60 protein-coding genes and 1 riboswitch (2 of these 61 running past the window's edge) are annotated in these 52,952 nt (G+C 71.1%); of the genes, 17 read left to right on the forward strand and 43 right to left on the reverse strand.

Annotated features, from left to right (window positions below; translation table 11 throughout):
- Positions 1–390, forward strand: the end of a protein-coding gene (locus SGCZBJ_RS12820) for a TonB-dependent receptor (protein WP_101718383.1). The gene continues 2,397 nt to the left of window position 1, outside the view; the window shows 390 of its 2,787 coding nt (coding positions 2,398–2,787); its start codon lies off the left edge, out of view; its stop codon occupies positions 388–390.
- Between the two features lie 185 nt (positions 391–575).
- Here the strand turns inward: SGCZBJ_RS12820 and SGCZBJ_RS12825 are convergent, their stop codons facing one another.
- From SGCZBJ_RS12825 to SGCZBJ_RS12835, 3 genes are all read right to left on the reverse strand, one after another.
- Positions 576–1,133, reverse strand: coding sequence for a hypothetical protein (locus SGCZBJ_RS12825; protein WP_101718384.1), 558 nt, complete (start codon positions 1,131–1,133; stop codon positions 576–578).
- Between the two features lie 232 nt (positions 1,134–1,365).
- On the reverse strand, positions 1,366–2,274 hold the full coding sequence (locus tag SGCZBJ_RS12830) for a M56 family metallopeptidase (RefSeq protein ID WP_101718385.1): 909 nt from the start codon (positions 2,272–2,274) through the stop codon (positions 1,366–1,368).
- The gene (locus SGCZBJ_RS12835) at positions 2,264–2,632 is read right to left on the reverse strand and encodes a BlaI/MecI/CopY family transcriptional regulator (protein ID WP_058349304.1); all 369 of its coding nucleotides are present in this window, start codon (positions 2,630–2,632) and stop codon (positions 2,264–2,266) included. Before SGCZBJ_RS12835 ends, SGCZBJ_RS12830 begins: the two co-directional genes overlap by 11 nt.
- Positions 2,633–2,730: 98 nt before the next feature.
- Between SGCZBJ_RS12835 and SGCZBJ_RS12840 the strand changes: the two genes are divergently transcribed.
- The 7 genes from SGCZBJ_RS12840 to msrQ all read left to right on the forward strand — a co-directional run bounded on the left by SGCZBJ_RS12840 (position 2,731) and on the right by msrQ (position 9,458).
- A complete protein-coding gene (locus SGCZBJ_RS12840) occupies positions 2,731–5,607 on the forward strand; it encodes a bifunctional [glutamine synthetase] adenylyltransferase/[glutamine synthetase]-adenylyl-L-tyrosine phosphorylase (protein WP_240621494.1) in 2,877 nt (958 codons plus the stop codon).
- A gap of 269 nt (positions 5,608–5,876) precedes the next feature.
- Positions 5,877–6,269, forward strand: coding sequence for an EF-hand domain-containing protein (locus SGCZBJ_RS12850; RefSeq protein ID WP_101718387.1), 393 nt, complete (start codon positions 5,877–5,879; stop codon positions 6,267–6,269).
- A gap of 34 nt (positions 6,270–6,303) precedes the next feature.
- Positions 6,304–6,864, forward strand: a complete 561-nt coding sequence (locus tag SGCZBJ_RS12855) for an RNA polymerase sigma factor (RefSeq protein ID WP_101718388.1) — start codon at positions 6,304–6,306, stop codon at positions 6,862–6,864.
- 22 nt (positions 6,865–6,886) lie between these two features.
- The gene (locus SGCZBJ_RS12860; RefSeq protein ID WP_101718389.1) at positions 6,887–7,318 is read left to right on the forward strand and encodes a hypothetical protein; all 432 of its coding nucleotides are present in this window, start codon (positions 6,887–6,889) and stop codon (positions 7,316–7,318) included.
- Positions 7,315–7,827 (forward strand): periplasmic heavy metal sensor, encoded by a 513-nt coding sequence (locus tag SGCZBJ_RS12865; RefSeq protein ID WP_101718390.1) that lies wholly within the window; start codon positions 7,315–7,317, stop codon positions 7,825–7,827. Before SGCZBJ_RS12860 ends, SGCZBJ_RS12865 begins: the two co-directional genes overlap by 4 nt.
- Positions 7,828–7,854: 27 nt before the next feature.
- Complete coding sequence (gene msrP, locus SGCZBJ_RS12870) at positions 7,855–8,805, forward strand: protein-methionine-sulfoxide reductase catalytic subunit MsrP (protein ID WP_101718391.1); 951 nt, start codon at positions 7,855–7,857, stop codon at positions 8,803–8,805.
- Positions 8,805–9,458, forward strand: coding sequence for a protein-methionine-sulfoxide reductase heme-binding subunit MsrQ (gene msrQ, locus SGCZBJ_RS12875; RefSeq protein ID WP_101718392.1), 654 nt, complete (start codon positions 8,805–8,807; stop codon positions 9,456–9,458). The genes msrP and msrQ overlap by 1 nt, the downstream gene beginning before the upstream one ends.
- Before the next feature lie 133 nt (positions 9,459–9,591).
- Here msrQ and SGCZBJ_RS12880 read toward each other — a convergent pair whose 3' ends face one another.
- The 11 genes from SGCZBJ_RS12880 to SGCZBJ_RS12930 all read right to left on the reverse strand — a co-directional run bounded on the left by SGCZBJ_RS12880 (position 9,592) and on the right by SGCZBJ_RS12930 (position 20,672).
- Positions 9,592–10,818 carry a dipeptidase gene (locus SGCZBJ_RS12880; RefSeq protein ID WP_101718393.1) on the reverse strand — a complete coding sequence of 409 codons (1,227 nt, stop codon included), beginning with the start codon at positions 10,816–10,818 and terminating at the stop codon, positions 9,592–9,594.
- 94 nt (positions 10,819–10,912) lie between these two features.
- Positions 10,913–11,176 carry a hypothetical protein gene (locus tag SGCZBJ_RS12885; RefSeq protein WP_101718394.1) on the reverse strand — a complete coding sequence of 88 codons (264 nt, stop codon included), beginning with the start codon at positions 11,174–11,176 and terminating at the stop codon, positions 10,913–10,915.
- Position 11,177: 1 nt separating this feature from the next.
- The gene (gene radC / locus SGCZBJ_RS12890) at positions 11,178–11,951 is read right to left on the reverse strand and encodes a RadC family protein (protein ID WP_101718395.1); all 774 of its coding nucleotides are present in this window, start codon (positions 11,949–11,951) and stop codon (positions 11,178–11,180) included.
- Between the two features lie 239 nt (positions 11,952–12,190).
- Complete coding sequence (locus SGCZBJ_RS12895; RefSeq protein WP_101718396.1) at positions 12,191–12,994, reverse strand: MetQ/NlpA family ABC transporter substrate-binding protein; 804 nt, start codon at positions 12,992–12,994, stop codon at positions 12,191–12,193.
- A gap of 91 nt (positions 12,995–13,085) precedes the next feature.
- A complete protein-coding gene (locus SGCZBJ_RS12900) occupies positions 13,086–13,445 on the reverse strand; it encodes a hypothetical protein (protein WP_101718397.1) in 360 nt (119 codons plus the stop codon).
- 197 nt (positions 13,446–13,642) lie between these two features.
- Positions 13,643–14,125, reverse strand: a complete 483-nt coding sequence (locus SGCZBJ_RS12905) for a GNAT family N-acetyltransferase (protein WP_101718398.1) — start codon at positions 14,123–14,125, stop codon at positions 13,643–13,645.
- Positions 14,122–14,784, reverse strand: a complete 663-nt coding sequence (locus tag SGCZBJ_RS12910) for a methionine ABC transporter permease (RefSeq protein ID WP_101718399.1) — start codon at positions 14,782–14,784, stop codon at positions 14,122–14,124. Before SGCZBJ_RS12910 ends, SGCZBJ_RS12905 begins: the two co-directional genes overlap by 4 nt.
- Complete coding sequence (locus SGCZBJ_RS12915; RefSeq protein WP_101718400.1) at positions 14,781–15,782, reverse strand: methionine ABC transporter ATP-binding protein; 1,002 nt, start codon at positions 15,780–15,782, stop codon at positions 14,781–14,783. The genes SGCZBJ_RS12910 and SGCZBJ_RS12915 overlap by 4 nt, the downstream gene beginning before the upstream one ends.
- Positions 15,783–15,795: 13 nt before the next feature.
- Positions 15,796–18,303, reverse strand: coding sequence for a S9 family peptidase (locus SGCZBJ_RS12920; protein WP_101718401.1), 2,508 nt, complete (start codon positions 18,301–18,303; stop codon positions 15,796–15,798).
- A 160-nt stretch (positions 18,304–18,463) separates the two neighbouring features.
- Complete coding sequence (locus tag SGCZBJ_RS12925) at positions 18,464–19,741, reverse strand: Xaa-Pro dipeptidase (protein WP_101718402.1); 1,278 nt, start codon at positions 19,739–19,741, stop codon at positions 18,464–18,466.
- 94 nt (positions 19,742–19,835) lie between these two features.
- The gene (locus tag SGCZBJ_RS12930) at positions 19,836–20,672 is read right to left on the reverse strand and encodes an alpha/beta fold hydrolase (protein WP_205685389.1); all 837 of its coding nucleotides are present in this window, start codon (positions 20,670–20,672) and stop codon (positions 19,836–19,838) included.
- A 328-nt stretch (positions 20,673–21,000) separates the two neighbouring features.
- Here SGCZBJ_RS12930 and SGCZBJ_RS12935 point away from each other — a divergent pair, with 328 nt between their 5' ends.
- A complete protein-coding gene (locus tag SGCZBJ_RS12935) occupies positions 21,001–21,480 on the forward strand; it encodes a HEAT repeat domain-containing protein (protein ID WP_101718404.1) in 480 nt (159 codons plus the stop codon).
- Positions 21,481–21,492: 12 nt separating this feature from the next.
- Here SGCZBJ_RS12935 and SGCZBJ_RS12940 read toward each other — a convergent pair whose 3' ends face one another.
- The 13 genes from SGCZBJ_RS12940 to SGCZBJ_RS13000 form a co-directional block, all read right to left on the reverse strand.
- On the reverse strand, positions 21,493–22,899 hold the full coding sequence (locus tag SGCZBJ_RS12940) for a sensor histidine kinase (RefSeq protein WP_101718405.1): 1,407 nt from the start codon (positions 22,897–22,899) through the stop codon (positions 21,493–21,495).
- A gap of 3 nt (positions 22,900–22,902) precedes the next feature.
- Positions 22,903–23,217, reverse strand: coding sequence for a type II toxin-antitoxin system RelE/ParE family toxin (locus SGCZBJ_RS12945; RefSeq protein ID WP_101718406.1), 315 nt, complete (start codon positions 23,215–23,217; stop codon positions 22,903–22,905).
- Positions 23,218–23,445 (reverse strand): hypothetical protein, encoded by a 228-nt coding sequence (locus tag SGCZBJ_RS12950; protein ID WP_101718407.1) that lies wholly within the window; start codon positions 23,443–23,445, stop codon positions 23,218–23,220.
- 33 nt (positions 23,446–23,478) lie between these two features.
- Complete coding sequence (locus tag SGCZBJ_RS12955; RefSeq protein WP_101718408.1) at positions 23,479–24,150, reverse strand: response regulator transcription factor; 672 nt, start codon at positions 24,148–24,150, stop codon at positions 23,479–23,481.
- A gap of 182 nt (positions 24,151–24,332) precedes the next feature.
- Entirely contained in the window at positions 24,333–25,910 is a 1,578-nt protein-coding gene (locus tag SGCZBJ_RS12960; RefSeq protein WP_101718409.1) for a Do family serine endopeptidase, read from the reverse strand.
- 143 nt (positions 25,911–26,053) lie between these two features.
- Positions 26,054–26,515, reverse strand: coding sequence for a cytochrome c-type biogenesis protein (locus tag SGCZBJ_RS12965; RefSeq protein ID WP_276308957.1), 462 nt, complete (start codon positions 26,513–26,515; stop codon positions 26,054–26,056).
- Positions 26,512–28,494: a heme lyase CcmF/NrfE family subunit gene (locus tag SGCZBJ_RS12970; RefSeq protein ID WP_101718410.1), complete on the reverse strand. Its 1,983-nt coding sequence runs from the start codon at positions 28,492–28,494 to the stop codon at positions 26,512–26,514. Before SGCZBJ_RS12970 ends, SGCZBJ_RS12965 begins: the two co-directional genes overlap by 4 nt.
- Entirely contained in the window at positions 28,491–28,985 is a 495-nt protein-coding gene (gene ccmE, locus SGCZBJ_RS12975; protein WP_101718411.1) for a cytochrome c maturation protein CcmE, read from the reverse strand. The genes SGCZBJ_RS12970 and ccmE overlap by 4 nt, the downstream gene beginning before the upstream one ends.
- Positions 28,982–30,094 (reverse strand): c-type cytochrome biogenesis protein CcmI, encoded by a 1,113-nt coding sequence (gene ccmI / locus SGCZBJ_RS12980; RefSeq protein ID WP_101718412.1) that lies wholly within the window; start codon positions 30,092–30,094, stop codon positions 28,982–28,984. Before ccmI ends, ccmE begins: the two co-directional genes overlap by 4 nt.
- A gap of 79 nt (positions 30,095–30,173) precedes the next feature.
- On the reverse strand, positions 30,174–31,505 hold the full coding sequence (locus tag SGCZBJ_RS12985; protein ID WP_101718413.1) for a hypothetical protein: 1,332 nt from the start codon (positions 31,503–31,505) through the stop codon (positions 30,174–30,176).
- 174 nt (positions 31,506–31,679) lie between these two features.
- Complete coding sequence (locus SGCZBJ_RS12990) at positions 31,680–33,074, reverse strand: sensor histidine kinase (RefSeq protein WP_101718414.1); 1,395 nt, start codon at positions 33,072–33,074, stop codon at positions 31,680–31,682.
- A gap of 16 nt (positions 33,075–33,090) precedes the next feature.
- The gene (locus tag SGCZBJ_RS12995) at positions 33,091–33,768 is read right to left on the reverse strand and encodes a response regulator transcription factor (protein ID WP_101718415.1); all 678 of its coding nucleotides are present in this window, start codon (positions 33,766–33,768) and stop codon (positions 33,091–33,093) included.
- Positions 33,769–33,784: 16 nt separating this feature from the next.
- Positions 33,785–34,102, reverse strand: coding sequence for a PepSY domain-containing protein (locus tag SGCZBJ_RS13000; RefSeq protein ID WP_101718416.1), 318 nt, complete (start codon positions 34,100–34,102; stop codon positions 33,785–33,787).
- 157 nt (positions 34,103–34,259) lie between these two features.
- Positions 34,260–34,474, forward strand: a riboswitch (cobalamin riboswitch).
- 116 nt (positions 34,475–34,590) lie between these two features.
- Here SGCZBJ_RS13000 and metE point away from each other — a divergent pair.
- The gene (gene metE, locus SGCZBJ_RS13005) at positions 34,591–36,939 is read left to right on the forward strand and encodes a 5-methyltetrahydropteroyltriglutamate--homocysteine S-methyltransferase (RefSeq protein ID WP_101718417.1); all 2,349 of its coding nucleotides are present in this window, start codon (positions 34,591–34,593) and stop codon (positions 36,937–36,939) included.
- Between the two features lie 459 nt (positions 36,940–37,398).
- Here metE and SGCZBJ_RS13010 read toward each other — a convergent pair whose 3' ends face one another.
- From SGCZBJ_RS13010 to SGCZBJ_RS13035, 6 genes are all read right to left on the reverse strand, one after another.
- Entirely contained in the window at positions 37,399–37,599 is a 201-nt protein-coding gene (locus SGCZBJ_RS13010; protein WP_101718418.1) for a hypothetical protein, read from the reverse strand.
- An 85-nt stretch (positions 37,600–37,684) separates the two neighbouring features.
- On the reverse strand, positions 37,685–38,623 hold the full coding sequence (locus SGCZBJ_RS13015; protein WP_101718419.1) for a DnaJ C-terminal domain-containing protein: 939 nt from the start codon (positions 38,621–38,623) through the stop codon (positions 37,685–37,687).
- 86 nt (positions 38,624–38,709) lie between these two features.
- Positions 38,710–42,450 (reverse strand): baseplate multidomain protein megatron, encoded by a 3,741-nt coding sequence (locus tag SGCZBJ_RS13020; protein ID WP_101718420.1) that lies wholly within the window; start codon positions 42,448–42,450, stop codon positions 38,710–38,712.
- Positions 42,450–42,887: an NlpC/P60 family protein gene (locus tag SGCZBJ_RS13025; protein WP_101718421.1), complete on the reverse strand. Its 438-nt coding sequence runs from the start codon at positions 42,885–42,887 to the stop codon at positions 42,450–42,452. The genes SGCZBJ_RS13020 and SGCZBJ_RS13025 overlap by 1 nt, the downstream gene beginning before the upstream one ends.
- A 10-nt stretch (positions 42,888–42,897) precedes the next feature.
- Positions 42,898–43,563 (reverse strand): baseplate hub domain-containing protein, encoded by a 666-nt coding sequence (locus tag SGCZBJ_RS13030; protein WP_101718422.1) that lies wholly within the window; start codon positions 43,561–43,563, stop codon positions 42,898–42,900.
- Positions 43,563–44,195, reverse strand: coding sequence for a DUF2460 domain-containing protein (locus SGCZBJ_RS13035; RefSeq protein WP_101718491.1), 633 nt, complete (start codon positions 44,193–44,195; stop codon positions 43,563–43,565). Before SGCZBJ_RS13035 ends, SGCZBJ_RS13030 begins: the two co-directional genes overlap by 1 nt.
- Before the next feature lie 90 nt (positions 44,196–44,285).
- Here SGCZBJ_RS13035 and SGCZBJ_RS13040 point away from each other — a divergent pair, with 90 nt between their 5' ends.
- The 6 genes from SGCZBJ_RS13040 to SGCZBJ_RS13065 all read left to right on the forward strand — a co-directional run bounded on the left by SGCZBJ_RS13040 (position 44,286) and on the right by SGCZBJ_RS13065 (position 47,237).
- The gene (locus tag SGCZBJ_RS13040; protein WP_101718423.1) at positions 44,286–44,810 is read left to right on the forward strand and encodes a hypothetical protein; all 525 of its coding nucleotides are present in this window, start codon (positions 44,286–44,288) and stop codon (positions 44,808–44,810) included.
- 79 nt (positions 44,811–44,889) lie between these two features.
- Positions 44,890–45,348 carry a DUF805 domain-containing protein gene (locus SGCZBJ_RS13045; RefSeq protein ID WP_101718424.1) on the forward strand — a complete coding sequence of 153 codons (459 nt, stop codon included), beginning with the start codon at positions 44,890–44,892 and terminating at the stop codon, positions 45,346–45,348.
- Positions 45,349–45,581: 233 nt separating this feature from the next.
- Positions 45,582–45,989, forward strand: coding sequence for a hypothetical protein (locus tag SGCZBJ_RS13050; protein WP_101718425.1), 408 nt, complete (start codon positions 45,582–45,584; stop codon positions 45,987–45,989).
- The gene (locus SGCZBJ_RS13055) at positions 45,986–46,390 is read left to right on the forward strand and encodes a DUF805 domain-containing protein (RefSeq protein ID WP_101718426.1); all 405 of its coding nucleotides are present in this window, start codon (positions 45,986–45,988) and stop codon (positions 46,388–46,390) included. Before SGCZBJ_RS13050 ends, SGCZBJ_RS13055 begins: the two co-directional genes overlap by 4 nt.
- A complete protein-coding gene (locus SGCZBJ_RS13060; protein ID WP_101718427.1) occupies positions 46,387–46,821 on the forward strand; it encodes a DUF805 domain-containing protein in 435 nt (144 codons plus the stop codon). The genes SGCZBJ_RS13055 and SGCZBJ_RS13060 overlap by 4 nt, the downstream gene beginning before the upstream one ends.
- Positions 46,818–47,237 carry a DUF805 domain-containing protein gene (locus tag SGCZBJ_RS13065; protein ID WP_101718428.1) on the forward strand — a complete coding sequence of 140 codons (420 nt, stop codon included), beginning with the start codon at positions 46,818–46,820 and terminating at the stop codon, positions 47,235–47,237. Before SGCZBJ_RS13060 ends, SGCZBJ_RS13065 begins: the two co-directional genes overlap by 4 nt.
- Here SGCZBJ_RS13065 and SGCZBJ_RS13070 read toward each other — a convergent pair.
- From SGCZBJ_RS13070 to SGCZBJ_RS13115, 10 genes are all read right to left on the reverse strand, one after another.
- The gene (locus SGCZBJ_RS13070; protein WP_101718429.1) at positions 47,234–47,746 is read right to left on the reverse strand and encodes a phage tail tape measure protein; all 513 of its coding nucleotides are present in this window, start codon (positions 47,744–47,746) and stop codon (positions 47,234–47,236) included. The genes SGCZBJ_RS13065 and SGCZBJ_RS13070 overlap by 4 nt on opposite strands.
- The gene (locus SGCZBJ_RS13075; protein ID WP_240621495.1) at positions 47,743–47,943 is read right to left on the reverse strand and encodes a phage tail assembly chaperone; all 201 of its coding nucleotides are present in this window, start codon (positions 47,941–47,943) and stop codon (positions 47,743–47,745) included. Before SGCZBJ_RS13075 ends, SGCZBJ_RS13070 begins: the two co-directional genes overlap by 4 nt.
- Positions 47,940–48,221, reverse strand: a complete 282-nt coding sequence (locus SGCZBJ_RS13080; RefSeq protein ID WP_101718431.1) for a GTA-gp10 family protein — start codon at positions 48,219–48,221, stop codon at positions 47,940–47,942. Before SGCZBJ_RS13080 ends, SGCZBJ_RS13075 begins: the two co-directional genes overlap by 4 nt.
- 14 nt (positions 48,222–48,235) lie before the next feature.
- Positions 48,236–48,652: a phage major tail protein, TP901-1 family gene (locus SGCZBJ_RS13085; RefSeq protein ID WP_101718432.1), complete on the reverse strand. Its 417-nt coding sequence runs from the start codon at positions 48,650–48,652 to the stop codon at positions 48,236–48,238.
- Between the two features lie 25 nt (positions 48,653–48,677).
- Positions 48,678–49,073, reverse strand: a complete 396-nt coding sequence (locus SGCZBJ_RS13090; RefSeq protein WP_205685381.1) for a DUF3168 domain-containing protein — start codon at positions 49,071–49,073, stop codon at positions 48,678–48,680.
- Complete coding sequence (locus SGCZBJ_RS13095) at positions 49,070–49,336, reverse strand: head-tail connector protein (RefSeq protein WP_101718434.1); 267 nt, start codon at positions 49,334–49,336, stop codon at positions 49,070–49,072. The genes SGCZBJ_RS13090 and SGCZBJ_RS13095 overlap by 4 nt, the downstream gene beginning before the upstream one ends.
- Positions 49,337–49,483: 147 nt before the next feature.
- The gene (locus SGCZBJ_RS13100; RefSeq protein ID WP_101718435.1) at positions 49,484–50,707 is read right to left on the reverse strand and encodes a phage major capsid protein; all 1,224 of its coding nucleotides are present in this window, start codon (positions 50,705–50,707) and stop codon (positions 49,484–49,486) included.
- 159 nt (positions 50,708–50,866) lie between these two features.
- On the reverse strand, positions 50,867–51,265 hold the full coding sequence (locus SGCZBJ_RS13105) for an HK97 family phage prohead protease (RefSeq protein WP_101718436.1): 399 nt from the start codon (positions 51,263–51,265) through the stop codon (positions 50,867–50,869).
- Positions 51,262–51,510: a hypothetical protein gene (locus SGCZBJ_RS13110; RefSeq protein ID WP_101718437.1), complete on the reverse strand. Its 249-nt coding sequence runs from the start codon at positions 51,508–51,510 to the stop codon at positions 51,262–51,264. Before SGCZBJ_RS13110 ends, SGCZBJ_RS13105 begins: the two co-directional genes overlap by 4 nt.
- Positions 51,511–51,640: 130 nt before the next feature.
- Positions 51,641–52,789, reverse strand: a complete 1,149-nt coding sequence (locus SGCZBJ_RS13115; protein ID WP_101718438.1) for a phage portal protein — start codon at positions 52,787–52,789, stop codon at positions 51,641–51,643.
- 90 nt (positions 52,790–52,879) lie between these two features.
- Between SGCZBJ_RS13115 and SGCZBJ_RS13120 the strand changes: the two genes are divergently transcribed.
- On the forward strand, positions 52,880–52,952 hold the beginning of the coding sequence (locus SGCZBJ_RS13120) for an endonuclease domain-containing protein (RefSeq protein ID WP_101718492.1). It continues 368 nt past the right edge of the window; 73 of the gene's 441 nt are visible here — the first part of the coding sequence; the start codon lies at positions 52,880–52,882; the stop codon falls past the right edge of the window.

Consider the following 52,952-nt stretch of genomic DNA (forward strand, 5'->3'; position numbering starts at 1 on the left):
TATGTCGACTCCAAGATCGAGTACCTGACCTCGACGACGCCTGGCGCCCCGACGGTGAACGCCACCCTGGTGGGCCTGTCGAAGAACGCCGCCAACCTGACGCTCTATTACGAGACCCCCAAGTGGAGCGTGCGCGGCTCGCTGGCCTATCGCGACGGCTACCTGACCCAGGTGCCCGGCAGCGACGGCAACACCGTCCAGGGCACCAACGAGACCCTGAACGTCGACATGCAGGCCAGCTGGAACATCCGCGACAACCTCAAGCTCTCGATCGAGGGCGTGAACCTGACCGACGAGTTCAACGACCAGTACGTCGGCGATAGCAACCGGCTGAACGTCTACACCCACAGCGGCCGCCAGTTCCTGGTCGGCCTCCGCTACAACTTCTAGGCGCGATCCTACCTCCCCCCGGCGCCTAGGCAGCCCGCGTCGCTCTCCTTCCAGGGCGGCGCGGGTTTTCTTTTGGGGAGACTACCAGTGCGTGGCCCTCGTCCTTCGACAGGCTCAGGATGAGGACCAGGGCAGGCCCCGACGCCAACACGACCTCACCCTGAGCCTGTCGAAGGGCCGCCCCCTCACCTCGGCATGGTCGTCGCCTGACGGCGCACCTCCCGGCAGCGGGTCTGGCCGAACTTGGTGGCGCAGAAGCCGGTCTCGTCCGAGCCCTCGCGGATCACCGCCCAGCGGTCGCGGTCGCACTGATGCCAGGTCTCGCGGAAGCGGCCCTTGTCGTCGTAAGGGAACACCGGCGCGTCGCCCTGCGTGTAGAACCGGGTCATGCCGGTGAAGCCGCCGAAGCTGGTCTTGCCGTTGACCACGCCGCAGACCCGGCCCGTCCGCATCATCCACACGCCCCCGAACTCCAGCTCGCGCGACTGCTTGAGGCGGGCGATCAGAGCGGGCTGCACCACGGCCCAGCGCTGGGCGGCCTGGCGGCGGGCCGGCTCCAGCGCCGCGCCCTTGGCCGGCGGCAGCGCCCCCATCGCCCGCTCGAACCGGATGAAATCGAAGATCCCGTAGGCCAGGGCCGCCAGCATCGAGGCGACCATGACCAGGCCCAGGATCCGCCAGGCGACAGCGACGCCGCGCTTGCGGCCGACATGGGCGTCGGGAACGGGCAGCACAAACGACACGGTGATCTCCCCCTCTGATTGAAGAAAAGATTACACGTGTAGTTTTCAAATTCAACCGCCCCCTTCTGGCGTCATCCCGGAAAGCCCGCAGGGCTTATCCGGGACCCAGGGGACCGGGCGCGGCGCTGGGGTTCAGCGCCCTAGCCGAGGCCGGCGCTATGCGGCGGCCCCTGGGTCCTGGCTCTACGCTACGCTGCGGCCGGGATGACGAAGAAAGGCGGGGATAACGCCCCTACCGCGCCTCCACGCCCCGCTTCAGCGGCGGCGGGGTGACGCCGTCGACGAACAGGCGGGCGCTGGCGCCGGGGATGCGGGTCGAGGGCGGGGCCGGGCCGCGCGGGGCCAGGGTCCAGACGCCCATGACGATCATCACGGTCAGCGCGCCCAGGGTGACGGCGGCGGTCAGGCCTTCGCTCGAGACCGGCGCCGGGCCGGCGATGACCCGCACCCGCGACAGCAGCGGGTGACGGCCGAAGGCGCAGGCCAGCGGCGAGGCGGCGGTGAAGGCGTGGGCCTTCATCAGGGTCTCGGCGTAGCGCTTGCGGGCCTTGGGATGCAGGGCCACGACGTTGCCGTCGCAGGCGATCTCCTGGTCCAGGCGGGCGACGGCCGCGCCCAGGTGGACGATCGGGTTCAGCCAGCCCAGGGCCTGGCAGGCGATGATGATCAGGTTGCCGCGCGGATCGCCGCGCCGCATGTGGGCGCGCTCGTGGGCCAGAACCAGTTCGCGCTCGGCGGCGTCGAAGCGCTGGGCGAAGTCGCGCGGGATGACCAGGCGCGGGCAGAACACGCCCATGACCGCCGGACCTTCCAGGCCGGCGCGGGCGCGCTTGCGGAAGGCGCGCTCGGCCAGGGCGATGAAGCCGGCCAGGCCGACGACGCCGGCCAGCCAGACGACCAGGAAGCCCACGGCCAGCAGGCGCTCGGGCGGCTGCTGCGCCGCGCCGGCGCCCAGGGCGTCCGACAGGCTGGGGAAGACGCTGGCCAGGGCCGCGGCCGGCGCCAGGCGCCACAGCTTGTAGGCCGCCTCGGAGCCGACCAGCCGGCGCACCGGAACGCGCAGGGCCAGCACGACCAGCACGCCGACGGCGGCGGCCAGTTGCGCCCGCAGCAGGGTTATGGCCAAGAGCTCAATCAGCATCGTCCAGCTCCGCGATCAGCTGCTTCAGCTGCTTGACCTCGTCGGGCGACAGCGAGCGGTGCTTGGCGAAATGGGCGACCAGCGGCGTCAGGCGACCTTCGAACAGGCGGTCCAGCAGGCCCTGGCTCTCGGTCTGCAGGTACTCGGCGCGGCTGACGATCGGCACATAGCGGACGCGGCCGTCGATGCGGCGCGACTCAATGGCCTTGCGCTTGAGCAGGCGGTTGATCAGCGTCTTGACCGTGGCCTCGCCCCACCCTTGCGGCCCCGCGACGGCCTCCAGGATCTCCTCGACGGTCAGGGGGCTCTGGCTCCAGAGCGCTTCCATGACGTGGCTTTCGGCGTGGGTGATGCTCATGGCTGTCCGCTGCTCTACTGACCTGGATGATTACGCCCGTAAATGAAGCCGTCAAGCGATGCTTGGCGGACGCGGGCAGTCGGTTAAGAGTGCGCGCCATGACTCTTCCGCTCGCCCCTCGCCTCGCCCCCTGCGGTCCGATCGTCGATCCCAAGGCCGCCGAGCGCGCCCACGAGATGATCGCCAAGCGGGCCGGCGAGCGGATGGGCATCGTCGATTCCGCCTGGCCGGCCCTGGCCCCGGTGTTCGCCGCCAGCCCCTACCTGGCGGGCCTGGCTCGCCGCGACGGCGTGCGCCTGCCGAGCATCCTGGACAGCGAACCGGAAGGTCGCCTGGCTCATATCCTGGCGGCCGCCCTGGCCGTCGCCGCCGAGCCCGACTTCGAGACCGCCCGCAAGACGCTCCGTGAGCTGAAGGCCGACCTGCACCTCCTGACCGCCCTGTGCGACCTGGGCGGCGTGTGGGATCTCGATGCGGTCACCGGCGCCCTGACCCGCTTCGCCGACGCCAGCCTGCACGCGGCCCTGGCCCAGGCCGCCCGGGTCGAGGTCGCGCGCGGCGCCCTCACCCATGTCGGAGACGGCGAGGACGGCCCGATCCCGGGCCTGTTCTGCATCGCCATGGGCAAGCACGGCGCCTACGAGCTGAACTATTCCAGCGACATCGATTTCTCGATCTTCTACGCGCCCGAGACCCTGCCGGTCAGCGAAGGAACCGAGCCGCAAGGGGTGGCCGTGCGCCTGACCCAGCACCTGGGCCGGATGCTAGCCGAGCGCACCGCCGACGGCTACGTCTTCCGCATCGACCTGCGCCTGCGCCCCGATCCCAGCTCGACCCCGCCGGCCATGCCGATCGACGCGGCCTTGGACTACTACGAAAGCGTCGGCCAGAACTGGGAGCGGGCCGCCCACATCAAGGCCCGCATCGCGGCCGGCGACATCGCCCGCGGCGAGGCGTTCCTGCACGAACTCCAGCCCTTCATCTGGCGGCGCAATCTCGACTTCGCCGCAATCGCCGACATCCACTCCATCAAGCGCCAGATCCACGCCTACAAGGTGGACGAGCGGCTGGAGGCCAAGGGCGCGGACCTGAAGCTGGGCCGCGGCGGCATCCGCGAGATCGAGTTCTTCGTCCAGACCCAGCAGCTGATCCTGGGCGGCCGCCATCCGGACCTGCGCAGCCCGCGCACCCTCGATGCGCTCGCCGCCCTGCGCGACGCCGGCCACGTGACGCCGGAGGACTGCGAATACCTGACCGCCGCCTATCACGACCTGCGGGCCCTCGAGCACCGGGCCCAGATGATCGCCGACGACCAGACCCACAAGCTGCCGGAGTCCGACACCGACCGGAAGAAGGTCGCCGCCCTCTGGAACCAGGCAAACCTGCGCAGCTTCGACGCCGCCGTCGGCAAGATGCTGAAGGGCGTCAACCAGCGCTACGGCGCCCTGTTCAAGGGCGAGGAGGAGCTGTCGTCGCGGTTCGGCAGCCTGGTCTTCACCGGCGTCGAGGACGATCCGGAAACCCTGGCCACCCTCAAGCGCATGGGCTTTTCGAACCCCGAGCGGGTGGCCGCCACCATTCGCGGCTGGCACCACGGCCACATCGCCGCCACCCGAACCGAGCGCGGCCGCGAGCTGTTCACCCGCTTGGCCCCACGCTTGCTGGACGCCGCCAATGCGACCGGCGCGCCGGACGCGGCCTTCAACCGCTTCGCCGACTTCTTCGCCTCGCTGAGCTCGGGCGTACAGATCCAGTCGCTGTTCCTGGCCCAGCCGCGCCTGTTCGAACTGGTGGTGCAGGTCATGGCTTTCGCCCCGCGCCTAGCCGCCACCCTGGCCCGCCGCCCGACGGCGCTGGACGCCCTGCTCGACCCGGCCTTCTTTGGCCCGATGGAAATGCCCTCGGAGGTTCCGTGGGATCCCAGCGAGTTCGAGCCGTCGATGGATGCGGCCCGGCGCCTCTTCCGCGACCAGGCCTTCCGCATCGGGGTGCGGGTGATGAGCGGCACGGCCGACGCCCGCGACGTGGGACGGGCTTTCGCCGACCTCGGCGACCTGATCGTCGGGGGCCTGGCGCCGGCCGCCCTGGCCGAGGTCGAACGGCTGGGCGGGTCCTTCCCCGGCCAGGTGGCGGTGGTCGCCCTGGGCAAGGCCGGCTCGCGCGAGATGACCGCCAAGTCCGACCTCGACCTGATGACGCTCTACGCCGCCGACGATGCGGCCGGCGCCTCGGAAATCAAGGGCTGGAGCGCCGACGTCTTCTACGCCCGCTTCACCCAGCGCCTGGCCTCGGCCCTGTCGGCGCCGACGGCCGAGGGCACGCTCTACGAGGTCGATCTCAAGCTGCGCCCCTCGGGCAGCAAGGGGCCGGTGGCCGTCAGCTTCACCGCCTTCGAGGACTATTACGAGCGAGAGTGCGAGACCTGGGAGCTCCTGGCCCTGACCCGCGCCCGGGTGATCTGGGCCAGCTCGCCGGCGTTCAAGGCGCGGGCCGAAGGCGCCATCGAGGCCGCCCTGCGCCGCCCGCGCGACGTGGCCAGGACCGCCGCCGACGTGCTGGACATGCGCGACCTGATGGAGCGCGAGCGGCCGGGCAAGGGGCCCTGGGACCTGAAGCTGGAGCCCGGCGGCCTCGTCGACATCGAGTTCATCGCCCAGTTCCTGCAACTGGCCCATGGCCCGAATGGCGGCCCGCTGGCCCAGAACACCGGCGAGGCCCTGTCGGCCCTGATCGACGCCGGCCTCGCCGACAAGGCGTCCCTGACCGCGGCGCTGTCGGCCTGGCGTCTGGAGCAGGACCTGTCGCAGCTGATCAAGGTAGCGCTGGAGAACGGCGACGATCCGGAAAGCGAGCCCAAGGCCTTCCGCGCCCTGCTGGCCCGCGCCGGCCACGTCACCCAGTTCCGCTCGCTGAAGGCCAAGCTGGTCAAGGCCAAGGCCGAGGCCCGCAAGGCGTTCGAGGATGTGGTGAGGTAGGGGGAGGCAAGACCCCCTCAGTCGCTACGCGACAGCTCCCCCAGAGGGGGAGCATCTTGGCGCTCAAGATCCTCCCCCTCTGGGGGAGGTGGCCCGAAGGGCCGGAGGGGGGCCGTTTTCAGCTTTCTCTGCTATGGCCGATTTCGCGCCACTCCCCTCTCCGTCGCCTTCGGCGACACCTCTCCCAAAGGGAGAGGATCTCGAACCGAGCGACGGAAACCTCGCCGGCCGCCGTTGAAGCTCCCGAGGGATCCTACCCGGAGCATTCGATGAAGACGTTCACCACCCTGGTCGCCGCGACCGCGATCGCCGCCTGCGCCGTCCCGGCCCTGGCCCAGACCAAGCCGGCCGGCGAGCCCCAAACCGCCTTCCAGAGCCAGCGCGCGGGCCAGATGCTGGCCAAGCTGGACGCCAACAAGGACGGCAAGCTGTCCAGGACCGAGTTCGAGGCCATGCGCCAGAAGAAGGCGGACGGCGTAAAAGCCGGTCGCGGTGAGCGCCTGTGGGGTCGCCTCGACGCCGACAAGGACGGCTTCCTGTCGCGCGCCGAGCTCGAGGCCATGGCCGCCAAGCGCTTCAAGCGGATGGACGCCGACGGCGACGGCGTGCTCACCTCGGCCGAACGACAGGCCGCGGCCGGCAAGGCCAAGGCTGCGATGTGACGGTCGGCATGGGCTTGGCGTGACGAGGTGAGGCTTGGCGAGCGAGGGGGAAGACCCCGACCTGGCGTTGCTGGAAGGCGTGGGACGGGGCGAACAGGCCGCCGTGCGACGGCTGCTGGACGCCCGCCTGCCGCGCATCCTGGCCTTGGCGCGACGTCTTCTCGCCGATCCGGACGAGGCCCAGGACGTGGCCCAGGAGACCTTCCTGCGGGCCTGGAAACAGGCGCCCTCGTGGCGTCCCGGTCAGGCCCGCTTCGACACCTGGCTGCACCGCGTGGCGCTGAACCTGTGCCGCGACCGGCTGCGGCGACGGCGGGAGACGATCATGGCTCAGCCGCCGGAGGTGATCGACGCAGGCCCCACCGGCGAGGGCGCGCTGCTGGGCGTCCAGATCGGCGGCCGTATCGAGGCGGCCCTGGCCGCCCTGCCCGAGCGCCAGCGCGAGGCGATCTTGCTGTGCCACCACCAGGGCCTGGGCAACAAGGAGGCCGCCGCCCTGCTGGGGGTGTCGGTCGAAACGCTGGAAAGCCTGCTGGGCCGTGGACGGCGCGCCATGCGCGCGGCCCTGGCCGACCTGATGGAGGCGGTTCGATGAGCTTCAAGGAGGGCGCGCGACCATGACCCCCGACCGCTTCGCCGAACTGGCGGCCGCCCACGGCGGCGACATCGGCCGCTGGCCGCAGGACCTGCGAGAGGCGGCCCGCGCCGCGCTCGCCGCCGATCCGCACGGCCTGGGCGCGGTGCTGGCCGCCGAGGCCGATCTGGACCGCCTGCTCGACCTGGCCCCGGCCCAGAGCGCCGACGCCGCCCTCTTGGGCCGGCTGCTGGAGGCTGCGCCCAAGCCGCGCCGCTCGGCCAGCGCCTGGTGGGCGGGGCTGGCTGCGGGCCTGGGCCTGGCCGTCGCCACCGTGGCGGGGGTCGCCGTCGGCGTCGCCTCGGGCGCGGGCGAGCGGCTGGACCGCCGGGCCGACGCCATACTGGCGGCCGCCTACGACCAGCCCGAGCCCGACACGGCGGCCGAGGCGCTTGAGGAGGCGACCGACCTGTGAGCGCCAACCGTTCCCTGATCATCGCCCTGGTCGCGTCCGGCGCGCTGAACCTCTTCCTGGTCGGCGGCATCGCCGGCGCGGCCTGGATGCGCCAGGAGGCTCGCCGCGAAGCCCCGATCGCCGCCGCCCTGGCCCAGCGTCCGCCGCTGTGGACCGCCGGCCGCGACCTGCCGCCCGAGCATCGCCGCGCCCTGCGCCGCAGCCTGCGCGAGGCCGCGCTTGAGAACCGCGCCGACGCCCAGGCCGCCCGCGCCGAGCGCAGGGCCGTGGTCGACGCCATGTTGCACGGCCGCTTCGACCGCGCCGAGGCCGGGCGCCGCATGGCCGCCGCCCGGACGCTGGAAAGCGGCGTGCGCGCCAAGGTCGACGGCCGCCTCGTCGGCTTCGCCGAGAGCCTGCCGCCGGAGGAGCGCAAGGTGCTGGCCGAGGGTCTGAGGCGGGTCTACGCCCCGCGCCAGAAGCCTCGCGAGGAACGCCCCGAGCGGCCGCGCAGAAAAAACGACGGCTAGCCATAACCAAACCGCGTCCGGCTCCGTATCTTCGACACTGAAACCGGAGACACGCCCGTGCTGATCCGCCACCGCCCCGACCTGACCGACAACGACGTCACCGACCGGGGGCTCTATCTGCGCCGGCGCGAGTTCATCACCGGCGTCGCGGGCCTGGGTCTCGCAGGACTGGGCGGAGCGGCCGGCGCCGCGCCGCTGGCCTTCTCCAAGGGCTTCTCGACCACCGAGAAGCCGACGCCGAAGGACGACGTCACCAGCTACAACAACTTCTACGAATTCGGCGTCGACAAGGGCGATCCGGCCGAAAACGCCGGCAAGCTGAAGACCCGTCCCTGGACGGTGCGCGTCGACGGCGCCTGCGAGGCGCCCAAGACCTTCGACATCGACGCCCTGATCAAGGGCAACAAGCTGGAAGAGCGCATCTATCGCCTGCGCTGCGTCGAGGGCTGGTCGATGGTGATCCCCTGGGTCGGCTTCCCGCTGAAGGACCTGATTGCGGCGGTCAAACCGACGTCCAAGGCCAAGTTCGTGGCCTTCGAAACCCTGATGCGGCCCTCGGAAATGACCGGCCAGCGCTGGGACGTGCTGCAATGGCCCTATCGCGAGGGCCTGCGCATCGACGAGGCCGTCCATCCGCTGACCCTGATCGCGGTCGGCCTCTACGGCGAGACCCTGCCCAACCAGAACGGCGCGCCGCTGCGTCTGGTCGTGCCGTGGAAGTACGGCTTCAAGAGCATCAAGTCGATCACGCGCATCAGCCTTACCGACCGCCAGCCGCCGACGGCCTGGAACCTGTCGGCGCCGCGCGAATACGGCTTCTATTCCAACGTCAATCCGGCCGTGGACCACCCCCGCTGGTCGCAGGCCACCGAGCGCCGCATCGGCGAGTTCCGGCGGCGCGACACCCTGGCCTTCAACGGCTATGGCGAGTGGGTGGCGGACATGTACCGGGGCATGGATCTGAAGAAGTTCTACTGATGAAGGACGCTGAAAAAGCCCCCTTCCCCCTTGATGGGGGAAGGGCTCAAAGGAAACGCCCCTCCAAAACCCGCGACAACCTCATCTACGCCGCCGTCTGGCTGGCCTGCGCCGCGCCGCTCGCGTGGCTGGCCTTCCGGGCCTTCACCGGCGACCTCGGCGTCAATCCGATCGAGACCCTGGTGCGGCAGCTGGGCGTCTGGGGCCTGCGGCTGCTGCTCGTCGGCCTCGCCGTCACCCCCGCCGCCGTGATCCTCAAGAAGCCGCGCCTGGTGCGCTTTCGGCGGACCATCGGCCTGTTCGCCTTCGCCTACGTGTCGCTGCACCTCCTCAGCTACATCGGCGTCGACCTCTATTTCGACTTCGGCCAGCTCTGGAAGGACATCCTCAAGCGGCCGTTCATCACCCTGGGGATGGCGGCGTTCGTGATGCTGGTCCCGCTGGCGGTGACTTCGACCAACGGCTGGGTGATCCGCATGGGCCGGGCGGCCTGGAGCCGCCTGCACTGGCTGATCTACGTCATCGCGCCGCTGGGCGTGGCCCACTACTACCTGCTGGTGAAGGCCGATCATCGACCGCCGCTGGTGTACGGCGCGATCCTGGCGGTGCTGCTGGGCTGGCGGGCGTGGCGAGCGGCAAGGTCCTCCCCCTGAAGGGGGAGGTGTCGCGGAGCGACGGAGGGGGAAGTCGGTGATGACTTCCAACCAACTCGAAAGCTGAAAACGTCCCCCCTCCGGCCCTTCGGGCCACCTCCCCCAGAGGGGGAGGATCCTGATAGGCGGGAGGTTACTTCGCCCCGCCCGCCCCCTTCGCATAGGCCTGGGCCTGGCCCAGCAGGCGCAGCACGTTGCCGCTCCAGATGGCCTCGATATCGGCGTCGCTGTAGCCGGCGGCCTTCAGGCGGGCGGTGATCTTGGGCAGGTCGGCCACGTCTTCCAGGCCCTCGACGCCGCCGCCGCCGTCCCAGTCGGCGCCGATGCAGACGGCCTTGGCGCCGCCGATCTTCAGCACGTGGTTCATGCTGTCCATGAAGGTGTCGAAGTTGGCGCGGACCGGCGGGAATTTCTTGTCCAGCTCGGCGCGCTTCTTGGCGTAGGAGACGAAGTCGGCCTGGGTCGCGTCATCGCCCGGCCCACGGCCCAGGGCCTCCAAAGCGGCCTTGCGCTCGGGGCTGTTGGTCGAGGCGCGCAGATAGACCGAGTTGATGCAGATCGCCCCGCCGCTCTCGGCGATCTTGCGGATGTGCGCGTCGTCGAGATTGCGCGGGTGGTCGAACACCGCCCGGGCGCCCGAGTGCGAGGCGATGACCGGGACCTTCGACAGGGCCACGGCCTGGTCCACGACATCGTCCGAGGCATGGCTGACGTCGATCAGGATCCCCAGGCGGTTGGCCTCGGCCAGCCAGCGCAAGCCCAGCGGCGAGAAGCCGTTCCAGATCTTGCCCTTGGGGTCGGTCGAGCTGTCGGCGAACTGGTTGTTGCGGAAGTGAACGGGGCCGGCCATCCGCACGCCCGCGCCGTAGAAGGTCTGAAGCAGGGTGAGGTCCTCGCCCAGCGGCCAGCTGTTCTCGATGCTCTGGAAGGCGAACTTCTTGCCCGCCTTGTTGATGCGGATCGCGTCCTCGGGCGTGTAGGCCAGCTCGAACTTGTCGCTGTGCGCCGAGACCATCTCGCGGATCTCGGTTGCGCGGGTCAGGGCGAAGTCGCGGGCCCAGCGATAGCCCTCGGCGGTCAGCTCGCCCTGGCCGGTATAGATCACGAAGAACCCGCCATCGAGGCCGCCATCGTTCATGCGCGGCAAGTCGACCTGGCTGAAGTCCTGCAGCACGCTGTGGCGGTCGACCATGCTCCAGCCGGGCCGGGCGAAGTGCTCGGGCGTGTCGAGGTGGGTGTCCAGCGTCAGGATGCGCTCGTGCAGCGCCTTATCGGCCTTTGAGACCGGCGCCTCGGCGGCATGGGCGGCGGCGCCCAGGAGGGCGGCCGAGCCGAGGAGGACTGACAGCAGGCGACGCATGGAACACTCCGGAACAGCTGATGCCGCCAAGCTCCGCAATGCCGAACCCTACGTCAAGGACATTAGATTTTCTTCGCGCTATCGGTCCTGGCTGCTAGGGCGGCGGGCAGTCGGTGCGGACCGGCATGCCGTCCTTGTAGGCGAAGTATTCGGTGCAGGTTCGCTGGCAGACCACAGCCTGGCGCTTGCCGATGTCGGCCGCGTCCACGACCTCGCCGAAGCTGGTCCAGCCGTCGCCGTTCCAGTCCATCTCGGACCAGCCGTAGCCGTGCCCCAGCCCGCCGAACGCCAGGCTTCCGAAGAAGGCGGCGGGGGGCGCCAGGAGAACGCCGGCGATGACGAGCACGACGCGCAGCATCTCAGATCAGCCCCAACGCCTTGAAGCTGGCCACGCCGTCGCGGCCGACCACCAGATGGTCGTGGACGGCGATGCTCAGCGCCTTGCCGGCCGAGATGATCTGCTTGGTCATCTCGATGTCCGGCCGCGAGGGGGTCGGGTCGCCGCTCGGGTGATTGTGGAGAAGGATCAGGTTGGAGCTGGAGAGCTCCAGCGCCCGGCGCATCACCTCGCGCGGATAGACCGGCGCATGGTCGACCGTGCCGTGATTCATCACCTCGTCGGCGATCAGCTGGTTCTTCTTGTCGAGGAACAGCACCCGGAACTGCTCGCGGGACTCGTTGGCCAGGGCCACGCGCACATAGCCCAGCAGCGCCGTCCACGACGAGATCACCGGCCGCTTGGCGATGCCTTCGCGCCCGGCCCGCAGGGTGGCCTCGTGCAGGATCTTGATGTCCACCGCCGCCGTCTCGCCGACGCCGGGAACGGTCTTCAGCTCCTCGACGGTGGCGCCCAGCACACCCGCGAACGAGCCGAACCGGGCCAGCAGGGCCTTGGCGAGGGGTTTGACGTCGCCGCGCGGCAGGCTGCGGAAGAGATAGAGCTCAAGCAGCTCGTAGTCCGGGAGCGCGGCCAGGCCGCCGGCCCTGGCCCGCTCCCTCAGCCGCTCGCGATGGCCAGAATGGTGGGCGGCGACCAGTGCGGCCTTGCTTGGCTTGCCGGCCTTGGCCGGCTCCGCCGCCTGGGGCGCGCGCGGCGCGGCTTCCGACACCCTCAAGGACTTGCCGCTGACCATCGCGCCCCTCTGTGTGAGAGCGATTAGAGCTTAGCAATCAGAGGTTGTCGAGAGGGGTGTCATGCTTCCCAACGCCAACAGGCCGAAGCAAAGCGCAGAGCCGGGACCCAGGGGCCGCCGGCAATGCGTCGGCAACCACCTGAGCGGACAGTCTCGGCGCCGCCGCCCAGTCCCCAGGGTCCCGTAGAAGCCCTACGGGCTTTCCGGGATGACGACCTGAAGGAGATCGAAAGGAAAAATCAGAACGCCGGGACCACCGCGCCCTTGTACTTCTCCGCCATGAACGCCTTCACCTCGGGCGAGGTCAGGGCCTTGGCCAGCTTGGCCACGCGCGGGTCCGAAGCATTGTCCGGGCGGGTGACCAAGAAGTTCACGTAGGGGCTGGTCTTGTCCTCGATAAGCAGGGCGTCCTTGGCCGGGTCGAGCTTGGCGTCCAGGGCGTAGTTGGTGTTGATCACCGCCAGGTCGACCTGGTTCAGCACCCGCGGCAGCGTCGCCGACTCCAGCTCCTTGAACTTCAGGTTCTTCGGATTGGCGGTGATGTCCTTCAGGGTCGAGACCGGATTGGTCGGGTCCTTCAGGGTGATCAGGCCGTTCTTGTTGAGCAGCAGCAGGGCGCGGCCACCGTTGCTGGGCTCGTTGGGGATGGCCACCGTGGCGCCGGCCGGCAGGTCGGCGATGGCCTTGATTTTCGAGGAATAGGCGCCCAGCGGCTCGATGTGCACGCCCGTCGCCTTCACCAGGCCCCAGCCGCGGTCGGCGTTGACGGTGTCGAGATAGGGGCCGGTCTGGAAGTAGTTGGCGTCCAGGCGCCTCTCGGCCAGCTGCACGTTGGGCTGGACGTAGTCGTTGAACACCTTGACGTCGAGCTTCAGGCCCTCGGCCGCCAGCTTCGGCTTGATGAACTCCAGGACCTCGGCGTGCGGCACGGCGGTGGCGCCGACCACCAGGGTGTCGGCGGCCGACGGCGCGGGCTGGCGACCGCAGGCGGCCAGCAGGGCGAAGGCGGCGAGGCTGACGAGTGCGGCGCGGCGGGCGACCATGAACGGCTCCGATAAGTCGATAATTCCAGGAGGGTATTGCGCACAAACGCCGCCGATGCGGAATCAGTTTTCCTGAGGCGGGGAAGAGGCCTCAGTCGTCGTTGGCCGGATCCTCCGGGCCCTGGATCGTCCAGTTCGACACGAAGTCGGGATTCTCCAGCACCTCGCCGTTGGCCAGGGTGTAGGTCCCCGGCTGGGCCGCCTTGATGTTCGAGGTCTGCGGCGGCAGCAGGTAGGTGTCGCCGTCCTCTTCCTCGGTGAGCAGGTCGACGAGGATGCCCTCTTCCGGGTCGGCCGACAGGATGACGCCGTGGAACTGCTCGACGTCCTCGATCTCGCCGTCGGCGTCGAGGAAGGTCAGGCCCACCAGGATGATGCGGCCCGGCAGAGTGTCGGCCAGCGCCTGGTCCCAATGCTCGGACGGCGGGGCGGAAAGGATTTCGTCGGTCATTCGGGGTTCTTAAGGCCCGGTATGGCTTGCCGCAATCACCCGAACCTTCTCTCCGACAATCGTCATCGCGGGACCCAGGAGACTAGGCGCCGTGATCAGGTTCGCCGCCCCGCCGCCAGCCGACGCAGTGCGCCGGCCCCTAGGTCCCGGCTCTACGCGCAGCGCGCTCCGGCCGGGATGACGCGCATTGGCTACAATCACCCCAGGCGCTTGGCCCGCGTCAGGTTCAGCGGCGCATAGCCGGCGGCGGCGAAGAAGGCCTGGGCGCCGGCGTTGTCGGCCCAGGCGTCGAGCACGACGGATTCCAGCCCCAGCGCCCTCGCCTGCCCCTCCAGCGCGGTGAGCAGGGCCGCGGCGATCCCGCGGCGTCGGAACGCCGGATCGACCGCCAGATGGTGCAGGTAGAGCCGCCGGCGAGCCAGAGCGAAGGGCGTCTGCGCGCGGTCCTGGACCTCGGCCCAGCCATAGCCGGCCGCCACGCCGTCGATCTCCGCAAGCAGCAGGCGATGGGCCGGCTGATCCAGCGTGTCGCGCAGGAAGGTCGCCAGCTCGACCGGATCGACGGCGGGCTTGAAGATCTCGGGCGACAGGGCCGCGTGCAGGGCCTGCACGCCGGCGTTCAGCGCGACCAGGACCGGGATGTCGATGTCGACGGCGGGCCTGATCGCGATCCCGCTCACCGGTGCGAGACCTTCCGCACCACCGTGTCGCCGACCATCTGCAACACCTGCACCAGGATCAGCAGCAGCACGACGGTGACCACCATGACGTCGGTCTGGAAGCGCTGGTAGCCGAAGCGGATGGCCAGGTCCCCCAGGCCGCCGGCCCCGACCACGCCGGCCATGGCGGTGTAGGAAACCAGCGCGATGGCCGTCACCGTCGCCCCGGCGATGATGCCTGGCATCGCTTCGGGAAGCAGCGCGCCCAGCACCACCTGGCGGCGCGTGGCCCCCAGGGCGAAGCTGGCCTCGACCACGCCCTTGTCGACCTCGCGCAGGGCGGTCTCGACCAGGCGGGCGTAGAAGGGCGCGGCGCCCACCACCAGCGGCGGAATGGCGCCGGCCACGCCCAGCGAGGTGCCGACCAGCAGCACCGTCAGCGGGATCATCACGATCAGCAGGATCACGAACGGCACCGAGCGCAGGATATTGACCAGCAGGCCCAGCGCCGTGTGCGCGGCCTTGCTCTCCAGCATCTGGCCCTTGCCGGTCAGGAACAGGATCACGCCCAGCGGCAGGCCCAGCACCACGGTCAGGGCCATGGAGCCGCCGAGCATGGTCAGGGTGTCGACCGTGGCCAGGCTGATATCGGTCCAGTCGATGTTCGAGAACAGGCTCATGGGCGGCCCTCCAGGCGGTCGACCCGCACGTCGGCGGCCTCGAAACGGGCGATGGCGGCGTCGACGTCGCCGCCGGTCAGGGCCAGGGTCAACTGGCCGTATGGGGTGTCGCGCAGCTTGTGGATGCGCCCGCCGAGGATCGAGTAGTCGACGCCGGTCTCGCGGGCCACCGCGCCCAGCACCGGCTTGTAGGTGGCCTCGCCCTTGAAGGTCAGCCGCACCAGCACCCCGGCCGGCAAGGCGGTCTCGGCCGTCTCCTCGACCTCGCCGACGAAGCGGCGGGCCGTGTCGCTGGCCGGATGCAGGAACACCTCTTCCACCGGCCCCTGCTCGGCCACGCGACCGCCTTCCAGCACCGCCACCCGGTCGCAGACGCGGCGCACCACGTCCATCTCGTGGGTGATCAGCACGATGGTCAGGCCAAGATCGCGATTGAGGTCGGAGATCAGGGCCAGGATCTGCTCGGTGGTTTCGGGATCGAGCGCGCTGGTGGCCTCGTCGCACAGCAGGACCTTGGGCGCCGTGGCCAGGGCCCGGGCGATGCCGACGCGCTGCTTCTGGCCGCCCGACAGCTGGGCCGGATACTTGGCGGCGTGGTCGGACAGGCCCACCCGCGCCAGCAGTTCGGCCGTCCGCGCCTTGATCTCGGCGGGGCCGCGGCCCGCCAGCTTCAGCGGGAAGGCGACGTTCTGCTCGACCGTCTTGGACGACAGCAGGTTGAAGTGCTGGAAGATCATGCCGACGCGGCGGCGCAGGGCCCGCAAGCCCGCGACGTCCAGCGCCGCCACGTCGTCGCCATCGACGATAACCTTGCCGCCGGTGGGCAGCTCCAGGCCGTTGATCAGGCGGATCAGGGTGGACTTGCCCGCCCCCGAGGCGCCGATGACCCCGAACACCTGCCCTTGCGCGACCTCGAGCGAGGCCTCGCGCAGGGCCGCGTGACCGGTCGCGCCGCGCGCGGCGGCGTAGGTCTTGGAGACGGCTTCGAAACGGATCACCGGCGGCAGGTCCTTACTTCGCGGCGGGCGCCACGGCGGCCGGGGCGGCCGTCGTCGGGGCTACCGGGCGCGGCGGGGCGTTCTTGACGTAGCGGTCCATCCAGTCGGTCATCTCCCACAGGGTGTGCATCACCGACTCCCGGGCGCGATAGCCGTGGGCCTCGTAGGGCAGCACGGTGTAACGCACGGTGGCCCCCGCCCCCTTCAGCGCGGCGTAGAAGCGCTCGCTCTGGATCGGGAAGGTGCCGGAATTGTCGTCCGCCTCGCCGTGGATCAGCAGGATCGGCTCGTTGACCTGCTTCACATAGGTGAAGGGGCTCATCTTCGTATAGGTGTCGGTGGCCTGCCAGTAGGTGCGCTGCTCCGACTGGAAGCCGAACGGCGTCAGGGTGCGGTTGTAGGCGCCAGACCGCGCGATGCCGGCCCGGAAGAGGTCGCTGTGGGCCAGCAGGTTGGCGGTCATGAACGCGCCGTAGCTGTGGCCGCCCACGGCGATGCGGTCGCGGTCGGCCACGCCCATGGCCACCACCGCGTCGACGGCGGCCTTGGCGTCGGCGGTCAGTTGCTCGACATAGCTGTCGTTGGGCTCGGCGCCGTCCTTGCCGATGATCGGCATGCCCGGGCCGTCCAGCACCGCATAGCCCTGGGTCAGCAGGAACAGGTGGCTGGCGCCGCCCGGACGGGTGAAGCGGTTGCCCGCGTCCACGGTCTGGCCGGCCACCGAAGCGTCGGTGAACTCTTCGGGATAGGCCCACATCAGCATCGGCAGCGGGCCGTCCTTGGTCTTGTCGTAGCCGGCCGGCAGGTAGAGGTCGCCCGACAGCTTCACCCCGTCGGGGCGGCTGTAGGTGATGGTCTCTTTGGTGACGCTGGCGAACTGCGGGGCGCGGTCGACGAACTTGGTCAGCGCCTTGCCGTTACCGCCCTTGAGGGGTTTGACGAAGTAGTTGGGAACCTCGTCCTTGCTCTCGCGGCGAGTGATCAGGGTCTTGCCGGCCTCGTCGGCGAAGGTGACCGGGGCCTCATAGTACGGGGCCTTGGCCTGCCACAGGCGCGAGGTCTTGCCGTCGGCCAGGTTCATCACGCCGACGAACGGGAACTCGCCCTTGGCGGAGGCCCCCTCGCCGGAGACGAACACGCCCTTGCCGTCCGGCGTGAAGTGCAGGACCTCCTCGCCATGGGCGTTGCGACGGCTCATCGGCGAGCCGGGGTCGTTGTAGCGGTCCTGGTAGTTGCGCTCGACCAGCAGGCGACCGGCGCCCGGCTTGGACGGGTCGACGGCGAACTGCTTTTCCTTGCGGTTGTCGAACCAGCGGCTGTGGACCAGGGCGAAGTCGTCGCGGCCCCATTCGATGCCGGCATAGCGCAGGTCCAGGTCGACCAGGATGGTCGGCGCGGCCTCGAACGGCGCGGCCTGCATCAGCACGCGGTCGTGGACCGCGACCTTCTTCTTGGGATCGCCGCCGTCCTGGGCCTCGACCCAGACCAGGGTCGAGGGCGCGTCGCCGCGCCATTGCGGGCTGCGCGGACCCGCGACCACCGCGTCGAAGGCCGACGACAGGTTGTCGGCCAGCGGACGGTCGACCAGGGTCTTGACCAGCTTGCCGTCGTTGGCGTCGAGGATCTGGACCTCGGTGGGGAAGCGCGCGGCCGGCACCAGGTAGCTGTAGGGGCGCTTGAGGCGCGTCACCAGCAGGAAGCGGCCGTCGGGCGACATGCCAAAACCGTTGATCACGCCGGGCGCGCCGACCGGGACGCTCGCGCCGTCGGCCAGAGACACGCGGGCCAGCTGGCTTGTGAAATAGTGGTCGAACAGCGCCTCGTCATGGGCGTTGGCCAACAGGTCCTGATAGGTGCGGATGGCCGCCGTGCGGCCGGCCGACTGCTGGACGATCGGCCCCTCGGGCGCGGCCGGCTCGGCGGGGGCGGCGCCCCGCCCGTCCGGGACCTGGCGGACGATCAGGCCGGCGTCCCCGGGCAGCCAGTCATAGGCCGCGCCGAAGGCGGCGTTCAGCACCGGGCCGGTCAGCTTGCGCACCGTGGCGGTCTTCAGGTCGGCGACCCACAGCTCCAGGCCCGTGGGGGCCTCCATCACCAGGGCCAGGTGCTGGCCGTCGCTCGACCAGCGCGGCTGGATGAAGCGCGCGCCCTTGGGCAGGACGACCTCGCGCACCGCCCCGGTCTTCACGTCCTCGAAGGAGAGGCTGTTCATCCAGGTGGTGCGGGCCTCGATCGGGCCGTTGGTGCGCGGATTGATGCGGTAGCCGCCCAGCCGCAGGATCGGGTCGGCCACGGCCCGGATCGGCGGCAGGTTCTCGCGGCCCAGCAGGGCCAGCGTCTTGCGGTCGGGGCTCAGCGTGACGCCCGGCGTCGGCGCGGCGTCGAGGATCTGGGCGATCGGCGCCGGCGGCGTCCGATAGGCCTCGCCGGCCATGGCGGCGGTCGCGCCACAGGCCATGGCCGCCAGCACGGCGGTCGAAGCCAGCGCCACGGCGCGGCGACGGAATTGGGTGTCGAACATGAAGCCCCCGGGAAACGCGTAGGAGGGGCAGCAATAGGCGCGCTTAAGGCTCAGGTGAACGGGAAAGTGTGGGGGATTGGGATATCGGTGGTTGGGTTTTGCGCAGTGAGAGGGAGCCGGAACCTCAAAAATATGTACCGCTAAGCGCCAGGGCCGGCTCCTACCGCCGAACCACCAACCCGCCCTTCATCACGAACACCGGCTTCTCCAGCACGGTGACGTCGGCCAGCGGGTCGCCCGACACCGCGATCAGGTCGGCGTAGCGGCCGGCGGTCACCTGGCCCAGGTCCTTCTCGCGGCCGAGCGCCTGCGCGGCGTTGACCGTGGCGGCCTGGATGGCCTGGAGGGGCGTGGCGCCATAGCGGACCATGACCGCGAACTGGCGGGCGTTGTCGCCGTGCGGATAGACCCCGGCGTCGGTGCCGTAGATCATCTTCACCCCGCCCTTGAGGGCCTTGCGGAAGTTCTCGCGCTGGACCTCGGCGATGTCGCGGTCCTTGCGCAGGTTGTCCTCCAGCACGCCGTTCTTGCGGCCCTCGGACTGGGTGTAGTCGGTGTTGTAGATGTCCATCGAGAACCAGGTCCCCTTCTGGGCGGCCAGCCTGATCCCCTCGTCGTCGACGAGGCTGGCGTGCTCGATGGTGTCGATGCCGGCGCGGATGGCTTCCTTGATGCCGGCCCCGCCGTGGGCGTGGGCGGCCACCTTCAGGCCGGCCATGTGGGCCTCGTCGGCCACGGCCTTCATCTCGTCGTAGGTCAGCTGCTGCTGGCCCGGCTCGTCGCCGCGCGAGAAGACCCCGCCGGTGGCGCAGATCTTGATCACCTGGGCGCCGTACTTCTTCAGCGTGCGCACGGCCTTGCGGGCCTCGTCGGGGCTGTCGATGTTGTAGGGGGCCTTCTGGTCCATCGACGGCGGGAAGAAGGTCGAGTCGCAGTGCCCGCCGGTGGCCCCGATGGCGTAGGCGGCGGTGACCACGCGCGGGCCGGGCACGACCCCCTCGTCGATCGCCTCGCGCAGGCCCACGTCGTTAAAGCGGTCTGCCCCGACATTGCGCACCGTGGTGAAGCCGGCCTCAAGCGTGGCCTTGGCGTTGGCGGTCTGGGTCACGCTCCAGAAGGCGTCGCTGAACTGCAGGGCGTTGTAGCCGCCATAGACCGGCGAGGCGTCTAGATGCACGTGCATGTCGATCAGGCCCGGCAGCAGGGTCGCGCCCGGCAGGTCGACGGCCTCGGCCTCCGGGGGGATCGCGAAATCGCCGGCCTTGCCGACGGCGGTGATCCGGCCGGCGACGACCAGCACCACGGGCTTTTCGACATAGCGCCCGGTGGCGACGTCCAGCAGGCGGGCGGCGGTGACGACCTTGGTCTCGGCGGCTTGCGCGGCCGTCGAAGCCAGCGCCAGGGCGACCGCCAGGGTCGAAATCGTCAGTCCACGCATCCGGTCGGCCTCGCTTCGAGTTGCAGGCGAGGACGCTAGAGCGTGACCGTGAAAGTGGAAAGGGCGGCCGCGCATGGCGGCCGCCCCTTTTCCGTCAGGCCTTGAAGAAGGCCAGCAGGTCCGGGTTGATGATCTCCGGGTGGGTCGTGCACATGCCGTGCGGCAGGCCCTTGTAGACCTTCAGTTCGCCCTTCTTGACCAGCTTGGCCGATAGCAGCGCGGAGTCGGCGATCGGCACGATCTGGTCGTCGTCGCCGTGCATCACCAGCACCGGCACGTCGACCTTCTTGAGATCGTCGGTGAAGTCGGTCTCGGAGAAGGCCTTGATGCAGTCGTAGTGGGCCTTGACGCTGCCGGTCATGCCCTGGCGCCACCAGTTCCAGATCACGCCCTGGTCGACCTTCGCGCCCGGACGGTTGAAGCCGTAGAACGGACCGGCCGGCACGTCGTAGAAGAACTGGGCGCGGTTGCCGGCGGTGGCGGCGCGGAAGCCGTCGAACACCTCGATCGGCAGGCCGCCCGGGTTCTTGTCGCTCTTGACCATGATCGGGGGCACCGCGCCGATCAGCACGGCTTTCGCCACGCGGCCCGGCTTGGCGCGGGCGACGTAGTGGATCACCTCGCCGCCGCCGGTCGAGTGGCCGACGTGGATGGCGTTCTTCAGGTCGAGGTGGTCGGTCAGGGCCGCGACGTCGGCGGCGTAGGTGTCCATCTCGTTGCCGGTGTCGGTCTGGGTCGAACGGCCGTGACCGCGACGGTCATGGGCGATCACCCGGAAGCCCTGGGCGTAGAAGAACATCATCTGGTTGTCCCAGTCGTCGGCCGTCAGCGGCCAGCCGTGGTGGAACACGATCGGCTGGGCGGTCTTGGGACCCCAGTCCTTGTAGTAGATCTGCACGCCGTCCTTGGTCGTGACGAAACCGCTGCTCATGGTCTTGGCTCCTGGGGTAGGGCTCGCGGGCGAGGCCGCGGCGAAGGTCGGGGCGACCGAGAAGGCCGCCAGGCCGAGGCCGACGGCGAGGACGTCCCGGCGCGAGGCGCCGTCGTGGGAAGATTGGGTGGTCATCGGTCGCCCTCTGCATCGAACAATCCGGGGCGCGTTTCGTTGCGGCCCCCAGCCCGTGCAAGGTGGCCCAGGGCGACGGGCCGGGCTTGAACGTATCGCGCGGCCGCTGGGACGAACGCGCCGAGGCGTTGGGAGGCGGCCAAGGCGGGAGGAGGCGTTTGCCGTCCTCTCGCCCAGGCGCCATCCTGACGCGATGTCCGACCGCTACGAGCCGACCTCCGACTTTCTCAAGCTGGTCAGAGCCGAGCAGGCGCCGCTGTCCGGGGCCGAAGAGGCCGAAGAGAACCTGCGCCGGCTGATCGCACTGACCGCCGACGCCGACCGGTCGAACCGCGACTGGGCGGTTCTTCTGTTGTCTCAGGAGGAGGTCGACGGCCCGGATATCCGCGAGGCGCTGTTGCGCGCGGCAAGTGACGAGGACGAGGTTGTCCGGGCCGAGGCCGTGCTGGGTCTGGCCGGGCGCGAGCCGGCGATCGCCCTGCCCTTCGTTCGCCAGGCGCTGGCGGGACAAGGCGTGACGCCCCCGATGCTTGAGGCCGCCGCGCTCTGCGCCGACCCGTCCTTGATCGAAGACCTGAGGGTTTGGGCTGAGCCGTCCGACAACCCTTACATCGACAAACTCGCCGCCGAGGCGCTGAGGGCCTGCGAGGCGACGACGTCTCCGGCCGGCTGAAGCGCCCTCGTCCTACTCCACCCGCGGCAGCACCAGGGCCACGCGCAGGCCGGGCCCCATGCCGTTGTACTCGCCCGGCCCCTCGGCCAGCTCCAGCCGCCCGCCGTGCGAGGCGGCCACCGCCTGCACCAGCGACAGGCCAAGGCCCGCGCCCGGCTCGCTGCGGCTGTTCTCCAGGCGCACGAAGCGCTGGACCACGCGGGCGCGGTCCTCCTCGGGCACGCCAGGGCCGGTGTCGGTCACCGAGAACTCCAGCTCGCCCGACGAGCGGCGGCGCAGGCGCAGCATGATCGCCCCGCCCGCGGGCGTGTACTTGATGGCGTTGTCGAGCAGGTTGGCCAGGGCCTGGGCGATGAACTCGCGATTGCCGCGCAGGGCCAGGGCCGGGGTGATCTCGGCCTTGAAGTCCAGCCCCTTGTCCTCGCATGAGAACTCGTAGAGCTCGGCCATGTCGGTGGCCAGGTCGCTGGCCTCGAACGGCTTCTGGTCCGGGGCCTGGCCGGCGGCCTGCAGGCGGGCGATGGCCAGCACGGCGTTGAAGGTCTTGAGCACGCCGTCGGCGTCGGCCAGGGCGGTCTCGAGCGCGGCCACCGGATCGCCCTTGCCGTTCTCGGCGTCGATCAGGGCCACCTCCATGCGGGCGCGCAGGCGGGTCAGGGGGCTGCGCAGGTCGTGGGCGATGGCGTCGCCGGCGTGGCGCAGGCCGCCCATCAGCCGCTCGATGCGGTCGAGCATGTCGTTCAGGCCCTCGGCCAGCTCGTCGTACTCGTCGCGGGCGCCGCGGATCTTGGCCCGGGCGTGCAGGTCGCCGCCGCGCACGGCGTTCACCACGTCCACGAGGCCCTGCATGCTCCGGCTGACATTGCGGCTGATCAGCACCCCGCCGGCCAGACCGAGGATGATCACCAGCGCCCCGGCGCCCCACAGGGCCCGGACGATCTTCATCACATAGCCCTGGGACTCGGCGACGTCGGCGCCGACGAACAGGATCTCGCCGCCCGCCAGGCGCTCCTGCACGCCCCGCGCCGAACGCCGCACGGTGGCGCCGTCCAGGTCGGTCTCGGTCAGGGTGAAGCTGCGCCATGTCGGACCCGCGCCGGTGAAGTCGTCGATCGGCGACTCCTCGATCGAACCGGTGATCCGCCTGCCGGTCTTGTCGGCGAAGTAATAGAGGAACGGCCGCTCACCGATGGCCCGCTCGACCAGGGTCTGGTTCAGGGCGTTGACCCCGCCCTGGCGATAGGCCGCCTCCAGGCTCTCCATCTCGCGGGTGATCTCGGCGTCGGCGCGGCGGTCCACCTCGCCGGCGGTGGCGATGTAGATATAGCCGAGGAAAGCCGTCGCGGCCGCCGCGAACAGGGCCAGGAACAGCAGGGTCAGCCGGAAAGGCGTCGATCGAACGAGGCGCGGCAGGCGCATGGTCTAACTCTTCTTACCCATCAGGGCGGCGATGTCTTGGCGGCTGTCGAGAATGCGGAGCACCTGGATGCCGGCTTCGTCGGGCAAAGGGTCGTAGACGATCAGCCAGGGCCGAACCGAGAACGATCGCGGATGGCCGACATAGTCCTGGCGGACACGCCCCATGAGAGGACGGCGGGCCAGACGATTGAGGGCGGCCTCGATCCTGGCGACGACGGCCTCGGCGCGCTCCAGTCCGCTGTCATCGACGATCCACGCATAGAGACCACGCAGGTCTCTTCGAGCCATCGCCGATCGAACGACCTGGGGCGGCGCCATCTAGCCCTTGCGAGCCCTTTCGAACTCGGCGCGCAGATCACTGAGGATTTCATCCGTGTCCCAGACCGCACCCTTGCCTTCGGCCAGCTCGCGTCGCGCCTCGATGATCGACTCGTTGATGGCGTCGCGATTACGGACGAGCCAAGCCTCCATCTCCTCCTCGGAGGGGACCGGGCCGAGGCCGTCGTCGACCTCTTCGTCCGGGATGGGCTTGGACGGCTTGTTCATGGCCGCGAGCCTATCACGGGTCCGGCGCGCCGCCTACGGATCGAGCCGGTAGCCGGCCCCGCGCACGGTCTGCAGCATGGCCCGGTCGAAGCCCTTGTCGATCTTGGAGCGCAGGCGGGAGATGTGCACATCGATGACGTTGGTCTGTGGGTCGAAGTGGTATTCCCACACCTTCTCCAGCAGCATGGTGCGGGTCACCGACTGGCCGGCGTGGCGCATCATGAACTCCAGGAGCTGGAACTCCCGGGGTTGCAGGTCGATCTCCTTGCCCTGGCGATGGACCGTGCGGTTGATGAGGTTCATTTCGAGCTCGCCCACCTTGAGGGTGGTCGCAACGGCTCCCGTCTCGCGACGGCGCGACAGGGCCTCGACGCGGGCGATCAGCTCGGGGAAGGCATAGGGCTTGACCAGGTAGTCGTCGGCGCCGGCCTTCAAGCCGTCGACGCGGTCGCCGACCTCGCCCAGGGCCGACAGGAACAGCACCGGCGTCTGGTCGCCCTCGCGGCGCAGGGTCGAGACCACCTCGACGCCGTTCTTCTTGGGCATCATCCGGTCGACGATCAGCACGTCGAAGCCGCCCTTGCCGGCCTCGACCAGGCCCGCCTCGCCGTCCGGCGCATGGACGCAGGCATAGCCGGCCTCGGTCAGGCCATGGGTCATCGCGCCGGCGGCCTCGAGATCGTCCTCGATAATCAGAATACGCATCAGCCAACCCCTCGTGCGCCGACAGAGAACAATCGACGTTCTCCCGATTCTATCGACCGGCGCGATAGTTGGCGACTGGATACCGGCTTCGCGGGCGGCCGTCCCTTAAACCTTGGTCACATACGAAAAGCCCCGCCTCGACGGATCGAGGCGGGGCTGATCTTTCACGACGGACGGATCACTTAGGGAGCGATCTTGATCGCGATGATGGTCGGGCGGCCGGCGCGGATGATGCGCAGGTTGACGCTCGGACGTTGCAGCTTCTTGGCCGCCTCGATGGCGGCGTTGACCTCGCCGATCGTGACGACCTGTTCGCCGTTGATGCTGCTGATCACGTCGCCCTTGCGCAGGCCCTTCTCGCCGGCGTCGGACGTCGCCTTCACGCTGTCGATCAGCAGGCCCTTCACGGCGCTGTCGATGCCGTTGGCCTTGCGGGTCGCATCGTCCAGGGGCGACAGGCTCATGCCCAGGGCCTCGGCCTTGGGCGCGGCCGGCTTGGCCGGCGCGGCCTTGTCGCCGCCGTCCTCGTTGTCGTTGTCGGCCAGTTCCTTCTCGGTCGGGCGCACGCCCGAGCGGATCTCGACGGTGCGGGGCTTGCCGCCGCGCAGCACGGCCAGCTTGATGACCTCGCCCGGACGGGCCTTGGCCACTTCGCGGGTCAGTTCCGAGCCGCTCTTGATCGCCACGCCGTTGACGCTGGTGACCACGTCTTCCGGCATCAGGCCGCCGCGCTGGGCCGGACCGCCCGGCACCAGGTCGGCGACGATGGCGCCCTTGGTCCCGGCCAGGCCTTGCGCCTCGGCCATCTCGCTGGTGAACGGCTGGATCTGGGCGCCGATGTAGCCGCGCACCACCTTGCCGCCGTTGATCAGTTGCTTGGCGGTAGCCTCGGCCACGTCGGCCGGGATCGCGAAGCCGATGCCCACCGAGCCGCCGGTCGGCGAGAAGATCGCCGTGTTCACGCCGATCACCCGGCCGTAGATGTCGAACGACGGACCGCCCGAGTTACCGCGGTTGATGGGGGCGTCGATCTGGATGTAGTCGACGAACTGCGAGGAGTTGTCGCCCAGGTCGCGACCATAGGCCGAGATGATGCCGGCCGTGGCGGTGCCGCCCAGGCCGAACGGGTTGCCGATGGTGATCACCCAGTCGCCGACGCGCGGACGGGCCTGGTTCTCGAAGTTCACATAGGGGAACGCCGCGCCCTTGGCCTGCGGGTCGATGACCTTGATCACCGCCAGATCGGTGCTCTCGTCGCGGCCGACGATGGTGGCCTTCAGCTCGCGGCCGTCCTTCATGACGACGTTGATGCCGTCGGTGTCGGCGTCGGCCACCACGTGGTTGTTGGTGACGATGTAGCCGTCGGCCGAGATGAAGAAGCCCGAGCCCGAGGACTGCTGCTTGGGCGCGGCCTGGGCGTCCTCGCCCTCCTCGCCCGGCTTCTGGCCGCGCGGCACGATGTCGAACGGCAGGCCTTCCAGGCCCGGGATGCGCAGACGCGCCTTCGGATCGGCCTTCGAGGTCACGTCGATCTGCACGACGGCCGGCGAGACCTTCTCGAAGATGTCGGCGAAGGACAGCGGCGCGCCGGGCGGCGGGGCGAACATCGGGGCGCTGGTCGCAGACGCACGCACCAGCGACGGCTCCTGCTCGGCCGCGCCAGCCGGTCCCATGCGCATGCCCACGCCGGCCAGGGCGGCGCAAGCAACGCCGGCCCCCGCGACGGCGCCAACAATGAATCCTGACTTCCGAGCAGCCATCTTTCGTCTTTCCTCACCCACGACGCTCCGCGCCGGGTTCTCGAACAGAACCTAGTTGCACCAGCAATTCGTGCAACGGTTCCAGGATTATCTTTCCTTCATCCTCGCGGCGTTTCTTGCGGCCTCATCAGGGCGCAATCGTGTCATTCGCCCTCGAGCAGTCCCTTCAGCCGCGCTTCTTCCTCCGCAGACAGCGCTTCCGGCGCAGCTTCGGGGCTGCGCCGACGCCGCAGCAGCGCGACCATCAGCCCCCCGCCGGCCAGCAGAACCGCCAGCGGCGTAAGCCAGAGCACCGCGTTTCCAGCCGAGAACGGCGGCTTCAGCAGCACGAACTCGCCATAGCGCTGGGTCAGGAACGCGCGGATCTCCGCGTCGCTCCGCCCCTGCTTCACTTGGTCGCGCACCAGAAGACGCAGGTCGCGGGCCAGCGCGGCCTCCGAGTCGTCGATGGACTCGTTCTGGCAGACCAGGCACCGCACTTCCTTGAACAGATCACGCGCCCTGGCCTCCTGGGCCGGGTCGGGCAGGCGCTCGGAAGGGTCCGACGCGGCGGCCATGCAGGCCATGGCGGCCAGGACGACGGCAAGGGTGCGGAAAGCCTTCACGCCTGCGCTCCCTTGGCTTTCCGGGCGACGCCCATGCGCAGCCGGCGGTCCGACAACGAGACGACGCCGCCCAGGGCCATCACCAGCGGTCCCAGGAAGATCAGCCGCACCCACGGATTGACATAGGCCCGCACCAGCCAGGCCGGCTGGCCGTTCGCGCCCGCCCGGCGCTCGCCGATGACGACGTAGAGGTCGTCCAGGCCGCGCGGGCACAGCGCCACCTCCGAGGTCGTCTGGCCGCCGGTGGGGAAGAACCGCCGCTCGGGCTGGGCGGTGCAGACCAGGCCCCCGCCCTGCTTCTCGATCCGCACGATCCCGCGCTCGGCCAGGTAGTTGGGGCCTTCCAGCGTGCCGACGTCGGTGAGGGTCAGCACATAGCCGCCCAGCTCGATCCTGCCGCCGACGCTGAGGGCCTGGGCGCTTTCCACCTTCCAGGCGGTCTCGAAGCTGGCGCCCAGCACGAAGAGGCCAAGACCGGCATGGGCGATGGTCGTGCCCCAGGCGCCGCGCGGCAGGCCGCCGGCCCGGCGTCGCACCTCGGCCCAGGGGACGCGGAAAGCCCCCACCCGTTCGAAGAGTTCGGCCAGCGCCCCGCCGATCAGCCAGAAGCCCAGGACAAGGCCCAGGCTCGCCAGCGCCTTGCGCGGGGTGACCACGGCGTAGGCGACGAGGCCCAGGATCGCGGCGACCAGCAGGGCCAGCCACAGCCGGCGCACGACGAGGCGCGCATCGCCCCGCTTCCAGGCCAGCAACGGCCCGGCCGGCAGGATGGCCAGGGCCAGCACCAGCAGCGGCGTGAAGGTCAGGTTGAAGAACGGCGGGCCCACAGACACGGCCTCGCCGTCCATGGCCTCGCGGATCAGCGGATAGAGCGTGCCCAGAAGCACCGTCGCCGTGGCCGCCGACAGGATGATGTTGTTGAGCACGATGGCGCTCTCGCGGCTGACCGGCGCGAACAGGCCGCCGGCGTTCAGGCTCGGCGCGCGGATCGCGAACATCAGGAAGCCGAAGCCCGCCGCGATCCCCATGATGGTCAGCAGCAGCACCCCGCGCGTCGGGTCGACGGCGAAGGCGTGGACGCTGGTCAGCACGCCCGAGCGCACCAGGAACGCCCCCAGCATCGAGAAGCCGAACGCCGCCAGCGCCAGGAACACCGTCCAACCCGGCAGGGCGCCGCGCTTTTCCAGCACGATGGCCGAGTGCAGCAAGGCCGCGCCGATCAGCCAGGGCATGAAGCTGGCGTTCTCGACCGGGTCCCAGAACCACCAGCCGCCCCAGCCCAACTCGTAATAGGCCCAGAAGGCGCCCAGCGTGATGCCGACGGTGAGCAGGCTCCAGGCCGCCAGGGTCCAGGGCCGCACCCAGCGGGCGAAGGCCGCGTCGACCTTGCCCTCGATCAAGGCGGCGACCGCGAACGAGAACACCACCGAAAAACCCACATAGCCCGCGTAGAGGAACGGCGGGTGCACGGCCAGGGCCCAGTCCTGCAACAGCGGATTGAGCGAACGGCCCTCCACCGGCGGATCGACCAGACGGGTCAGCGGGTTCGAGGCGAAGACGGTGTAGGCCAGGAACAGCACGCCCAGCGCCCCCTGCACGGCCACCGCCCAGGCCCGCAGGCGCGGCGGCAGGCGCTCGCCGAACACCGCCACGGCCGCGCCGTAGCCGGTCAGCACCAAGCACCACAGCAGCATCGAGCCCTCGTGGCTGCCCCAGGCCCCCGCCACCTTGTAGAGCAGCGGCTTGGCGGTGTGGGAGTTGGCCGCCACGTTGGCGACCGAGAAGTCCGAGCCGACGAAGGCGTAGATCAGGGCCGCGAAGGCGCAGGCCAGGGCCGCGAAGGCGCCCAGGGCCGCGCCGCGTCCCGCCCCGGCCAGCACGCCCGAGCGCCGCCATGCGCCGGCGGCGGAAAGGCTCGTCTGGGCGACCGACAGGGCCAGGGCCAGAACCAGCGCGAAGGCGCCGAACTCGACGATCATTTGGCGGTCTTCTCCGCACCGTAGGATGGCGGGGGAGCGCCCTCGCCGCGCCACTCGCCCTGCTCCTTGATGGCCTTGGCCACCTCGCGCGGCATGTAGCGCTCGTCGTGCTTGGCCAGCACCTGCTTGGCGACGAACACGCCGCCCTCGTCGAAGGCGCCGGTGGCGACGATCCCCTGCCCCTCGCGGAACAGGTCGGGCAGGTCGCCCTGGTAGCGCACCTTGCTGGTCGCCTTCTGGTCGGCGACCGTGAACTCCACCAGGCCGTCGGGATGCTTGACCACGCTGCCGGCCTGGACGAGCCCGCCCAGCTGCACCTTGCGGCCGGCGGGCACGTGAGCCTCCTGGGCCTGGGCGGGGGTGTAGAACAGCGAGATCGAGTCCCGCATGCCGTACAGCGCCAGCCCGACGGCCAGGGTGGCGACCGGCGCGATCGCCAGCAGGATGGTCAGGCGCCGACGCGCCTTGCGGGACTTGGGAAGCAGGCTCATCGGACGGTCGGGTTCTGGGGAGGGGTGTCGGCGGCCTGGCGCAGGGCGGCCAGCACCCGAGGCTGGTCCTTGAAGCGCGCCGAAGCGTCCTTCAGGGCCGCGTCGCGGCGGGCGGCGTCGCCCAGCACGGCATAGGCGCGCACCAGCCGCACCCAGCCCTCGGGATCGTCGGGCGCGGCGGCCAGGCGCTGGGCCAGGCCCTCGACCATGCCCTGGATCATCTCGGGGGTGACCTCGCCGGCGGCGGCCGCTTGCGGCGCGGCGTCGACCAGGCGGCCGGCCTTGGCGGTGCGGTCGATCTCGGCGGCCAGCACCGGGCGGCGCGGGTCGTCCACGGCCAGGTCGGCCAGCACAGCGCGCCAGCCGGCAAGGCCCGCCTCAAGCCTGCCGTCGGCGATCTCGCCCTTGGCCAGGTGATAGCGGGCCGACAGGTTCGCAGGGTCGCGCTTCAGCGCCTCGGTGAAGGCCGTGCGGGCGTCGGCGCCCACCTGCCCTTCCTCGCTGGTCACGAAGGCCTCGCCCAGTGCGGTCCACAGGTCGGTGCGCTGCGGCGCCAGGCGCACGGCCTTGCGCAGCGCCTCGGCCGCGCCGACCGCGTCGCCGCCGGCCATGCGGGCGATGGCGAGGTTGCGATAGAGCTCGGGATTGTCCCCGTCCTTGCCGCGAGCCGCCTGCTCCAGGATCGCCACGATGCGCGGCGGATCCAGCAGGGACGCATCCCCGGCCCGCCACTCGGCCACGCGCCTGGCGAACGGCTGGTCCGGCGCGCCCGGCGCGCCGACAGCAACGTAGAGGCCAAGCGCCAGCAGCGGCGCGGCGGCCGCGGCGGCCACCACCACGCGGCGCGAACCAAGGCCCTCCCTGGGCCAGGCCGCGCTCTGGTCGGCGGCGGCCAGCAGGCGGCGGCCGGCCTCGGCGCGGGCGGCCTTCAGTTCGCCCTCCGCCAGCAGGCCCCGCTCGGCCAGATCGTCGATCTCGGACAGCTGGCGACGGTGCACGGCCAGGGCCGGATCGTCCCCGGCGGGCGCCAGGCCACGCGCCGCGCCTCGCAGCACCAGGGCGGCGACGGCGGCGGACAGACCCGCGGCGGCGATCCAGAAGCCTATCATGGCCAGAAACCGATCATGAGATCGCTGTTAGCCGGAGAAGCAGCCGCCCGTCAGTGAAAAAACGCTCTTAAGGGAGGGATTAGGCCGCCATGGCCGCAACGGCGCGGCGGCGGACGATCTCGGCGGTCTTCTCGTCGCGCGTATGGACGATGTAGCCGGCGGCGATGTCGAGATAGGCCCGGGCGATCTGCGGGTCGCCGCCCTCGCCGGTGCGGGCCACGTGCAGGCAGTCCTCGATGTACTGGTCCAGGCGCTGGTTCAGCTTCTCCAGGGCCTTGGTCCGCGTCGAGCCATAGCCGGCCTGGGCCGCGCAGGGACGCAGGTCCTCGATGAAGGCCAGGGCCGCCGCGGCCCGGCGCACCAGGGCCTCGTCAGGCGCGGCGTCCAGCTTGGGCACGCCCTTGCCGCCGCCCATCTTGCCCATCATCGAGATCGGCCGCGACGGCAGGGCCAGGGACAGCTCCTTGTCGGCCGCGTTCATCCGCGTCTCGGCCGCCTGGGCCGCCGACTGCTTGAACTTCGACAGCCGCTTGCCCCACGGACCGTCCTTGGTCACGTCCACGGCCTGCTCGAACTCGGTCAGCTGGTTGGCGATGCGCTGGGCGCTGGCGGCGGCCTCCCGCCCGGCCGCCTCGCCGCCGGCGAGGTCGAAGCCACGGACGTGCTCGATGCTGGCCTCGATGTCGGCCAGCATGCGCTCGCCGAAGGCCTTGACCTCCGACGAGGCCAGGTAGCGGTCGTTGGGACGATCCATCACCGCCGAGATCACCCGCAGGATCCGCCACGGCTCGGGCAGGTGCGCGGCCAGCATCTCGAACATCCGGGGTCCCGCGTCGCCGCTGATGGCGCAGGCGTCGCGATAGGCCAGGCGCGCCGAGGCCGCCCGCTCGCCATTCATCCGGCTGACCCACTCCGACAGCCGCGGCAACGCGTTGCGGACGATCACCGACAGGTCGAGATAGTCGGCCAGTTCCGCCGCGTCGCAGAGCTTGCCCACCGCCTCGAACTCGGGCCGCGTGGGCTCGCGCAGGCCGCGCGCGGCGATCTTGCACAGCTGGTTGAAGACGTCGGGGGCGCCGTTGTCGAGGTCCCAGGGATTGCAGCGCGCCGCGCCCTCGGCCACCTGGCGTGGGGCCTCGGCCTTCAGGGCGATCCACAGCAGGGCCAGCGCCCGACGCGGGAATTGGGGCAGGTCGGCCGCGCGCGGCTGGCACAGCGGCGCGATCGGCGAAAGGATGGTGTTGCGGACGTAGCGGTCGGCCGTCTCGTCCTCGACGATGGCCCGCACGGTCGACAGCGCCCCGCCCGTGGCGTTGGCCAGGGCCAGCTCGAGACTGCGCAGAGCCGCATCGGGCGCGGTCTCGACCAGCGTCCGGATGATCTGCAATTTTTGCGCGGCGAGTGCGGCCATGGATCTCCGCCGGGAACTGGGGGGGGTCCTGGCAGCGTCAACCATGTTGCGGACGAGGTTAAAACTTTCCGAAACCACTGCTTTTTCAATGCGAGAAGGCAAGGCGAATGGTCGCGGGGCCTGACGCTCCACCTGTGCGACAGCGCGCTCGCCAAAAGATGGCGTCCGGTAGCGTTAACCCTCGGCGCGCGGCAGCGACAGCACGACCCGAAGACCACCGAGCGGCGAATCGTCCAGCGTCACCGAGCCGCCATAGGCCCGCGCCAGCTCGTCGACGATCGACAGGCCAAGGCCCGTGCCCGGCGTGTGCTCGTCCATCCGCTGGCCGCGCTTGAGCGCCTGGGCCCGCTGTTCTGGCGGAATGCCCGGACCGTCGTCGTCGACGGTCAGCAGCATCTTGCCCTCGCCGTCGGGCTTGGCCTCGGCCCGGATCCTGGCCTTCGACCACTTGCCGGCGTTCTCCATGACGTTGCCGGCCAGTTCCATGAAGTCCTGCCGCTCACCCTGGAAGCACAGGTCCTCCGGACAGCGCCAGTCGATCTCCACACCCCGGCCGTCGTTCTTGTCCTGGAAGATCCGCTCCAGCGTCACGGCCAGCTCGTCGAGGATCGGCTCGACCGGCGTGCGCTCGCCGCTGGTCTGCGAACGGGCCGCCGCCCGCGCCCGGCGCAGGTGGTGGTCGACCTGCTCGCGCATGGTCTGGGCCTGGCGCTCGACCACCTCGGCCAGAGATCCGCCCTGCTGGCTGGCCTCGGTCAGCATCACCGACAGCGGCGTCTTCAGGGCGTGGGCCAGGTTGCCGACGTGGGTGCGCTGGCGCTCGACGACTTCCTGGTTGTGGGCCAGGAGCCCGTTCAGCTCCTCGGCCAGCGGCTCCAGTTCCACCGGATAGGGCCCGGCCAGCCGCTCGGCCTTGCCGCGCCGCACGTCGGCGATCTCGCGGCGCAGGCGGAAGATCGGCTGAAGGCCGAAACGCACCTGCACCACGATGGCCAGGATCAGGCCCGCGCCCAGCAGCAGCAGCGCGAAGATCGTGATCCGGCCGAAGCGGTCGGCGTCGGCGTCGATCGGCGAGCGGTCCTCGGCGGCGATGAACACCACGGGATCGGGATAGTTAGGCAGCCGCGCCAGGATCGCCGCCGCCCGCAGCGGCTTGTCCTGCGGACCGTGCATGTCGAAGAACTGGGTCTTGCCCGGGTCGGCGGTCAGCCGGTCCACCTGGGCGGTGGACAGCATGAGATCGCTGTCGAACAGCGAGCGCGAGCGCTCCACCGCCCGCAGCGACCCGTTGCGCTGGGCGAAGATCGTCCAGTAGCGGCCCGAATAGGCGCGCGTGGCCCGAATGTCGGTCAGGAACGGGGCCTTCAGCACCCCGTCCTCCACCGCCGAACCGGCGTAGAGGTCGTCAGTCAGCACCGCCAGCGACTGGTCGAAGCGGCGGATGGCCGCGTCGCGGAACTGGGCGGTCAGGAAGGCCCCGGCCGCCAGCAGGACGATCAGCGTCCAGCTGGCCGCCAGCAGCACCAGCCGCCGGACGAGCGAACGCTTGCGGAAGCCGAGCAGCATCAGGCGCCGCCGCGCGGGATCACCCGGCCGTCTCGCCTTCCAGCGGGATCAGCCGATAGCCCAGGCCGCGCACCGTCTCGATGCGGTCGGCGCCCAGCTTCTTGCGCAGCCGGCCGATGAACACCTCGATGGTGTTGGAGTCGCGGTCGAAGTCCTGGTCGTACAGGTGCTCGACCAACTCGGTGCGGCCGATCACCCGGCCCTGGTGCATCATCATGTAGTGCAGCAGGCGGTATTCCAGCGAGGTCAGGCGCAGCGGCTCGCCATTGACGCTGGCCCGCGCCGCGCGCGGATCCAGGCGCAGGCCGCCGCAGGTCAGGCTCGGCGCGGCGTGGCCGGCCGAGCGCCGCAGCAGCGCCCGCAGGCGCGCCAGCAGTTCTTCGGTGTGGAAGGGCTTGGTCAGGTAGTCGTCGGCGCCCGCGTCGAAGCCGGCGACCTTTTCGCTCCAGGCGCCGCGGGCGGTGAGGATCAGCACCGGCGTGGCGACGCTGCCGCGCCGCCAGCGCTCCAGCACCGACACCCCGTCCACCTTGGGCAGGCCCAGGTCGAGGATGACCGCGTCATAGGGCTCGGTCTCGCCCAGGAACTGGGCCTCCTCGCCGTCGGCGGCATGGTCGACGGCATAGCCGGCGTCGGCCAGGGCCAGCTTCAGCTGGCGCGACAGGTCGGGATCGTCTTCGACGAGCAGAATGCGCATATGGGTTAGAAGCTCCTTAGCCCCCGCTGAGGATCTGGCCGCTCTCGGCGTCGACGATGAAGTCGATGCGGCGGCCGTCGGTCGTCGCCCAGCGGATGCGATAGTTGCGCCCTTCCAGGCCCGCGTCGAGCAGGCGGCCGGGGGTGCGGCGCGAGATGCGGTCTATGACCACGCTCAGCGGCACCAGCCGGCCCGACTGAACGCCGCCACGCGCCTGGTCCTGCCTGGCCCGCCAGTCGGCGCCCAGGGAGTCCGGGCCGCGCTGGGCCAGAGCCGCGCCCGGGAGGGCGGCGACGATGGCGGCTGCGGCGAGTATGGCTCGGATCGGCTTCATGGCGTCCGGTTTAGCCGGGGACGGCTGAATGGAGACTGAACGCGGGGTTTATGAACGGTGTGCGACGTCCTGTCACGGGCCAAGGCCACGCTCCGACGCAATCGGAGATCACATAAAGATATCTTTATGTCCCAATTGACAAGGCGCGCGACCCCAGGCTTGATAAGGGGGTCGTGGTCTGCGGGCGTTTCGCGCCCAAAGCTAAGAGGGAAGCCGGTGTGAAACCGGCGCTGCCCCCGCAACTGTAAGCGGCGAGCGGCCGTCCGATACGTGTCACTGGCGCCCCGAACTCGACTCGGTGGGGCGCCGGGAAGGCCAGGACGGCAGCGTTGACCCGCGAGCCAGGAGACCTGCCTCGACAGATAACGTCCTCCGGCGGGGTGCCCGGTCTGGTCGCGAGTTCCAGGCGCGGGTCCGCCATCCCGTTCGCGCGCCTGCGCGCCTGCGCCCCGTCCAGCCTCCGTCACCATCGAGACAGAGGCTAAGAAATGACCGTCACCGTCGCCGCCCTCGGCTTTCCCCGCATCGGCCCCCAGCGCCGCCTGAAGACCGCCCTCGAAGCCCACTGGGCCGGCCGCCTCGACGCCGAAGGGCTCCAGACCGAGGCCGCCACGCTGCGCGCCCTGGCCTGGCGCCGCCAGGCGCACCTGGGCGTCGACCACGTGCCCAGCAACGACTTCTCGCTCTACGACCACGTGCTCGACACGGCCGCCATGGTCGGCGCGGTCCCCGCCGCCTATGGCTGGACCGGCGGTCCGGTCGACCTGCCGCTCTACTTCGCCATGGCGCGCGGAACCCAGGGTCGCCAGGCCTGCGACCACGGCTGCGCCCACGAGACCTCGGCCACCGGCCTGCCGGCGCTCGAGATGACCAAGTGGTTCGACACCAACTACCACTACCTCGCGCCCGAGCTGTCCCCCGGCCAGGCCTTCGCCCTGACCTCGACCAAGGTCGTCGACGACTTCCTCGAGGCCAAGGCGCAGGGGATCTTCACCCGCCCGGTGATCCTGGGGCCCGTCACCTTCCTCAAGCTGGCGAAAAGCAAGGACTCCAACCCGAATGGGGACTCCCAGCCGCTGTCGCTGCTGTCTTCCCTGCTGCCCGTCTACGCCGAGGTGCTCCGGCGCCTGGCCCAGGCGGGCGCCGACTGGGTGCAGATCGACGAGCCCTGCCTGGCGCTCGACCTCACCGACTTCGAGCGCGCCGAGATCCGCCGCGCCTACGGCGCCCTGACCCACGCCGCCCCGCGCATCCGCATCCTGCTGGCCAGCTATTTCGGGACCTATGGCGACAACCTCGCCACCGCCGCCAACCTGCCGGTCGACGGCCTGCACCTGGATCTCGTCCGCGCCCCGCAGGACCTCGACGCCGCCGTCGCCCTGGCCCGCGACAGCCTGGTGCTGGAACTGGGCGTCGTCGACGGCCGCAACGTCTGGCGCGCCGACCTGACGGCCATCCTCGACCGGGTCGAGCCGATTGTCGCCGCCCGCGGTCCCGACCGCGTGATCCTGGCCCCGTCCTGCTCGCTGCTGCACGCCCCGCTCGACCTCGCCATCGAGACCGATCTCGACCCCGAGGTCAGCCAGTGGCTGGCCTTCGCCGTGCAGAAGCTGGAAGAGCTGGCGATCCTGGCCAAGGCCCTCAACCAGGGCCGCGCCGCCGTTCGCGCCGAACTCGACGCCGCGGGCGCCGCCGTCGCCTGGCGCAAGACCTCGCCGCGCATCCACGATCCCGCCGTCCAGGCCCGCGCCGCCGCCGTCACCGCCGATGATGCGATCCGCGCCACGCCGTTCGAGCAGCGCATCGTGCTGCAACAGACAAGGCTTAACCTGCCGCCCCTGCCGACCACCACCATCGGCTCGTTCCCGCAGACCGCCGCCGTCCGCCAGACCCGCGCCGCCCACGCCAAGGGCCAGCTGGCCGACGCCGACTATGCCGACTTCCTGCGCGCCGAGACCGCCCGCGCGGTGGCCTGGCAGCAGGAGATCGGCCTCGACGTGCTGGTCCACGGCGAGTTCGAGCGCAACGACATGGTCCAGTATTTCGGCGAGCGGCTGAACGGCTTTGTCTTCACCAGGCACGCCTGGGTGCAGTCCTACGGCTCGCGCTGCGTGCGCCCGCCGATCCTCTATGGCGACGTCTCGCGCCCCGCGCCGATGACGGTCGAGTGGTGGGCCTACGCCCAATCCCTCACCGCCCGGCCGATGAAGGGCATGCTGACCGGCCCGGTCACCATCCTGCAATGGTCGTTCGTCCGCGACGACATCCCCCGCGGTGAAACCTGCCGCCAGATCGCCCTGGCCGTCCGCGACGAGGTCGTCGACCTCGAAGCCGCCGGCGCTGCGATCATCCAGATCGACGAGGCCGCCCTGCGCGAGGGCCTGCCCCTGCGCCGCGGCGACTGGGATGCCTATCTGGCCTGGGCTGTCGAGGCCTTCCGCATCGCCGCCAGCGGCGTGCGCGACGAGACCCAGATCCACACCCACATGTGCTATTCGGAGTTCAACGACATCATCGCCGCCATCGGCGCCATGGACGCCGACGTCATCTCCATCGAGACCGCGCGCTCGAAGATGGAGCTGCTTGACGCCTTCGAGGCCTACGCCTACCCGGCCCAGATCGGTCCCGGCGTCTACGACATCCACGCCCCCCGCAGCCCCGCCTCCGGCGAAATGCTCGACCTGCTGGCGAAAGCCGGCCAGCGCCTCTCGCCGGCCCAGCTTTGGGTCAATCCCGACTGCGGCCTGAAGACCCGCAAGTGGGAGGAAGTCGAACCGGCCCTCGCCAACATGGTCGCCGCCGCCAAGGCGGCGCGAGAGCAGCTGGTCGGCGCCTGACGCCACGGAGGGCGCGCCGCACGAGGCGCGCCCTTTGCCGCCCGTCATTCCTCACCCTTGGGGGCCTCCATCCGCTACCGACAACCGGCACGAAGCGGGTGGATTTGATGTCGGCTAAGGGTGGGAGGCCGACATCAAATCCCTCTCTCATGGAGAGAGGGAGGGGCCCGCGCCGCAAGGCGTGGGAGGGTGAGTGGGTAGGCGAAGCCCTTGGGAAATCTTGGCGCTGTTGCGGGCGATGTACCGGCACGCCGGCTGAGGGTGTAACCACTCACCCTCCCATCGCTACGCGATGGGCCCCTCCCTCTCTCTTAGAGAGAGGGTCGTTGCGCTCGACGTCCGCAACCCGTCGCGAACCGACGTTGTCCACCGGGCCGGCTTCCGCCTCCAGATCGACGTCGCAAGCAACTGTCGGTTTTGGTCAGCACCCGCCCTTGCGCGGAAATGGCCTACTGGGCCTCAGGCCGAGATATCGACCAGCACGCCGGTCAGTTCGCCGGTGGCCTGGGCCAGGGCCGCGCCGGCGGCCTGAGTCGCCTTGGCGTTGGTCTGCGCCACCGCCAGCTGGGTCAGGTCGACAATGGCCGCGGCGGCCTCGCCCGAACCGGCCGGGCGCGGCGGGGCGTAGCGGACGGCGGCGTTGGTTGCGGAAACCTGCACGGCGACTTCCCTTCTGGAAACACCGCGCAATCTGGTCGCCAGGTCTTAACCAGACCTGACCAGGCATGGTTAAGAACCGCCACCCCTACCGCCGCTTGGGCGCGTAGGGCTTCTGCTCGCGCCAGGCCTGGGCGAACTTCTCCAGGTCCTCGTCGATGGTTTCGGGCAGGGTGACGACCAGGCGGGCGTAGAGGTCGCCGCGATGGCCCTTGGCGTCGGCCAGCCCACGCCCCTTCAGCCGCAGCTTGGCGCCGCTGTTGGCGCCCTTGGGCACCGTCACGTTGACCGGGCCGTCGGGCGTCGGGGCCTCGACCTTGCCGCCCAGCACCGCGTCGGGAACGCTGACCGGCAGGTCCATGACCAGGTGCTCGCCTTCCTTGCGGTAGATCGGGTGCGGCTTGACCGCCAGCTCGATCAAGGCGTCGCCGTTGCCGCCGCGCCCCGGACTGCCCTGCCCCTTCAGGCGCAGGGTCTGGCCTTCCTGGGCGCCGGCCGGGATGGTCACGTCGATGGTGCGGCCGTCCGAGAAGGCCACGCGCTTCTTGCCGCCCTTGATCGACTCTTCCAGGTCGATGTCGAGCCGCGCGCGCACGTCCGCGCCCTTGGCCGAAAAACCGCCGCCGCCGAAACCGCCGCCGGCTCCCGCGCCGCGGTTGCGGCCCAGGATGTCGCCGAACAGGTCGTTGAGGTCGATCTCGGGGCCCTCGCCCCCGCCGCCGCCGCGCCCGAAGCCGCCGCCCCGGCCAAAGCCGCCGCCGAACGGACCGCCGCCACCGCCGCCGAAGCCGCGCATGGTCTCACGCCCGTCGGCGTCGATCTCGCCGGCGTCGAACTTCTTCTTCTTCTCGGCGTCGCCGAGGATGTCGAAGGCCGCGCTGACCTGCTTGAACTTGTCCTCGGCCTTCTTGTCCCCGGGATTGGTGTCGGGGTGATACTGCTTGGCCAGCTTGCGGAACGCCTTGCGGATCTCGTCCGCGCTCGCGCCGCGGGAAACGCCAAGCTCCAGATAGGGGTCGCGCGCCAAGGAAGGCCCTCAAGACAGTACGGAAATGCCGAAGCCCCTCAATTAGGCGGTTCCGCGCCGGGCGCAAGCCAAATGTTGCATTAATATCACAGCGCTGTCGTCGCAGGCGCGCCCCAGCCCCAGGTCGCCGAGCCCTGAGCCACCCTCGCCGACAGCGCCCCGGCCGCCCCGGCCGGCAGGTCGGCCGCCCGCATCGCCGCCGTCCAGGCAAAGCCCGGCGCCGCCGTTTCCACCGTCCGCACCACCGTCTCGCCGTCGAGGATCTCCACCCGCCAGGCCTCGGCCGCCTCGGCCAGCGGAACCTCGCACTCCCAGCCGTCGCCGCCGACCCGCGCGCGGCGGATCCACGACAGTCGGGTGTCGCCGCCAACCGTCTTCGCCCGCAGATGCGCCGGCGACCACGGCCGCAGGGCGACGCCCCGCCAGGCCGCCTCGACCTCCGTCATCGCCGGCCCCGCCGCCGGACCGCCGGTCGGCGCCGCGCGCCAGGCCAGCGGCAGGCCGCGTTCGGCCAGGCCGAGCTCAGCGCGGACCAGGGCCTCGTCGACCAGCACCACCGCAGCCCCGGCCGGAACCAGCGCCGCCATGTCCGAACCCTGCTGCCCGCGCAGCAAGCCGCTCAGCGCCCAGGCATCGGGCCCGACCATCTGCGCGGTCAGGAACTGCAACAGCTCCCAGCCCTGCGGCCCGCGCACCGCCAGCAGGTTCTCGCCGGCCAGCACCGCCGCGCGGCCGCGACTTTGCGGCGCGCGCCCCTCCAGCCGCACCACCAGCCGCGTTCCCCGGTCGAACCGGCAGCGCGGCCCGGCCGGCAGGTCCGACAGCGTCGTCCCCACGCCCGCGCAGGCGCCCGCCGTCCCCCGTACGCGCAGGGCCTCCACCTCCGCCCCCGCATGCACGTCGAAGGCCCGCCACGGCTGGGCGGCGACGGCGACCAGCGGCCGGGCGTCCTCCTCCGCGCCAGGCAGCGGCGGCAGGTCCAGCACCACCAGCGCCGGCGGCCCCAGCGCCGGACGCGGCGGGGCCGGGCTCCAGTCGATCTCGCCGGCCTCGGCCACGGCGGGCAGAACCGGCAGCAGCTTGATCCGCGGCCGCTCGTCCAGATCCACCCGCGCCACGCGCCAGGTCTCGCCGTCCAGCGCCAAGCGATCGCCGGCCTGCCAGCGCAGCGCCGCCAGCGGCGACAGATGCACCACCCGCTCGCGCCGCGCGGCGCCCTGCGCGTCCAGCCGCCGCCGGGCGACAGCCCCGGCCTGCCCCGCCGTCAGCACCAGCGGCGCCTCGACATCCAGGGTCAGCGCCCCCGGCCCGCTCCGCACCACCAGGCCGCCGGCCTGGTAGTCGCGCGCCAGGTCGACGAACCGCAGTCGGACCGCCCCGGCCGCGTCCTCCAGCTGTCGCGCCGCGCTGTCCGGGGCCGGGCGATCCTCGGGCCAGGCCAGGTCGTCCCCGGCCAGCGCCCCCTGCGCCGGGCCAGAGCGCGACACCAGCCGCACCCGCCCGCCGCGCTCTGTCGCGTCCAGCCCGAAGGCCTCGGTCAGCGGCGACAGCGCGTCGCGCAGGCGCATCGGCCGCTCGATCACGTAGCCCTCAACCAGGCCTGACGCCTCGCCGGGATCGATCTCCACCCCGGCCCGCGCCGCCACGGCCATGACCAGTTCGCCGAGGCCCGCCGCGCCGGCGCGGCCGTTCAGCCAGTGGCCCAGCCGCCAGTTGGGAGCGTCGGCCCACACCTGCGCCCGCGCCGGAAAGTCGGGGAACGGCCGCGCGTCCCAGCACCAGGCGCTGGCCTCCTCGATCATCGGCCCGCCATAGGCCGGCGACAGCGGATTGGCCTCCGCATCTGCCACCATGGCCAGCACCGCCTCCAGCGCCCGCCGCTGGCCCAGCGCGTCGACGCCGCCGTCCGAGAACGGCGGCAAGGCGCTCTCGGCGCTCTTGGGATCGACAAACAGGTTGGGCGCATTGGCGCCCTTGTCCACCGCCCCGCAGCCGAACTCGATCAGCCGGATCGGCTTGGATTTCGGGACCCAGGCCGTCGGCGTCGGCGACCGCACCCCGCCCGGCCGGTCGTGGTGCGGGCGACTCCACCACGACAACAGATCCTTGGGCCGGAACACCCACGGCTCGCCATGCGCCCCGTCGGTGATCGGCGTGCGCACCTGCGCCGCACGGTCGAGAGCCGAGGCGTAGAACCACTCGAAGCCCTCTCCGCCCGTCAGGCTGTAGCGCAGGTAGTTCGGGTCATGCGGCCCGCCCCAGCCGGCCAGGGCGTCCTCGTGCTCCTGGCCGTCCCGCCAGTCGGTGATCGGCGGGTAATAGTCGACGCCCACGAAGTCGATGTTCGGATCGGCCCACAGCGGGTCCAGGTGAAAGTGCACGTCGCCAGAGCCGTCGGCCGGCTGGGATCCGAAATACTCGCTCCAGTCGGCGGCGTAGCCGATCCTGGTCGCCGGCCCCAGCAGCGTCCGCGCCTGCCCGGCCAGCGTCTTCAGCGCCGCCACGGCCGGAAAGCCCGCCGCGTCGCGCACCCGGGTCAGGCCCACCAGCTCAGAGCCGATCAGGAAGCCGTCCACCCCGCCGGCCCGCGCGGCCAGCGCCGCATAGTGCCGCACGAAGCGGGCAAAGCCCCACTCGCCGTCGAAGAACGCCCCCACCTGCGCGGCGGCCGCGCTCGTCTTGTGCGGCGATCCCGCCCGCCCCGGGGCCGGATGGCAGGTGATCCGCCCGCGCCAGGGATACGCCGCCTGCTCGGCCCCGCCGTGCGGATCGGGAAGATCGTTGCCGGCCGCTACGTCCATCAGCACGAACGGATACAGCGTCACCGCAAAGCCCCGCCGCTTCAGCTCGGCGATCGCCTGCACCACCGCCTCGTCGGCCGGCGTGCCGCCATAGGCCACGCCGCCCCCGCTCTGCGAGATCAGCCGCGCCTGCCCGCGCTCCAGCCCCGCCGCCCGCCAGGCCATCGGCTCGGTCGGCTTGTCGGCCGCCTCGACGCCGGGGCGGATCTCGCACGACCCGCAACGCAGGTCCGTTCCGAACCAGCTGACCACCAGGTTCACCCGCCGCACGTTCGGCAGCTGCGCCTGCAACTGGTCCAGCGACAGCAAAAGGTCGGCCCGTCCCTCGGCGTTGTTCTGGTTCTCAGGCCGCGTCCGGATCAGCCCCTCGCGGCGCAGCACCACGTCGGTCGCGAGCACGAACTCGCCCGCCCCGGGGATCAGGCACACGCTTTCCAGCCGGTCCTCCAGACCCGTCCCGTCGCCGCCCGGCCGGCGGAAGACCTCGAACGACAGCTGCGGCGGCCGCCCGCCGAAGGCGTCCAGCGCCAGGTCCTCGAACACCACATAGGCTGTGCCGCGATAGGCCGGCGCGTCGCCCTCCACCGCCGCGATCAGCGGGTCGGGAAGCTGGTCGTCCGTCCCGCGATGGACGCGCATGGCCACCCCGTCCATGTCCATCACCTTGCCGTCCGCCCACACCCGGCCGATCCCGTCGATCGGCCCCTCGCCCACGGCCAGGGCGAACGACAGGCTGTAGCCATAGGACCGCACGCGCCCGCCCTTGCCGCCGGCCTCGCGGCGGTGCTCGCGGAAACGCGCCGCCCAGATCACCTGGCCGGCCACCCGCGCCCGACCGAACGCGCACGGCATGGGCGCGCCCTCGGCCGCCCCGGTCAGCTTCAGCTCGGCGATCCGCGGGCCCGAGGTCCGGGCCGGGGCCAGGGCCGCGGCGAGGCCGACATCGACCATCGCCCCCAGGGTGGCGCTGATCGCGCCCAGCGAACCGAGGCTCGAACCGGCCCCGGTGAGGATCATCTGCGCCATCAATGCTGCTCCGGAAACGAGAAGGCGGCGACCAGCCGCGCGCGCCACCAGGGGCCCAGCCAGCTTTCGACGCAGGCCCGCCCCCAATAGGCATGGATCATCCGCGTCCCCCTCGGCTCCTGCGCCGACAGGATCGCGCAGTGCTTGGCGGCCGCCCCGGCGAGCATGCGGAACACCACCACGTCGCCGGGCCGCGCCTTGGCCGGATCGACGGCGACCAGCGTCCGCGCCAGCCCCTCCAGCAAGGGCTCGCCGTCGCAAAGCTCGGCCCAGTCGGGGCGATAGGTCGGCGGCGCCTCGCGCTCGGGCCCGTGCAGCGCCCGCCACACCCCGCGCACCAGGCCCAGGCAGTCGCAGCCCGCGCCCCTCAGGCTGGCCTGGTGCTGATAGGGCGTGCCCAGCCAGGTCCGCGCCTCGCTCACGACCCGGGCCCTCATCGCCGCCCCCTCATCGACGCCCACCGTCGTTGACCTCGCCCTCGGCGGGATAGAGCGTCAGGAAGTCCTCGCCCGGCAGGGTCGGAAAGCCCCGGAAATTGACCGCGTTGGCGAAGGTGTCGCGACAAGTCGTCCAGCGCCGGTCGCAGGCCGCGCCGGGATGGGCCGCCAGGTCGACGCCGCAGCGGCCGTCGCCCAGGGTCGCGTCGCAGCTGCGGGCGTAGGTCCGCCCCGCCATCGCCTCCAGGTCCGCCGCCGGTCCCTCCAGCTCGGCGGTGAAGGCCTGGCCGGTCCACGACACCCGCGCCACCCGGGCCCGCCACAGCTCGACCAGCAGGTCCGGCGCGCTCCAGTCCACCCGCCGGCAGACCACCTGCGCGCCGTCATAGAGCCCCGCCTCGATGTCGCCGGCGGTGATCGCCGCCCCATCTTGCGAAGAGTCGTCCAGCGCCCCCAGCGCCGCGGCCAGGCCAGGTCCGAACCCCGCCTCGCTCTCGGCCGCCCCCGCGCCCCAGCCGCTGGCCGCCCGACAGACCGTCCCCGCCACCGTCAGGTCGCGATCGTGATCGGTGAAGCCCATCGCCGTTCCGTCAGCCCGGGTCAGCACCCAGGCGTGGCACAGCCGCGCCGCCCCGCTTTCGATGCGCGCCGCCAGCGCCGCCTCGACCGCGCGCATCAGGCCCGCACCTCGACCAGCGACACCGCCCCGACCCGCGCCGCCCCGAACCCCTCCAGGGTCACGTCGAGGCGGTCGAGGTCGAAGCGCACCGGCGTGTCGAACAGGAAGCCGGCGGTCACCGCCGCCCCCGCCGCAGGCGCGACCGCCAGGGTGACGAGGCCCGTGACCGTATCCACCGCGAAGGCCCCGGCCGCCTGCTCCACCCCGGCCACGGCCACCCTCACGGTCCCGGCCTGCGGCTTGGCGATCGGTCGCGACACCGCCGTCTCGCCGGCCCCATAGGCCTTGGCCAGCTGGAAGGCCTTCCGCGTCCCGTCGCCGGCTCCCAGCACCTGATCGGTCGGGGCTGGGTTCAGCGACGGCGCGCACGACTTGAAGTCGGCCGGGTCCCTGAAGCGAAAGCCGTGCAGCCGCCCGCGCCGCGCCTCGAAGAACGCCACCAGCTCGGCGGCCTCGTCCAGGCTGCGCGTCGCCGTGCCGACCAGGTAGCGCCTGCGCCCCTGCGCCCACGGGCTGGACCGGTGCTCGGCGCCCGAGGCCAGGCCGACGATCTCGGTGCGGCGCTCGATCCCGCTCGTCCCGCCGAAGGCCAGGCGCACGGGCAGCCGCACCTCGTGAAAGGCGCTCATCGCCAAGCTCATGAAGAGCCCTCCTTGACAGCTGCACAATGTGAGTGATTATTTACTTACATTCCATCCAGACCCGCCGGAGACCCCGCCGTGCCCTTCTTCGCCCTGCTCTTCTCGCCGCGCGGCGCCATCGGCCGCGGACCGTTCTGGCTGGGCCTGTTCCTGCTCCTCGGGCTCGAGATCGGCGGCTTCCTGGCGTTCGGACGCCATGGCGCCGCGCCCATGGCCGCCATCCCGCTGGTCGGGCCCTGGCTGGTCGACGTCAGCGGCCCGGCCCTCGGCTTCGACGGCTGGATCCCGGGCCTGGCGATCCTGGCCCTGCAAGGCTGGGTCAGCGGCGTGCTGTGCCTCAAGCGGCTGCGCGACATGGGCCACGGCCCCTGGCCGCTGGTCGGCGTCTGGGGCCTGGACCTGATCCTCACCGGCGGGCTGATGGCCTGGATGGGCCACCTGCAGGGAATGGCCGTCATCGTGCCGATCTTCACCGGCGCGGGGGCCTCGGGCCTGCTGTGGCTGGCGCTGCTGGGCTGGCTGGGCGTCGAGCCCGGCCCGCGCCGAGCGGGCGCCGCGCCCGCTCCGGCCTTCACGCCGGCCCAGACGCTGACGGCGGGTTAAACCCTTGTCATGACGTCCATTTCACTTCAGTCGCGCGGGGGCCGCCCCTAGTCTCTCCTCAAGGTTGGGAGACAAAGACATGGACTGGAAAACGCTGATGTTCTCCGCCGACGGCCGTATCGGCCGTCAGGCGTTCTGGATCGCCTGGCTGATGCTGCTGGGCGCCAACGTGGTGGCCGGGTGGGTCCCGGTCATCGGCAATCTCGTCGCCCTGGCGTCGCTCTATTGCTTCGTCTGCATCTACACCAAGCGCCTGCACGACATGGGCAAGAGCGGCTGGTGGCAGGCCCTGCCGATCGTGCTGGGACCGGTGATGCTGATCGGCTCGGCCCTGTGGCTGGGCTTCGGCGCGGCGGCCATCGCCCTGAACGGCGGCGACCCCGAACTGTTCGCCCTGGCCGGCGCCGGCGGCGTGGTGATGTCCCTGCTGCTGGGCTTCCTGGTCAGCATCGGCTTCACGCTCTGGGTCGGCTGCACGCCCGGCGACACCAGCGACAACCGCTGGGGCGACCGGCCGCTGAACGCCCTGGCCGTCTAGAGCGGATCGACATTCAAGATCCGAATGTGGTCCTCGTCCTTCGACAAGCTCAGGATGAGGACCAAACTACAGGCGGAGATCGTGGAAAAACCTCATCCTGAGCCCGTCGAAGGACGAGGTTTTCGTCTCAGACGCCGAATGTCGAGACGCCAAGCGAACACAGCGAGAGCCCTTTCGCGCACGCAACCCCGCCGCTACTGTCGCGGCGGGGTTTTGTGTGTTGGGGGCGCGACGTGAACGCGATCAGGGGCTATCTGCTGGGCTGCGGCAAGCGGCGCGAGTTCTGGGCGGGCCTAGCCTTGTCTTTCGGCCTGACGCTGTCGGCGGCCTTCGCGCCAGACCCCCTCTATCTTAACGCCCTGCCGCTGATCCTGGTCGCCCTGTGGCTGCTGCTGGCCTCGCGCCGGCTGCGCGCGATGCGGTGGAGCCCCTGGCTGTCGCTCGCGCCGATCATCACCGTCCTGGCCTTCTTCTTCGCCTTGCTCTTGCTGGCCAGGACCATTCCCGATCCCCAGAAACTGTATGACACCTCGCTGGCGCCGATCGGTTTGGGCTGGCTAGCCTTCAACCTGCTGCTTGGCGCCTGGCCGTCCAAATCTCGCCAGCCGCCGCCAGCAACCCAGGCGGAGGTGTTCGGATGAGCCTGCTGCGCGCCCTCTGGCGCTACCTGGGCGGCCGCTGCCGGCGGCAAGAATATTGGCTCAGCGTCGTGGCGCTGATGGGGGCGGGCTGGACCCTGCGGTTTCTTCCCGCCAACACCGCCCTGGCCTGGCTAGTGTTCTTCGCGTGGTTCCTGCTGGCCTCGCGCCGGCTGCGCGACATCGGCTGGTCGCCCTGGATCTGCCTGGCGCCGATCCCCGTCTCGGCGGCGGCCGGCGTCGTGCTGTTCCTGACTGCCGAGCGTCAGACCAAAGTCGCGCTCTCCTATATGCCGCTCACCCTCTTCGTGCTGTGGATCGGCTTCTGGACGGTGATCGGCGTCTGGCGCTCCAAGCCCTCCACCGTCCCGACGCCCGAGACGCAGGCCGAGGTGTTCGGATGAGCCCGGCTGTCGGCGCCTATCTGCGCGGCCGAAGCCCGCGGCTGGCGTTCTGGCTGTGGAGCGCCGGCGTCCTGGCCGCCAACATGGCCGCCACCGCGATCATCGCCAGCGTCGCGCCGAACCTGCTGTCGTCGGACTGGCCCCTGCGCCTGCTGCTGTGGCTCGTCTGGCTTGTCGCCGCTGTCCGCCGCTTGCGCGACGCCCGCTGGCCGCTCTGGCTGAGCGTCCCGGCCCCGGTCGCCAGCCTGGCCAGCGCCGCCTTCTTCGACCTCGCCCACGACCAGCACGACGTCGCCTTCCACGTCGTCCTGCGCATCCAGGTCGAGGGCGTGGTGCTGGTGCTCGTGGCCGGCGCGGTGATCCTCGTGGGCTGCCTGCCCTCGCGCCCGCCCCGGATCCAGCCCCAGGCCCGGGCGGAGGCGTTCGGATGAAGCTGGTCCTGGCCTATCTGCGTGGTCGCGGCCGGCGGCTCGAATATTGGCTCTCGCTGATCGCCATGATCGTCGGCGTGTTCGCCGTGCTGGAGATCCCTCACGACGAGCTGTTCGGCGACGCCGTGGACTGGGTCAGCCTGGCCGTCTGGTGCGCCTTCGCCGCCCGACGCCTGCGCGACGCGGGCCTGCCGTTCTGGCTGGCGCCGTTTCCGCTGCCGATCGTCCTCGTCGGCCTCGCCCTGAACAGGATAGTCGGCGTCCCGCCCAGCGTCGCGGCGAGCCCGGAGGCCTCCATGAGCCTCGCCTCCCTGCTGGCCGCCTTGACGCTGTTGGCGCTGGTCTTCGTCCTCGGCTGCCTGCCCTCGAGGGCGCCCAAGGCCACGACCCGCGAAACGGCCGACATCTTCGGCTAGAGCCGTCGCGCGCCCAGGCTGACGGCCCGCGCCAGGGCCTGGGCCAGCTGGGCGTCCGAACGGGCCAGGGCGCCCGCCTCGCCGCCGGCCACCTGCACCGTCACGCTGATCCCGCCGCCACTACCGCCAACGGGCTCTATCGTTCCCGCCCCGGCCGGCCGGAACACCTCGGGCCCGCGCTCGCCGACCAGATAGGCCCCGCCGCCGGTCACCGGTCCGCCCTCGGCCCGCGCCCCGGAAAACACGCCCGCCATCGCCGCGCTCAGCGCCTCGCCCAGGCCGCTTCCGCGACCGCCGGATACCGCGCCCAGCACCGCCCGCGCCAGTTCGGCCAGCGACAGCTCGCCGTCGGCGGCGGCCCTGGCCAGCGACCGCGCCAGGGTCTCGCCCGCCTGGGCGAAGGCGTCCTCGATCGACCGCGCCGCCGCCCGGGCCGGGGCCTCCAGGCCCGCCAGGGCGTCGGCCGCCTCGGCCGTGCGCAGCGGCAGGCCCTCGTCGAAACCGCTCATGCCTCGTCCTCCATCCCGTCGGGAAACCGCGCCATCAGCGCCGCCAGGTCCGGCCTCCCCAGCGCCGCGCCCGCCCCCTGGCCCGCCCCCTCGCCCGCCAAGGCCCGCCACTCCTTCAGCGACAATCGCCAGAACGCCGCCGGCGGGATGGCGAACGCCACCGCCGCCCGCCGCAGCATCCCGCCCCAGGGGCTCACGCGGCCGCCGCCAGGGCCATGGCCACCGCCGCGGCGGCCTCGCGCGGGTCCAGCCGGCCCGCGTCCAGCGGCCCCAGCTCGTCGTCGACCAGCGCCTCCAGCACCGCCATCAGCTCGCCCGCCGACGGCCGCGCCAGCCGCGCCGGCAGCTGGCTCCAGTCGGACAAGCCCAGCGCCGCCTCGATCCTGGCCAGGCCGCCCAGCGTCAGGCACAGCCGTCGCGTCACCCCGCCCAGCGTCACGACCGCCTCGCCGCGCGCCGCATTGGAAAGCGCCATCTCGCCGCCCTCCCCTAGATCGCCGTCACGCTCACCGCCCCGGCCGAGGCCAGGGTCAGGGCGAAGGCCGCCTCGCCGTCGTGCTGGCCGGCGTATTCCAGCGCCGAGACCAGGAACGGCCCCTCCAGCTGGGCGAAGTCGGGGATCACCAGCCGCCAGGTCCTGGCGGTCTGCGCAAAGAAGCTGTCGCGCACCAGGGCGTCCGAGGCCGCGTCACGGAACACCCCCGCCCCCGACACCGCGGCCGAGCGCACGCCCGCCCCGGCCAGCAGCTCGCGCCAGCGCCCGGCGCTGTCGCCGTCGGTGGCGTCGATGGTCTTGGCGTTCAGGCTGATGGTCCGGGCGCGCAGGCCCGCCACCGTCACGAAGGCCTGCGGCGAGCCCCCGTCGCCGATCTTCAGCAGCATGTCCTTGCCGGCTTGAGCGGCCATGGTTTGTCTCCTTCTCGGTTGGACTTCAGGCGGGCTCGCTGACGGCGCGCACCCGCAGCACGCCCAGGGTCAGCTCGTCGTCGGCGGCGGCGAACACGTCGCAGAACCGCACCTTCAGCGAGGCCAGCGTCCGGCCCTCCACCGCCGGCGCGGCGTCGTGCAGCGTCATCCGCGCGGCCGCGACCATGGCCCGCGCCTCCTGCGCCCCGCCGAAGCGCGAGGCGCAGGTGAGGGTCACGACGTGCTCGAGTAGGTCGCCCTCGCCGACGGGCCGGCTCTCGATCCGGCCGACGCTGACGCAGGGATAGGTCAGCATCCGCGGCGGAGACGCGTGCACCCGCGCCCCCACGATCGCCGACACCGCCGGCGCGCTCGCCAGCAGGTCGGCCAAGGCCCTGGCCAGGGCGATCTCGGCGCTCACAGCCGCGCCTCGCGATAGGGCGCGAGCCAAGGCTCGACCAGCGACAGCGGCGGCGGCCGCGCATCGCCGCGATGCTCATAGGCGTGGCAGGCCAGGATCAGCACCGCCAGGCGCAACGGCGCAGGACTGGCGGCGCTTAAGCCGACCCCGGCCGCCTGCCCGACCCGCGCCTCGGCGGCCTCGATCAGCAGGGAAACCAGTTCGTCCTCGCCGCCCACGCGCAGGAAGTCCTTGGCCTGCGCCAAGGTCACGGAATTGGGCATGGGGATTTCCAGTCTTTGGGGGGGGAAGACCCCCTCAGTCGCTTCGCGACAGCTCCCCCAGAGGGGGAGCATCTAAAATCCTCCCCCTCTGGGGGAGGTGGCCCGGAGGGCCGGAGGGGGCCGCCCCACCAGGGGCGGCCCGGCGGATCAGCTCACCGAGAACTTCAGCAGCTTCACCGCGTCGAAGTTCTGCACGCCGCCGCCCACCCTTTTCGTGGTGTAGAAAAGCACGTGCGGCTTGGCCGAATAGGGGTCGCGCAGCACCCGCACCCCGGCGCGGTCGACGATCAGGTAGCCCTTCTCGAAGTCGCCGAAGGCCACGGCCAGACTGTTGGCGCCGACATCGGGCATGGCCTCGATCTCGGTCACCGGAAAGCCCAGCAGGGACGCCGACTGCCCCGGCTGCAGGGCCGCGTTCCAGATGTAGTTGCCCTGCGCGTCCTTGAACTTGCGCACCGCGCTGACCGTCCTGCGGTTCAGCACGAAGCGGCCGTTCTGGCGGTACTGGGCCCTGGCCGAATAGATCAGGTCGATCAGCTTGTCGGTCGGGTTGCTGGCCGGCCAGTTGCCGGCCACGCCGGTGGCCACGTAGCCCAGCTGGCCCCAGGTGTAGCTGGCGTCCGGGGCGGCGGTATAGGCCAGGAGGCCCTTGGGCTTGTTGACCCCGTCGCCGGCCACGAAGGCCGCCGTCTCCTGGGCGGCGAAGGCGTCCTGCACTTCTTCCGCCAGCCACTCGTCGATGCTGACATAGGCGTCGTCCAGCAGCGCCTGGGTGGCGGCCGGGCTGGCGTAGAGCTCGCCGGCCGGGAAGTCGATGACGTCCAGCGTCGGCGCCGTGGTCTCGGGGCGCGCGGCGGTCTCGGCCACCCAGGCCGCCGCCAGGCCCGTGGGGCTCACCGGCTTGCGGAACGTGCCGCCGCCGATCGTGCGCACCTGGCAGATCTCGCGCATCGGGCTGGTGGCGGCCAGGCGGCGCAGGATCTGCCGCTCCAGCTCCGGCGGCGCCACATAGCCGCCGGCCGTGGCCACGCCCTCCGACAGGCCCTTGGCTTCGAGCAGGCCAGCGGTCTCGCCGGTCTTCACATAGCGGTCGAAGGCGGCCTTGCGCTCGTCGACCCGCGCGGCCGGCGCCTCGCTCGCCAAGGCCGGACGGCGGCTGTCGGCCAGCACGCGGTCCAGCCGATCCTGGGCGGCGTTCAAGGCCGCGTCGATGCGCGACACCTTCTCCTCCAGCAGCACGTCGGCGCTCTTGCTCTCGATCGCCGCCAGCCGCTGGTCGTTGGCCGCCTTGAAGCCTTCGAACGCCGCCAGCATCTCGGCAAGCGCCGCCCGGGCCTCCGGCGAGGCCGGGCCCTGTTTGGTTTCCTTCATGGAGTTCTCCGTGAAAAGCCCTTCCCCCTCGATGGGGGAAGGGTTTGGGATGGGGGTGACGCGGCGCGTCAGCCTCCAAAGCCGTCGGCGGTCAGAGGCGCGGAAAGGCCGCTCCACCCCCAACCCCGGCCCTTCCCCCATCAAGGGGGAAGGGAGATCTCAAACCACCCGCAGCCTTGCCTGCGGCAGCATCGGAAAGGTCACGATCGACACCTCCCAGAGGTCGACGCGCGACAGCACCCGCAAGGCCCCGTCGCGCCGCGCCTTGACCTGCCGAAAGCCGATCGACAGCCCGTCCAGCGCGCCGGCCTCGACCAGCGCCGCCACCAGCCGTCCGCGCGGCGTCGCGCAAATAATCCGGCCACGGACAAACAGGCCGCGCGCGTCCTCGAACGCCTCGTCCCAGACGCCCACGGGCTCGGCCTCGTCGTGCTGGTGCAGCATGCGGATCGGCCCGGCCTCGAGGCTTTGCCTGAAGGCCCCCGCGGCGGTGACGTCGTCGTTGAGGTCGCGGGTCCAGAAGAGGGACGCGTAGCCCTCGATGCGCAGGTCGCTCATCGGCCCACCCCATCCAGCTTGGCCTCGATCCGCACCAGGGCCGCGCGCGTGGCCTCGGCCTGGGTCTCCAGCCTCGCCAGCCGCTCGGCCACCGGGGCCTGGGCTTCGAGGCGCTTCTGCATCTCGTCGATCCGCGCGCTGGCCCGCCCGGCCCACATCAGCGCCGCGGCCGCCTGCAGCGTCACCGCCACCAGCACGGCCGCCGAGATCTGGCGGTCCAGCCGCCAGCGGTTCGTCGTGGTCATGAAACCCCCTCAGTCGGCTTCGCCGACAGCTCCCCCAGAGGGGGAGCATCTTGGTGCGTAGATCCTCCCCCTCTGGGGGAGGTGGCCCGGAGGGCCGGAGGGGGCCGCCCGCAAGGGCGGCCTCGGCGCTTCACCCCTCCAACCCCGCCAGCCGCCTGCGCTCCTCGTCAGTCAGGAAGCTCGCCGCCTCCAGCCGCGCCCACAGGGCGTCGCGTTCAGCCGACAGGGCCGGCACGGCGTCGAGATCGCAGCCGACCCGCGCGCCGGGGAACTTCGGCGCCAGCCAGGCGGTGATCGCCCGCGCCGCCCGCTCGGCCAGCGGAACCACCGTGTGGCGCCAGAACGCGCCGTTGGCCTCGCGATAGTTGGCGTAGGTATTGTCGCCCGGGATCCCCAGGAGCTGCGGCGGAACCCCGAAGGCCAGGGCGATCTCGCGCGCCGCCGCATGCTTGCCCTCGACGAAGTCCAGGTCGGCCGGGGTCAGCGACATCGGCTTCCACTCCAGCCCGCCTTCCAGCAGCAGCGGCCGGCCGGCGTTGTCGGCCCCGGCGTGGGCGCCCGCCAGCTCGGCCTTCAGCCGCTCGAACTGCTCCTCGCTCAAGCGGTCCCCGTCGCGCCCGCCATAAACGAGCGCCCCCGACGGCCGGGCGGCGTTGTCGAGCAAGCCCTTGTTCCACGCCCCCGAGGCGTTGTGCACGTCGATGGCGAAGGCGGCGGCTTCGAGCGGCGAGGCCCCGTAATGGTCGCTCGTCGGGTTGAACAGCTTCAGGTGCAGCACCGGCAGCCAGCCGTCGCCGTCACGCCCGATCCGCGCCGTCCGCCCGCCGGCCTGGTAGTCGTAAGCCGCCGGCCAGCCGCGCGGTCCGGGAACCACCGCCATCCGGTCGGGCCGCAGGGCGTAGAGCTCGCTGGGTCCCTCCCCGGCGGCTTCCCCAGAGGCTTCCAGGTAGCCGTTCCCGGCCACCTGCAAGTGGCCGAAGAACGCCTCCATCAGGTCAGGCCCGCCCTGCTCGGGATTGGGCGCGGCCAGCAGGCCCGCCAGCGGATGGTCGTCCGCCCGCCTGCCGCCATGAAACACCGCCAGCGGCACGGCGGCCGCGGCTTCCGCGATCATCCGCACGCAGCGATAGGCCACCGGGTTCTTGGCGAAGCCCTCGCTCGCCAGCGCCCCATAGTCCCGCGGCGTCCACTGCGGCCGCCCGCCGCTGGTCAGGGCGACCAGCCTGGCGGCCCGCGAATCCTTGATTTCCGGCACGCGCCGGCGCGCGAAAAGGGCCATGGCCGCTCCCGTGAAGGTTGAGAACAAAGAAAGAACAAGACCCTCCCCCTGAAGGGGGAGGTGTCGGCGAAGCCGACGGAGGGGACCCCGGTGGACGCGCCCAAGCGCACCCGTCAAAATGCCAAGGCCCTTCGACGCACCATGAGCCTGCCGGAGGTCCTGC

Source organism: Caulobacter zeae, assembly GCF_002858925.1.
Classification (GTDB): Bacteria; Pseudomonadota; Alphaproteobacteria; order Caulobacterales; family Caulobacteraceae; genus Caulobacter; species Caulobacter zeae.

What these genes read in the sequence shown, in the direction of transcription:
- SGCZBJ_RS12840 (WP_240621494.1), top strand. Translation starts at nt 2,731, where the DNA reads ATGACTCTTCCGCTCGCCCCTCGCCTCGCCCCCTGCGGTCCGATCGTC.
- SGCZBJ_RS13115 (WP_101718438.1), bottom strand. Translation starts at nt 52,789, where the DNA reads ATGGCCCTTTTCGCGCGCCGGCGCGTGCCGGAAATCAAGGATTCGCGG.
- radC (WP_101718395.1), bottom strand. Translation starts at nt 11,951, where the DNA reads ATGGTCAGCGGCAAGTCCTTGAGGGTGTCGGAAGCCGCGCCGCGCGCG.
- SGCZBJ_RS12920 (WP_101718401.1), bottom strand. Translation starts at nt 18,303, where the DNA reads ATGTTCGACACCCAATTCCGTCGCCGCGCCGTGGCGCTGGCTTCGACC.
- SGCZBJ_RS12850 (WP_101718387.1), top strand. Translation starts at nt 5,877, where the DNA reads ATGAAGACGTTCACCACCCTGGTCGCCGCGACCGCGATCGCCGCCTGC.
- SGCZBJ_RS12955 (WP_101718408.1), bottom strand. Translation starts at nt 24,150, where the DNA reads ATGCGTATTCTGATTATCGAGGACGATCTCGAGGCCGCCGGCGCGATG.
- SGCZBJ_RS13000 (WP_101718416.1), bottom strand. Translation starts at nt 34,102, where the DNA reads ATGAAGCCGATCCGAGCCATACTCGCCGCAGCCGCCATCGTCGCCGCC.
- SGCZBJ_RS13085 (WP_101718432.1), bottom strand. Translation starts at nt 48,652, where the DNA reads ATGGCCGCTCAAGCCGGCAAGGACATGCTGCTGAAGATCGGCGACGGG.
- SGCZBJ_RS12830 (WP_101718385.1), bottom strand. Translation starts at nt 2,274, where the DNA reads ATGCTGATTGAGCTCTTGGCCATAACCCTGCTGCGGGCGCAACTGGCC.
- SGCZBJ_RS13025 (WP_101718421.1), bottom strand. Translation starts at nt 42,887, where the DNA reads ATGAGGGCCCGGGTCGTGAGCGAGGCGCGGACCTGGCTGGGCACGCCC.
- SGCZBJ_RS13110 (WP_101718437.1), bottom strand. Translation starts at nt 51,510, where the DNA reads ATGACCACGACGAACCGCTGGCGGCTGGACCGCCAGATCTCGGCGGCC.
- SGCZBJ_RS12935 (WP_101718404.1), top strand. Translation starts at nt 21,001, where the DNA reads ATGTCCGACCGCTACGAGCCGACCTCCGACTTTCTCAAGCTGGTCAGA.
- SGCZBJ_RS13060 (WP_101718427.1), top strand. Translation starts at nt 46,387, where the DNA reads ATGAGCCCGGCTGTCGGCGCCTATCTGCGCGGCCGAAGCCCGCGGCTG.
- SGCZBJ_RS12925 (WP_101718402.1), bottom strand. Translation starts at nt 19,741, where the DNA reads ATGCGTGGACTGACGATTTCGACCCTGGCGGTCGCCCTGGCGCTGGCT.
- SGCZBJ_RS13105 (WP_101718436.1), bottom strand. Translation starts at nt 51,265, where the DNA reads ATGAGCGACCTGCGCATCGAGGGCTACGCGTCCCTCTTCTGGACCCGC.
- SGCZBJ_RS12880 (WP_101718393.1), bottom strand. Translation starts at nt 10,818, where the DNA reads ATGCGTCGCCTGCTGTCAGTCCTCCTCGGCTCGGCCGCCCTCCTGGGC.
- SGCZBJ_RS13030 (WP_101718422.1), bottom strand. Translation starts at nt 43,563, where the DNA reads ATGCGCGCGGTCGAGGCGGCGCTGGCGGCGCGCATCGAAAGCGGGGCG.
- SGCZBJ_RS13080 (WP_101718431.1), bottom strand. Translation starts at nt 48,221, where the DNA reads ATGGCGCTTTCCAATGCGGCGCGCGGCGAGGCGGTCGTGACGCTGGGC.
- SGCZBJ_RS12985 (WP_101718413.1), bottom strand. Translation starts at nt 31,505, where the DNA reads ATGGCCGCACTCGCCGCGCAAAAATTGCAGATCATCCGGACGCTGGTC.
- ccmE (WP_101718411.1), bottom strand. Translation starts at nt 28,985, where the DNA reads ATGAGCCTGCTTCCCAAGTCCCGCAAGGCGCGTCGGCGCCTGACCATC.
- SGCZBJ_RS13020 (WP_101718420.1), bottom strand. Translation starts at nt 42,450, where the DNA reads ATGGCGCAGATGATCCTCACCGGGGCCGGTTCGAGCCTCGGTTCGCTG.
- SGCZBJ_RS12940 (WP_101718405.1), bottom strand. Translation starts at nt 22,899, where the DNA reads ATGCGCCTGCCGCGCCTCGTTCGATCGACGCCTTTCCGGCTGACCCTG.
- msrQ (WP_101718392.1), top strand. Translation starts at nt 8,805, where the DNA reads ATGAAGGACGCTGAAAAAGCCCCCTTCCCCCTTGATGGGGGAAGGGCT.
- SGCZBJ_RS13035 (WP_101718491.1), bottom strand. Translation starts at nt 44,195, where the DNA reads ATGAGCGCCTTTCACGAGGTGCGGCTGCCCGTGCGCCTGGCCTTCGGC.
- SGCZBJ_RS12945 (WP_101718406.1), bottom strand. Translation starts at nt 23,217, where the DNA reads ATGGCGCCGCCCCAGGTCGTTCGATCGGCGATGGCTCGAAGAGACCTG.
- SGCZBJ_RS13100 (WP_101718435.1), bottom strand. Translation starts at nt 50,707, where the DNA reads ATGAAGGAAACCAAACAGGGCCCGGCCTCGCCGGAGGCCCGGGCGGCG.
- SGCZBJ_RS13065 (WP_101718428.1), top strand. Translation starts at nt 46,818, where the DNA reads ATGAAGCTGGTCCTGGCCTATCTGCGTGGTCGCGGCCGGCGGCTCGAA.
- ccmI (WP_101718412.1), bottom strand. Translation starts at nt 30,094, where the DNA reads ATGATAGGCTTCTGGATCGCCGCCGCGGGTCTGTCCGCCGCCGTCGCC.
- SGCZBJ_RS12995 (WP_101718415.1), bottom strand. Translation starts at nt 33,768, where the DNA reads ATGCGCATTCTGCTCGTCGAAGACGATCCCGACCTGTCGCGCCAGCTG.
- SGCZBJ_RS13095 (WP_101718434.1), bottom strand. Translation starts at nt 49,336, where the DNA reads ATGCCCAATTCCGTGACCTTGGCGCAGGCCAAGGACTTCCTGCGCGTG.
- SGCZBJ_RS12885 (WP_101718394.1), bottom strand. Translation starts at nt 11,176, where the DNA reads ATGCTGCGCGTCGTGCTCGTCATCGCCGGCGTTCTCCTGGCGCCCCCC.
- SGCZBJ_RS12930 (WP_205685389.1), bottom strand. Translation starts at nt 20,672, where the DNA reads ATGAGCAGCGGTTTCGTCACGACCAAGGACGGCGTGCAGATCTACTAC.
- SGCZBJ_RS12910 (WP_101718399.1), bottom strand. Translation starts at nt 14,784, where the DNA reads ATGAGCCTGTTCTCGAACATCGACTGGACCGATATCAGCCTGGCCACG.
- SGCZBJ_RS13055 (WP_101718426.1), top strand. Translation starts at nt 45,986, where the DNA reads ATGAGCCTGCTGCGCGCCCTCTGGCGCTACCTGGGCGGCCGCTGCCGG.
- SGCZBJ_RS12900 (WP_101718397.1), bottom strand. Translation starts at nt 13,445, where the DNA reads ATGACCGACGAAATCCTTTCCGCCCCGCCGTCCGAGCATTGGGACCAG.
- metE (WP_101718417.1), top strand. Translation starts at nt 34,591, where the DNA reads ATGACCGTCACCGTCGCCGCCCTCGGCTTTCCCCGCATCGGCCCCCAG.
- SGCZBJ_RS13070 (WP_101718429.1), bottom strand. Translation starts at nt 47,746, where the DNA reads ATGAGCGGTTTCGACGAGGGCCTGCCGCTGCGCACGGCCGAGGCGGCC.
- SGCZBJ_RS13045 (WP_101718424.1), top strand. Translation starts at nt 44,890, where the DNA reads ATGGACTGGAAAACGCTGATGTTCTCCGCCGACGGCCGTATCGGCCGT.
- SGCZBJ_RS12860 (WP_101718389.1), top strand. Translation starts at nt 6,887, where the DNA reads ATGACCCCCGACCGCTTCGCCGAACTGGCGGCCGCCCACGGCGGCGAC.
- SGCZBJ_RS12835 (WP_058349304.1), bottom strand. Translation starts at nt 2,632, where the DNA reads ATGAGCATCACCCACGCCGAAAGCCACGTCATGGAAGCGCTCTGGAGC.
- SGCZBJ_RS12895 (WP_101718396.1), bottom strand. Translation starts at nt 12,994, where the DNA reads ATGGTCGCCCGCCGCGCCGCACTCGTCAGCCTCGCCGCCTTCGCCCTG.
- SGCZBJ_RS12950 (WP_101718407.1), bottom strand. Translation starts at nt 23,445, where the DNA reads ATGAACAAGCCGTCCAAGCCCATCCCGGACGAAGAGGTCGACGACGGC.
- SGCZBJ_RS12970 (WP_101718410.1), bottom strand. Translation starts at nt 28,494, where the DNA reads ATGATCGTCGAGTTCGGCGCCTTCGCGCTGGTTCTGGCCCTGGCCCTG.
- SGCZBJ_RS12960 (WP_101718409.1), bottom strand. Translation starts at nt 25,910, where the DNA reads ATGGCTGCTCGGAAGTCAGGATTCATTGTTGGCGCCGTCGCGGGGGCC.